Genomic DNA, 57,671 nt, shown 5'->3' with positions numbered 1-57,671 from the left:
ACGGAAATATCTCGAATGGCGGTTTCGTCTACCAGATTTGATGTAGCGATCACGGCGGTAGGCATTGCCAAAGACACGACGGCTAGTGTCATCGAGGAACCGTTGACTTGCGCAATGATCGGCTTAAATTCCTGCTCTTTGTAGCGCAGCCCGCCCGCCAACATTGCCAAGCCGAGCAGCAGCAGCAGCGCACTCACAATACTGCCCGTAACGCTAGCTTCCACGATATCGACCAATCCCTTTCGTAGCGCCGTGAGGGCAATAATCAACGCTGTGGCATTACAAAACACCGCATTCACCAACCCGCCAATAGATGACCCGGTGACAACCGCAATTTTTTCGGTGGCGGTGCTGAGCCAAATAGAGAGGGGGATGATAGCGATCGCAGAAGTGGTAAACACCACAGTATCTCCCCATTCCATCCGGTCGGCAATAAAGGCGATCGGCATAAACGCCAGGAGGATCACTAAAATCAGGTTCTTAAAGGTCACGGTGTGAATGAAATCATGCTACAAAATGACCTTAGCACTGCCTGATGCTCTATGCCCGATGCTCTATGCCTGATGCTCTACGCCTGATGCCCTTGTTGTGATGCCCTCTGCATAGACGAGCCGCTATTGAAAGCCAAGACGGCTGACAGCTCCCAAATACTCGTTGTAAGTGATTAGCTTTTTACCATTTGCATCCGTCTGGCTCGACATTTTCTCTAGCCAATCCCGCGTGATTGGAAAATTGAACTCTTCAGCAATTTTTAGCGCCTCTGACATCGAAAGCACCCCATTGCGATTGGCATCAAAATCTCTAAACCGCCTCAGCAGAAGATACTGCGGATCGGAGGCAATTAGAAACTCTTCAATATCAATGAAGCCATCTTTGTTTCGATCGAGATAAGCAAATTTCTTCGCTAGACTTGCCCGTTCACTGGCCAAGAGATAGTCCAGATACTCGTCAATGTCAATTCTGCCGTCCTTGTTGCGATCGATCAGCTCAAATTCTTGCTTAATCTTGGCAAGCTTCCCTGGCGGCAGTAATTCCTCTGCCTCTTCAAGAATTTTGCTCTCAGAATTCTCAGAACTCATAGAAATAACCTTACCTTGCCAGAACTTTACCGAGACTAGAATGCTTCAGCCTGTGGATAGCTACCACACTTGACCGCCTAATTCTATCAAACTTCAAGACAGCTAAGGCTTACCAATCGGGCATTGCTTAATCGGGGGCAAAATTTTTATCCAGGAGGGGCGCAGAATCGCGCTCACACAAAAATTCATCCCTAAAATCAGCAGTGCCAGAATTTTCTGCTGAAACCTCTTTTTGCAAGCCAACAAGCTTATATGACTATATATTGAGACTAATACCGGGACTAATACCGGGACTACCTTCATCCCGATTATTCGCCGATCGCCCAGCCAAGAGATCCACCCATGACCCTCATTGCCGTGATTGACTACGATATGGGCAACCTGCACTCTGCCTGCAAAGGGCTAGAAAATGCTGGAGCTAAAACCCATGTTACCGACTCGGTTAAAGATCTGGAGCAAGCCGATGCTGTCGTTCTGCCGGGAGTAGGGGCTTTTGATCCCGCCATTCAGCATTTGCGATCGCGTGACCTGATCCAGCCCATCAAAGATATCATTGCCAGCGGCAAGCCGTTTTTGGGCATTTGTCTGGGATTGCACATTTTGTTAGAGGGCAGCGAAGAAGGGGTAGAGTCAGGGCTAGGAATCGTTCCTGGTATGGTGCGTCATTTTCGACCTGAGCCAGAACTCACCATTCCCCACATGGGCTGGAATCAGCTCCAAATGACCCAGCCTCACCTGCCGCTGTGGAAGTATCTGCCGCACGATCCCTGGCTGTATTTTGTTCACTCCTACTATGCCGATCCTGCTGACCCAGCGGCAACGGCAGCGACCATAACCCACGGGACGCAGACGGTGACGGCAGCGATCGCCCAAGATAATCTCATGGCGGTGCAGTTTCATCCCGAAAAATCTTCGGTGAGCGGACTGCAAATCTTGTCAAACTTTGTGGCGCTGGTGCGCGATCGCTCATGTCTCTCCGAATCTACGGCAATCGCCCTCTAAAAACCCTGCCGGGGCTTGCCACTCGCCCCACGCCCTCGCGGGTGAGACAGGCTTTGTTTAACATCTGGCAGGGCAAAATTACCGGATGTCGCTGGCTTGATCTCTGTGCGGGCAGCGGCGCAATGGGAGCCGAAGCCCTCTGTCGCGGCGCAGCGATCGTCATGGGCATCGAAGAGTCGGGTCGAGCTTGCAACATCATTCAGCAAAACTGGCAGCAGGTGGCTCAGCCCGAACAGAGGTTTGAGGTGATTCGCGGCGATGTGGTGAGCAAGGTATTGACCCTGGCACAGCGATCGCCCAAATTCGATCGCATTTACTTTGATCCGCCTTACGCCAGCGATTTATATCTACCCGTGCTGGAAGCGATCGCCGATCACAGCCTTCTGGCGGGTGAACTTGCCGCCGAACATAGCCCTACTCAGCCTTTGCCAGAGCACGTAGGCAATTTGGCGATCGTTCGTCAAAAAGTATACGGCAGCACCGCCCTCACCTTCTACAGCCCCCAAAATTCTGACAGCCCTCTGCTCTATAGCAACCGCCAAGGCGGTTAGGACGGGGACATTTAGGGTGGGGCGCGGAGCGCCCCACCCTAAATGTCCTCAGCAAACTGGCGACAGCTCCAACATCCAAAACCCAAAATCCACAATGCCTACAGCTCTCTTTCACCTCGCCTTCCCCGTCACAGACCTAGCTCAAACCAAAGCCTTTTACGCCGAAGGGCTAGGCTGTAGCGTGGGGCGAGAAAGCCCAAACTCAGTGATTTTAAATCTGTATGGTCATCAGTTAGTGGCTCACCTCGCGGAGCCGACTGCTCCCCAGAAGGGCATTTATCCTCGACACTTCGGCTTGGTCTTTACGGCTGAGGCAGATTGGGAGAATTTGCTGGAGCGATCGCAACGTCAGGGGCTAAAGTTCTATCAGCAGCCGAAATATCGGTTTACGGGTCTGCCTTTAGAACACCGCACTTTCTTTCTAGAAGATCCGTTTCAAAATCTGATGGAATTTAAGTATTACGCCCATGCCTCCGCCATTTTTGGCGAAGTCGAATTTGCCCAAGTTGGCGATCGGGCTTGACTATTTTTGGGCTTGTTTATTCTTGGGGCTTGTTTATTCTTGGGGAAAGTCTACGCCAACGATCCATTGGCGCGTGTCATCAAAAATGATGATGAGATTGTCAGTCACTTTTTCGAACTGAGTATTGACTAGCACCACACTCTGATCATCTTGGCGAAAAGAATTAAACTGCTGAAATGCGCCTGTCCGATTCTGTAAATCATGCCAACTTTGCTGCATATCCACGGGCGACCAGGTGGTGCGTAGGGAGGGATGAATATACTGCCATGCTCCAACAAAATCTCCCTTTGCCGTCAAGTTTACAAACTCTTCGGCACGGGTTGTCATAGGCTTAGTCGGAGTAGCTTGGGATAGCTGGACAGTCTGAGCTAGTGAAGTCTGGGCTAGTGGAGTCTGGGCTAGCAGGTCGGGCGATGCAGCCATAGCAGAAGCTGAGATTGCAGAAAGCGCCATCCAGCTAAACGGCATCAGAAGCATAGAGGCGATCGAAAAGTAGGTCGGCATAGGTTTCAATAAGGATTAGGATGCAATGTGTCTGGTCATTTGCCATGGAACTGCAATCAAAAGTCAGATTTTATCTTGAGGATATTGAAACCACCTTTGGCAAAGTGGCTAACCTCACCATTGCAGGGTTGGTACTGCTCTCTTCTGCCATTTTTATTGCAGAAACCTATAGGCTTCCTGACGCTGTTCGAGTACCGCTAGATTTTCTTGACCAGCTTATCTTAGCCATTTTCACCACAGAATACCTGCTGCGACTGTGGAGTGCAGAATATAAGCTGAAGTATTTTTTTAGCCTCTACGCCCTAATTGACTTGATCGCCATTCTACCGTTTTTGTTTACGGCGATCGATATTCGCTTCATCCGGATTTTCCGCTGGTTTCGCATCTTGCGACTGCTGCGCTATGTCGAGGGCAAGACGATTTTTGGCTATGTCAGCCGTGAAGACAGCGCCATTCTGGTGCGGATTTTGTTCACGCTGTTCAGCATCATTTTTATCTACTCAGGACTGATCTATCAGGTCGAGCATCCGATCAATCCCAACGCCTTCGCCACTTTTTTGGATGCCGTTTATTTTGCCATAGCCACCATGACCACCGTCGGCTATGGCGACATCACGCCGATCTCGCAGGTCGGTCGTCTTCTCGCAGTCATGATGATTTTGACTGGAATTGGGCTAATTCCCTGGCAGGTGGGCGATCTGATTAAGCAGCTCGTCAGAACCTCAAATCGCGGTATTGCCACCCTTTGCACCAACTGCGGCTGTACCGCCCATGATGTAGATGCCCACTTTTGTAAACTCTGTGGCAAACCGATCGCCAAGGTGGGTAACACCTGCGAAATTCCGTTGCAGGACAATCGATAGGCTGGGCTGTTTAACTAAATAATTTTGCTTAACTTCATAAATACTTCGTTTTCCTCATAAATACTTTAATTTCCTCGTTATGAGCTATACCAGCGTCTCCAATGGAGAACTGTTATTCTTCTGTGTGAGAAATATTCTGGCTCAGTGAGCTTTATAGACGGGTGCATTGAATGCTTCTGACTGATGCTTGAGTCAATCTGCGACCCGTGACCTCTAGGACTTAGATAATATGCAGCAGTTAACGAATTGCCCGGTTTGCGATTCCACGAGCATTCGGTTTCAGTTCATGGCGGGCGAGGCGCGTCATCCTTACGATCCTCTGAAATGGTCAGTCTATGGATGTGAAGACTGTGGGCTAGTCTTTGCCAATCCCAGACCGACCTGGCAAGAGCTGAGTGATTACCACAAGCCAGATTTTCAATGCTATAACGCGATCGATGAAGATGAAGAAGCCTTCTATGAGGAAGCTCTTAAGAGCGGCGAGTTTCGTCACATTCCCGTTCCTGTAGGCAAGCGTCTGCTGGACGTGGGATGCGGCGGCGGCTCTTTTCTACGGATCTTCAAGCGTTTGGGAGTGGCTGTTACCAAAGGCGTTGAACCCAGTGAGGCGGCAGCAGCAGCGGGTCGTGCTAACGGCACTGATATCTTCACGGGCACCCTAGAAGACTATCTGGAGCAGGTCGGGAGCGAGGAAAAATTTGATGTGATTATGTGTTCTCATGTTCTAGGGTCAACTCCTCGTCCTGTTGAGACGCTAGATGCGATGAGACAGCTCCTGGCTCCTGATGGCTATATTTGTGTCTATGTCCCCAATGCTGAGTGCGATTCTGCCCAGGAGATGGGCTGGCGCTGGCACAGTTTTGACTTTCCGTACAACCTAATTCAGTACAAGTCTAAAACCCTGGCTTTGGCGGGTGAACGGGCTGGATTGACAGTAAAGCGGCACTATACCTACTCTTTGCCCGCAAGTGTCACCTACTCCATTTGTCTGCACAACCGATATAAGTGGTTTATCCCCCATAAAGTGACGCGTTGGTTTCTCAGCGAGGAGAGCGTTAAGCGTATTGCTCAAGAATTGGATGAGCAGGGCAAGGGCGAGTCCGTGATGATGGAATTCTGTCATCCGCAGGGATAGGAACCTATCTGAAAGCCTGAATTGCTCGTACAGCAATATAGCTGTTGCCAGTTTGCTTAGGACATTTTAGGTGGGGCGCGAAGCGCCCCACCTAAAATGTCCTCGTCTTAATCGCCTTGGCGGTTGCCATACAGGCACAGTTTAGGTGCAAAAATGCTGGGGAGTTCTCTGGTTTCTGCGGCCAACATGTCAACAGACATTGAAAGCTGAGGGACGATCGAATTACGACTTTAAGACAGATAATGTAGTGGATAGCTATGAAGACGAGGAAGAGGAAAGTGAAGTAGAAGTAGAAGTAGATGATGATGAAATATAGCTTAATTTATCCTCGACTCAGAATAAATGTATACGCCCCCTCCACCTCTGGATGGGGTGTTTTTTAGGGAATTTTTGCAGCTCGATCGCCAAGCAATGATTTTGTTAGAATTGTCGAGTAGTCTGTTAGGACAACAAAGTTGATTCAAATTCAAGAAACTCGATTTTCAACTAAAATCTTAACTACTTAATTTTCTCTAATCATGCCAAAAGTATATTACGTCTCAAGCGAGGGAAGCGATCGAAACTCTGGGTTAGATAAAAATGCACCCTTTAAAACAATTCAGAAGGCGTCAGATCTCACCCGTCCTGGCGATACCGTCTATGTGATGAATGGAACTTATAAAAGTACCCTATCTAATAGCATCTTAAACATTACAAATTCAGGACAACCCAATGCCTGGATTACTTACAAAGCCTACCCAGGACACAAACCCAAATTAGAATCGAAGGGATGGACAGCCATTGAAGTTCGAGGAGCTTCATACATTACCATTGATGGTTTCACATTAGTAGGGAATAACGATAACGTCACCCTTGACTATGCTATTTCTCAGAAAGATAATCTAAACAATCCTTTAACTTCTGGCAACGGCATAGGAGTAGTTCCACTTTATCAGTCGGATACTATTTACCCTCACCATATTGTTATCCGCAACAATCATGTTTCTAAATTTGGAGGGGGTGGTATTTACACTTACTCGGCTGACTATGTAACCATTGAGAACAACACTGTCCACAGCAATGCTTGGTATGCGCCCTACGGTAACAGCGGCATCTCTAACTACCAAAACTGGAATTTCGATCGCCAACCCGGCTACAAAATGATTATCCGGGGTAACACAGCATACGATAATAAAAACTTCATCCCATTTTACCAGGTTGGAGTGATCACAGATGGCAATGGCATCATTATTGATGACTCTCGAAACACCCAGCTTAACTCTGAATTAGGGCAATACTATGGGCGCACCTTGGTAGAAAATAACATCGTCTATAGAAATGGCGGTAGGGGCATTCATGTATTTGAAAGTGATGCCGTTGATATTATTAACAACACAACTTATCAAAACTCTCAAACTCCTAATATCCAAGATGGAGAGATCACGGCTATTAATGCCAGCAATGTTCAGGTTTACAATAATATAATCTATGCGAAAACGGGGTTGCCAGCCAATACGATTTCAGATGCTAGTAACGTAGCCTATGACTATAACTTAATTTTTAATGAGGCTCAGTTCACCGGGTTGACCCTCAATAATAAGTTCGGGCAAGACCCTCAATTTATAGATCCGTCGGCTGGAAATTTCACCCTTCAAGCAGGTAGTCCAGCTGTTAATAAAGGAGGTGGATTGACGGCAGGAACGGATGTTCGTAATGTTCGAAGACCTCAAGGCGCTAGTGTTGATATTGGAGCGATCGAGATAGATGATATACAAATACCTGACAACTTTACGAGACAAGGTAGTCGTCAGGCAGACATCTTGAGAGGCACCGTACGAGCAGATATTCTGGAGGGTAAGGGAGGCAACGACACTTTATTGGGTGGTGCAGGCAACGATCTAATTGTGGGTGGCGTAGGTTATGACAGTCTTGTAGGCAGTAGAGGTAACGACACGCTTGTAGGTGGTAGAGGCAGAGATATCTTTGCTTTTGGGTATGGCCATGGGCAAGATGTTATTCAAGACTTTGAAGATCGTCAAGATCAGTTTGATCTACCCAATAATCTCCGGTTTGATGACCTAATTATTAGGCAGCAGAGGCAAGACACTCTGTTGAAAATCGATCAGCGCAACTTTATACTGCTCGAAAATACAAGATCCACCCAAATTACCGAAACAGACTTTAGGTAATTCACCTCTAGTTTTGCTTTAATAAGCTCCTTTCTTTTGAAGAACAACCCCAACAGTTTGCAGAATAATCTTCATATCTAACTGAAGCGACCAGCTACAGATGTAGACAATATCCAAATTCACAGTGTCATCAAAGTTATCAATATCAGACCGCCCTGAAACTTGCCATAATCCCGTAATTCCGGGCAAAACTTCTTGTCTGATAAAGTGCCTTTCCTCAAACCTTTGAACATCCCTAACCGGAAGTGGACGAGGTCCGACAATACTCATCTCACCCACCAAAACATTGAAAAGCTGCGGTAGCTCGTCTAAACTGTAGCGACGCAGGAACTTACCAATCCCAGTCACTCTAGGATCGTCCTTCATCTTGAAGAGGACACCATCTTTCATCTCATTTTTCGCCTCTAGCGTTGCCTGCAACCTGTCTGCATTAGCTACCATAGTGCGAAACTTCCACACCTTAAAGTGCCGACCGTGCAAACCGACGCGAGTTTGACGAAAGAAGATGGGGCCAGGAGAGTCAACCTTTATCAGCAGCGCAATTAAGAAATAAAGAGGAGAGAATACCAGCAGCAACAGCGTAGCAAAGCAAAAATCAAAACCACGTTTAACCCAGTAGTCGCCGCCAATAATAATTGGAGCACGAATGACAGGTGAAGGAATATTTCCAATAGATTCAAACCCTGAACGAGGCAAGGAGAAGCTTAGCTCGGTTGGTAGGATTCGCAGCGTGATACCAATCGTTTGGAAGTGCCAGCATAAATACAAACGGTTTTTAATAGAACTCCAGGAAGCAAAAACTTCAACAACTCCTAACTTTTGGAGGGATTCAAAAGTTGCTTCTCTATTGCGTCTATCCAGAGAGCTTGAATCAGCTACGCCTAAAATACTGTAGCAGTTTTCCTGCTCAATAAGCTGCACATCCTTTTCTTGATGGGATTTATCTGAGATCAGAAAAACGGGACGACGGATAACGCCCTGTCGTCTCAGTAGACTGACAAAATAAGTCATACCAACGCGACAGATACAAACAGACGTAACGCTCAAAAACCAGAATAATAGAAACGCCGATCGCGAAATGTAGTGATTTGGGTTGTAAAGAAAAGCAATTAGCAATAAGAAGAGATTAACTAGAGAAACAGCTTTGATTAATTCTATATAGTCACGATAATACTTTCCTGACTTGTATAAACCTCTCGCGTCAATCACCCCAATGCCAACCGCGATAACTACAGGAAGAAATAAAGAACTTTGGGTCATCTTCCAAGGTGACTCAAATTGTGTTCCGTAGGAGATGGCTAGTTGCCACGATAGATAAATAGAAATCGCATCTAATAAAACGAATGTTGCAACTCGAACTGAGCCTATGGTAATCCCCTTACGGAAAAAAATTGAGGTAGACGATCGCAGATCTGGCTTAGGTCGAGTTGTCGGTATTGAATTAAACGCCATGGTCGGCACTCCTGGAATTTGAGGGCATTTTGAACAGGTTCCAGCCTAAAACTTTGAATAATGAGCAGTGCTTTTAACGGGTTTAACTAACAATTGTTCAATAACCAACTTTTCCACAGCTATTAGCTTCAATCTCTAAATCTTTGACTAAGCGTAGACTTGTAGGTAGCTGTGCCTAGACTGAAGATTTCCTCAAAGTAGCGCTTGTTTTGCACCGCTAAAATGCCTAAGCTGAACAACTGAATGGCTAACATCAGCAGCACACCTCCTAAGATAAAGGTGTGTGGCGCTTCTCTAAAAGCGATTGCAACCGCCTCAGTCGGATCGGGAAACCGAGCTTTCTGTGCCAGTTGTCGATAACTTATCCAGCAACGGATTAGTGCGAAAATGTTGACATAGAGAGATAAAAAGAAGAAAACCAGGCTGGGAATCACAAAAAACATTACGGGTCTGAAGACAAATCCATAGTAGAAAGTCGCCCAAGTATGGCGTAGTACTTTCATGCTGGACTTGCGTTTAGGTTTGCAATTTCTAGTCGGTCGCTGAACCTGCCAGTTTAAGTGTGCTGGAATTTCATCTATTCGCGCATCCAAAAGCATTGCTTTATGGATAATTTCTGGATTAATCTCCATGCCTGAGGATTTCAAGTTTAGGAGCTTTAAGAAATCTGCATCATAGGCTCGCACCATACCCGTTAAAGTCGATACATTCCGCTTAGCAGCAAACGATAGGAACCGATTTGCCCAAACGCTCAGAGATCGGCGCAGCCAGGGCACGTTAGATACTCTGCCACCCTTTGCGTAAGGTGAAGCCACGACAATTTTGGCTCCGGTTCGTTGAATTTGGTTCAGAAGCTGTCGAATGTGGCTGGGCGAATAGCTTAAATCTAGATCTAAAACAACGATGTACTTACCACAACAGTGCGTAAACCCTGTTCGGAGCGCTTGTCCCAAGCCCCTGTTGACTGAGTGATGAACTACATGAATATTGTCCTTGATGTGGGCGAAAGCATCGGCTATGTCTCCTGTACCGTCTTGGCTACCATCGTTAACCAGAATCAGTTCCCACCTGTAGCTATCCTCTAGGCGCTCCATGCTAAGGCAGAGAATCTCCAGATGATTCTCTAAGATTAGAGCCTCGTTGTAAGCAGGAACAACGATCGATACCAGCGGCATTGGCTCAAACCGAGATCCTTGGTCAGACCGATTCCCAGCTTGATTCTTCTGAACAATTGGCGCAAAACCTAAACCTTGGGGCGGCAATTGCCCCAATCGCGGAACTGAATCCGAAACCATACTCTAAAACCTCGCTAGGTGGAGAACACCTGAACTTAAACCGTCACATCGCTCAAACGCTAGTGGATACTGTGATTGAAAATAACCTGAACAAGCATAAGCAACTCCGTCAAAACCTATCCCTCACTTGAGAACGCAAGTAAGACGCGAAACTATCGCCCTTGTACTCAGTTTGAGAAATATAGGGAAACACATTAGTGGTCGAAATTTACACTCTTTTCAACCGCTTCAGAAGCGTCATCTTTGCTGAAGTTTCTACGCGCATACACGTAAGTACAGCTCTGCGTATTCACTAAGTACCTGGACAAGATACAGGTTTACCCTAATTCTTTGAGTGAACCGTAAATATCCTGCTCTCTTCATCAAAACTTTATATAATGACCATAATATCCAGACTTATATAAATTGATCATAAAGTTCAATCTATCGGCATAGGTACAATAACTGAGAATATGCTACACACATTTTGTGTAACATGATCACATTATGGGTTTAGCATTTTGTGTCGTGCATTTACACTATTGATATTTTTGCTCAACGCTACACTCTTTTCGGTTCGGAGGTGGTGGATTAGCTTTTGAGGTTATGGCACAGCTTGAGCGGTCGCAGACTCAAAATAGATGATGTATAAAATATGACTACTCAATGAGTCTCAATTGCTGTATTTTGAGTTTCTTTACAAGCTTAGCTAAGTTAGCTAGTTCCAATCCTACATATGACGCTTAGAGAAAACTCCGAAGAAATTGATATCCAGCGGTATTGGCTGGTTTTGAAGCGCCAATGGCTACCTGCTACGGGAGTTTTTAGCTTAGTTGTGGCTCTAGCTTCACTGCTGGCACTCTTACAAAAGCCGATCTATCAAGCAGAGGGAGAGCTGCTTTTCAAGACCAATCGTGCTTCTTCAATGACAGGATTAAGTGGAGACATTGGGCAACTTGAATCTTTAGGTATTCAGAACAATCCGTTGGATACACAGGCTGAAATTGTTCGCTCTACTCCAGTGCTTCAACAGGTCATCGAAATTCTCGACCTGAAAGATGAGGAAGGTAACCTGTTGAGTCCTTCGGACTTGGAGAGTCAGCTCAAAGTCAAAGGAGTAGCAGGTACCGATGTTTTGCAAATTTCTTATCGCTCTCATGATCCCCGGCGATCTGCTGCTGTCGTTAACGAAATTATCAATGTTTTTATTGAAAAAAATATCCAGTCCAATCGAGCTGAAGCAGCAGCGGCTCGTGATTTCATAGCACAACAGCTTCCCATTACCGAAACGGCTGCGCGAGCAGCCGATTCTGCTCTGCGCCAGTTTAAAGAAAGTAACGGCGTGATTGTTTTGCAGGAAGAGGCTACTCAATCTGTTCAAGCGATCGCCAAATTGGGGGATGAGGTTGCGCAAGCGCAGGCGCAGTTGTCAGACGTAACGGCTCAGGCAGAGCAGCTCCGCACTCGAATCGGCATAGATCCGCAACGGGTGGTGGCTTTTACGGCGCTGACTCAAGCCCCAGGTGTCAAGGAGACTTTGACCCAGCTTCAAGAGGCGCAAGGGCAGCTTGCCGTCGAACAGACTCGCTACCGGGACGGATATCCGACGATCGCTAACTTAGAGCGCAAGATTACGGCGCTACAGGCTCTTCTCCGAGATCGAGTTGAACAGGTTGTGGGAAGTGGGCAAGCAGTGCCGATTGGAGGTTTGCAGGTTGGTGAACTGCAGCAAAGTCTCATCGCTGATCTGGTTCGGTTTGAATCGCAGCGATCGGGTCTAATTCGTCGCATTGCCACCTTGTCAGATACGCAGGCTGCTTATCGGCAGCGGGCTAGCAATCTGCCAAGTTTAGAGCAGACGCAACGAGAACTGGAGCGTAAGCTTCAGGCATCTCAGACCACCTATGAAACTCTTTTGACGAAGCTTCAAGAAATTCAGGTTGCAGAAAATCAAAATATTGGCAACGCTCGTGTAGTTTCGTCCGCATCTCTGCCTGAGAAATCTGTCTCTGCTGACAAAAGGCTGATTATCGCGGGAGGTGGCGTAGTAGGTTTGCTTTTGGCACTGGCTGTTGCTTTTACCCTTGACCTGAGCGATCGCTCCGTTAAGACCGTCAGAGAAGCCAGAGAATTATTTGGCTTTACGCTTCTGGGGATTATTCCTATCTTTGGCAAGAGTGGCAAGCCTACCTCTTTAGAAGAACGTCTAATTCCTAGAGTTGTAGTCAAAGATTCACCTTTTTCTGCAACTGCTGGGGTGTATCAAATGCTTCAGGCAAATCTCAAATTTCTGAGTTCGGATAACCCACTCCAGTCAATTATTGTAACTAGTTCTGTTCCTCAGGAGGGTAAGTCGGAGGTCGCTGCGAATCTTGCCGCAGTGATCGCACAGGTCGGTCGACGTGTACTTTTAGTGGACTCAGATTTACGCCATCCCATTCAGCATCACATCTGGCAGCTCACTAATGCTTCGGGGTTGAGCAATGTTATTGTCAACCAAACTTCGTTGGACGTAAGTATTCAAAATGTGTTGCCAAACCTAGATGTTCTGTCGTCTGGAGTCGTACCTCCCAACCCGGTAGCATTGCTAGATTCAAAACGGATGGCTTTCTTAATGGATACCTTTTCCCAAACCTATGACTTGGTAATCTTTGATGCGCCGCCGCTATCGGGCATTGCAGATGCAGCTATTTTAGGTAAGATGGCGGATGGAATTCTGCTGGTTGTTCGTCCTGGAACCGTTGATTCTACTAGCGCTCAGCTAGCTAAGGAGTTTCTGTTACAAACGAATCAAAACATTTTGGGAATGGTGATCAATAGAGTAAACGTGAACAATGAACCCGATAGCTATTTTTATCACGCCGGGGAGCACGAGCCTAACTTAACTTCTTCAGCTACAGAGCCTCAAGTCCCGATCGAACAAAATTCGCTGGTGAGCTTTTACAGAAGCGATCGCTTCTAGTCTTTGCTGGTAATTTGATTTTGAGCCTGAAGCTTCAGTCATGAATTCTAAACCGTGCATCGTTCCTCCCAAGTAATTTTTTTATGCTGCGTTTGCCTGTTTGCTTAAAGATCGATCCGTGGAAAGAATGTTCTGCAATTGCGGCTACAGTCCTTCTCTGTGCAACTTTTCAATTGCCAACTTTGGCGCAGATTTCTTCTTCTCCAACGGCTGAGCTATCCCATTCAATCTATCTGTTAGGCTCAGGCGATCAGCTGGATATTACAGTTTTTGACTATGAAGAATTTACGGGTTCTAAGATTATTTTGCCCGATGGCACGATTGTCATCCCCATGGTAGGTGCTGTTGCAGCTGCGGGAAAAACCACGGAACAGTTGGCTGAAGAAATTACGGCTCGGCTACAATCTCTATTGGTTAATCCAGTCGTTTCAGTCAATCTTTCGGCTTTACGACCTGTCTCTGTAAATGTGGCGGGCGAAGTCATGCGTCCTGGAACCATCCAGCTTCGTAGTTTAACGACTGCTGGTCCAGCTTTGAGAAATATTGCGGAAGTTTCAGATAGCACAACAGAAGGAACGCCAACCGTCAGCACCGCACTGATTGCGGCAGGAGGAATCACTCGTAATGCAGATATCCGGCATGTGGTCTTGAAGCGGCAGGGAAATCCTTCTGAACCGATCGTGATCAACCTTTGGGATGCGATTGCTTCTGAGAATGCTCCGCCTGATTTTATTCTTCAAGACGGTGATTCTCTCTACATCCCTCACCTGAAAACAGGCGAAACGCTAGACACTCGTCTATCCTCCCGATCGAGCTTTGCACCTGCTACAGTTCGTGTCCGCATTGTAGGTGAGGTAAAAAGTCCCGGAGAAGTGAGAGTTTCACCGGATAGCTCTATTTCTAGCGCAGTGGCGATCGCTGGAGGTCCGACAGAAGATGCCAGACTCAGTCGGGTTGCTTTCGTGCGCTTAAGTGAGGCAGGTCAGGTAGAGAGGCAAATGGTTGATTTAAGCAATTTGGTTGACAACTACCAAATTCAAGATGGTGATGTGATTATTGTGCCAAAGCGAAGTTCTTCTTCTTTCATAGATTTGGCAGGGCGAGTGCTGGGACCTTTTGGAGTTCTATTTAATCTCTTCCGCTAACGGTTTTAACCGAGCAAAAAAGTATGACAGATGTATCATTTTTCCTACCTAACTTGGGTGGTGGCGGAGCAGAGCGCGTCATGCTTAATTTAGCAACAGGCTTTGCCAATCAAGGACTCACAGTCGATCTGATTCTCGTGAAGGCTGAGGGGGAATATTTAGCTCAGCTTCCGTCAGAAGTTCAACTTGTGGATTTAAAGGTAAAGCGTTTGTTGCTTGGCATTCCAGCCTTAATTCAATATTTAAAGCAAAAGCGTCCTCGAGTGCTGATTTCTGCTCTAGAGGACACCAATATTGTGGCGGTCGTATCTAAGTACTTGGCTGGAGTTCAGACTCAGCTTGTTGTCACAGTTCATAATCATCTCTCTATAGAAGCTCAAAACTCGACTCAGCTCAAACGGAAGCTTGTCCCGCATCTCCTGCGCTGGTTCTATCCTTTTGCTGATGCTGTAGTGGCTGTGTCTCAAGGAGTGGCTGAGGATCTCTCACAGCTCAGTAGATTACCTTTGAAAAATATCCAAGTAATCTACAATCCGATTGTTACCCCCACACTACTCTCAAAGATTCATGAAGCTGTAGAGCATCCATGGCTGCTTCCCGGTCAGAAATCCGTGATTCTAGCTGTAGGTCGATTAAATCAGCAGAAAGATTTCTCAACTTTGATTCGAGCCTTTGCCCAGGTTCGCCAACATCGTGACGTGCGGCTCATTATTTTGGGAGAAGGAGAAGACCGTCCGCAGCTAGAAGCTCTGGTTCACCAGCTTGGCTTGAGTAAAGTTGTGGACATGCCAGGGTTTCTTCCTAATCCTTATGCCTGTATGGCCCACTCTGCCTTATTGGTTATGTCTTCAGCTTGGGAAGGCTTTGGGAATGTTTTAGTAGAAGCCATGGCATCGGGCACACCGATCGTTGCTACAAACTGTGAGAGTGGACCTGCTGAAATTTTATCAAACGGCAAATATGGCAGATTGGTTTCGGTAGGAGATTCTCGGCGTCTTGCAGAAGCAATAATTGAGACTTTAGATGAAGAGAGAAATTCTTATGTTTTACAGCATCGGAGCCGGGACTTTTCGCTTGACAAAATTCTTGCTCAGTATTCTCATGTTGCAAAGTTGTGTTAGTACGGTCTGTTGAGACTGAGCACGGTAGTTCTTCAACTTTGGAGACTGCTATACAAAAGATTGGAGTTACCTTGTGAGCGAACATTCATCGAGTTTTCAAAAGCTTAGCTTACGCTCCAACTTCTCTTGGACTTTTGTTGGAAACGTAGTCTATGCCGGATGCCAATGGGCGATGCTGGTAATTCTTGTCAAACTCAGTACGCCGGAGAATGTAGGACAATTTACTTTAGGCTTGGCAGTCACTACGCCTATTATTCTCTTTTCAAATCTTCAGTTAAGACCGATACAGGCAACTGATGTCAAGCGAAGATTCTCTTTCTCAAATTATCTTGCTCTACGCATCATTACAACAATTGCTGCATTTTTCGCGATCGTTTCTTTAATCTTTATCATTGGGTATGAAAAAAACACAGCCTTTGTCATCCTATTGATTGGATTGGCAAAATCAATTGAGTCAATTAGTGATGTCTATTATGGCTTATTGCAGCAACATGAGCGAATGGATTGGATTGCCATATCAATGATTTTGAAGGGTATTTTGTCATTACTGTTCTTAGGAGTCACAGTCTTTTTAACTCGAAGTATTGTCTTTGGCTCATTGGCTCTAGCAATAGCATGGACGATCGCTCTAATTGTTTATGACATTCCTAAAGGACAGTCTGTAGCGACCAGAAAACCAACAGAGATTCATGATAGTTCTAAGCAAGTTTCTAAAAGAATTCCTCAGGGGAAAATAGGCTCATGGTTTCAGCCAGAAGTTCTAAGTAAACTAGCTTTGTTTGCATTGCCATTAGGTTTTGCAATGACGCTTATCTCCCTTAATTCTAATATTCCTAGATATTTTGTTGAACGGTATTTAGGTCAGGGAAAGTTGGGAATCTTTTCGGCGATCGCCTATCTACAAATTGCAGGTCTAACGGTTATAACTGCTCTAGGTCAATCCGCTAGTCCTCGTCTGGCTCAACACTATGTCGAAGGTCAACATAGGGCATTCAAGCAACTCATGATCAAGCTGCTTGCAATTGCATCTGTGTTAGGGGGATTAGGAATACTAGCCGCTTATTTCGCTGGAGAGGAAATCTTAACTCTCTTGTATCGACCTGAATACAGCAAAGATATTGACGTGTTTACTTGGGTGATGGCAGCATCTGCGCTATCGTATGTTGCTTCTATTTTGGGCTATGCAGCTACTGCAAAAAGGCGGATTTACTATCAACCCGTTATCTTATGCACATCGCTAATAGTTTCTCTTTTGACCTGTTATTTGTTTATACCAAACTACGGACTTTTAGGTGCATCTGTTTCTATGGTTCTGACTTCAGCTGTAACCCTATTTGGGTACCTTCTAATCGTAATTAAAGACTAGCCTAAGCCGTTGAAAGAATAAGGGGGGATCTAGCTTGAAAAAGTTTCATTTTTTAGAGCAGGTACTGACAGTTGTAACGCTGTTACTTACCACAGGTGGACCACTCTTAATTATTCTGGCCGATGGAATCAGTGAAGGAGAAGTAGGTCGTGCAAAGAGTTATGACTCCACTTTGGTACAGTATATTTTCTTCAGCCTCTACCTTTTTTTCTTCCTCCTTCTCCTGCCGCATTGGAAACGCGCTGTTTATCTAATTGTGAAAGAGAAATGGGTTTTCCTACTCGTTCTACTAGCAATCCTATCGGTGTACTGGACTTACGCTCCCGAAGTCACCCCACGGCGCTTAATCGGTCTGATTGGCACGACGTTCTTAGGAGTTTACCTAGCGGTGAGGTATGACCTAAAGCAGCAGATGCAACTACTGGCATGGGCTATGGGAATTGCCATCGTTTCCAGTTTTCTGTTTGCGCTGCTGTTGCCCAAGTATGGAGTGATGGGGGGTATACATTCAGGAGATTGGCGAGGCATATACTTGCATAAAAATGTTTTGGGCAAGATGATGACTCTCAGCGTTTGTCTCTTCTGGCTATTGCTGCGAGATCATCAGCAAAACCGATTTTGGCCGTGGACTGGTTTATTCTTTTCTTGGATACTTATTTTATTCACAACTTCATCTTCAGCTTTGGTCAACAGCGTTACTTTAATCATTCTCTCTTTAATGTTAACTATGCTAGGCTGGCGAGATAAGGTTATGGTGCCATCTGTTACTTTTCTGATGGTATTAGTCGGATGCATTTACGCCTGGATCTCTGCGAATCTAGAAGCAATTTTTGGATTATTGGGCAAAGATGCAACCTTGACAGGTCGTAGTAATTTGTTGTGGCCTTCAGTAGCTAGAATGATCGGTCAGCATCCATTCTGGGGCTACGGATACAGCGGCTTTTGGAATGGAGCATTGAGTGAGGCTGCTTATGTTTGGCGGGATGTGAAATGGGAGGCTCCCCATGCTCACAATGGATATCTTGATTTAGGACTAGATTTAGGAATAGTAGGACTGTCAATATTCGCAATTGGTTTTTTTATTGCCTTTTTAAGAAGCCTAGTTTGGATTCGCAAGGTTAAAACAACTGACCAACTGTGGCCTACCCTTTATCTCATCTACTACACATTGTCTAACCTCACAGAAAGCTCTTTGCTCATTCAAAACAATGTTGCCTGGGTTATTTATGTATCAATCGCTCTCTCCTTGCAGCGATCGCTTCCCGTCTATTCACCTACACCTTCAATGGAAGCTTCCATTGCCGCTCAATCCGCTTAGTCAGGCTTTCAGGGGTTTTACGATATGGTCAAGCGTCGTCGTTTTCTATGGGGATTGGGAGCTTTTTCCAGCGCTACTTCCTGTGCTCTGACGAGCCGTTATCCAACAAGCTCTCTAATCTCTGCCGATTCAATGTCTGATTCTAGTCAATCTGAAGCCGCTCAGGTAACTCAACAGAAATTTGCGGTGAATGGAACAGAGGATTTGCGCGATCGCGCCGCACGCAAAGGACTGATCTTTGGTTCATTTTCAGGGTTGGACTACGACAAATTTGCCCAGAACTCAGTGTTGCAATCTACATTTATTCGAGAATGTAACTTGATAGTTGCGGGTGTGTACGCCACCGATACTCGTCCTGATATCAACAGGTTTAACCTATCTTCATCAGACGGATTGGCGCAATTTGCAGCCCAACACAAATTGCTGTTTCGGGGACACCCGTTGGTTTGGCATGAGGCAAATCCTGAGTGGTTGAAGAACAAGCTCAATGATCCCAATGCTTCCTATGAAGAAGTTCGTAATCTGCTGGTCAACAATGTTTCAACAATAGTCCAACGATATGCTGGACAGGTTCATTCCTGGGATGTTGTGAACGAAGCTATTGAACCAGGCGATCGCCGAAGTGATAGTCTCAGGATTACCCCTTGGTTTAAGCGTTTGGGACCTGACTATATTGAACTTGCCTTTTGGACTGCTGCTGAAGCTGATCCTCGTGCGCTCCTGGTTTACAACGATAATGGACTAGAATATGACACCTCTTACCATGATCAGCGGCGGGATGGAGTTCTTCGTTTGCTGTCTGATTTGAAATCCAAGAATGTACCTGTTAAAGCTTTAGGTATTCAGGCTCACCTCAATCAACTGGATGAAAAAGGCAATAGGCGACAGTTCAATCCTGACAAAATGAGAAGCTTTCTCCAAGAAGTTGCTAATCTTGGCTTGAAAATTTTAATCACTGAGTTAGATGTCACGGACCAGAGTTTACCTGCCGATTTGAGTCAACGCGATCGCATCGTTGCAGAAACCTATGGGGAATTTCTTTCAGTTGTACTAGAGCAGCCGGCAGTCATCGCGATTATTACTTGGGGTTTGAGTGATGCTCACAGTTGGCTGATAGATTTTGCCCCTCGCAGCGATGGTTTACCCGTTCGTTCTCTTCCTTTTGATGCCGACTTTAATCGTAAGCTGGCGTGGAATGCGATCGCTATAGCTTTGGATAATGCTCCAATACGCATGCTATGACCCCTATCAAGTCTTTGCCGATTCCTATTTTAAGCCAAATTTCAGGTGGATTTTCATGAATAAAGCTCAGAAAAATCCCATTAGGGTGCTCATGCTCGGAGCGGGTCTAGACGTGAAAGGTGGAATTACTTCAGTTGAGAAGTTGATCCTCCAGCACACTCCTCCAGAGCTCGAAATAGAGCATGTTGCTACTTTTGCTTATGGATCAGCTTTTCGCAATGTCAAGGTGTTTTTGCAGGCAGTTAGGATACTCATTCAAAGATTATTGAAGAGTGAAATTGATCTGATTCATATCCATTTCTCAGAACGGGGCAGCACCTTAAGAAAAATGCTGCTAATTCTCATTGCTTCACGTTTTAATAAACCGATTATTCTTCATGCTCATGGTGCAACTTACCAAGAGTTTTTTTCGGGGTTGCCCCAGTTTGTTCAGAAAATCGTGGTGGGCATCTTCAAAAAATGTACAAAGTTAATTACCCTCTCTAAGACCTGGCAAGACTACTACGCTAGAGCTTTTCAACTGCAAGCAAAGCAAGTGGAGACTCTTTATAATCCGGTCAGCGTTCCGCTTCAAGTTCCTCAACGTTCGGATCGGGAACGAACAACGTTTATTTTTCTGGGGCGAATTGGTAAGCGGGGAGGGGCACTAGATTCTCAGTCGATCGTTTCGTTTCCCCAGCAAGATAAAGGGGCCTTTGATCTAATTCATGCGTTTGCAGCTTTGCCTGAATCAGAACGGAGTCTGTCGAAGCTGATTCTTGCTGGCAATGGTGACGTGGAACTGGCTCAACAAAAGGTGGAAGAACTGAATCTGAGCGATTCAATTATTATTCATTCTTGGCTGAGTCCTGTTGAGAGAGATGCTCTTTTAGCAGCAGCAGATGTGTTCGTGTTGCCTTCCTACCATGAGGGGCTACCGATGTCAATGCTAGAAGCAATGGCTTGGGGACTGCCTGTCATCGTCACGCCTGTTGGAGGAATTCCTGAAGTAGTTATTCATGAACACAATGGTCTGTTCGTTGAGCCTGGTAATCAGCCTCAATTAACCTGCACGATGCAACACCTGGTTAATAGCCCATCACTAAAAGCTGCTCTAGGTAAGGCTGCACGCGAGGATGTTCAGGCTCTAGATATTCAGAACTATATGCCTTTGCTAGTTGATATTTATCAATCAGTATTGAAACCCAGCGCTATTCGAAAATTAGAGCGCTCAAGTCGTTGAATGCGGTTTAGCGATCGCATCATTTCCCCTCAACATTGAATTGCAAACAGACCTTGCTTTATCAAAGTAATCTGCCATGTTGTTTCTTGCTCAACCCTAACTAGGTGTCAAAACTCTAATGATAAAATCTCAAAAACTGAATTCCATCACCTCGTTTGAACATCAATATATCGTTGGTAGCCGCGTTGACGTTACAAGCTATCAAGATGCAACCCAAAAGATTTTGCAATGGGCTAAAGCCAGGACTAGTGCCTATGTATGTGCAGCCAATGTGCATATGTTGATGGAGGCTCATGACAATATTGCCTTTGCGCATGTTGTGAATCGTGCTGCTCTGGTGACGCCGGACGGTATGCCCTTAGTCTGGGCTTTGTCAGCTTTGGGAGTTAAAAAAGCTTCTCGTGTCTATGGTCCAACCCTGACCTTACATGTGTGTGAAGCAGCTTCACAGCAAGGTGTTCCGATTGGGTTATACGGAGGAACATCTGAGAGTTTAACAGCATTTGCTTCCTTCCTATGCCAAAAATTTCCTAGCATCCAAATCGCCTGTCAGATTGCCCCGCCCTTTCGCTCCTTAACGCCGGAAGAAGATTACCAATACACAACTGAAATTAGAAACTCTGGGGCAAAGATATTACTGGTTGGAATTGGCTGCCCTAAACAAGAAATATGGATGCATCAACATCAGGATCAGCTTCAGTTGGTGATGTTAGGCGTAGGAGCTGCCTTCGATTTCCATTCAGGTCGGATTAAACAGGCACCTACTTTACTGCAAAACATTGGCTTAGAGTGGATGTTTAGACTGTTCATGGAACCTAAGCGTCTCTGGAAACGCTATTTCAAACACAATCCACGGTTCATCATCTTCTTTGCTTGGCAGTGGTTGACCAGCTATTTGAAACTTGCCTATCGCCGAAATGACTAGGCAGGACTTCTTTTCAACAATTACTGCGCTGATGATTGCAAGGACTGACTATGTTAAAACTAGCTATGCTACGAGTAGCTAAGATCAATAAATTAACTGAGCGATCTAAATTCCATTTTCTGGCTGTTACTCTGATCGTATTGGGAATCTTTTTCCGCTTTGTTAATCTCGATCGCCAGGTATTTTGGGACGACGAAGCATTCACCGCGCTAAGAATGTCAGGCTACACGGCTGCGGAATTGCAGCAGATCCTCTACACGAGCGAGGACTTGAGTTTTCCAGAGATTCAGAAATATTTGGCTCCCAATCTAGATAAAGGAATAGGGGATGTTATTCAAGGTCTGGCTCTTGAAGATCCTCATATTCCACCCTTCTACATTCTCATTCTGAGAGCTTGGGTACAATTTCTGGGAGAGGCTGGGAAGGAATTGTGCGGTAGCTCTCTAGGCGTAATGCGAAGTTTTTCAGCGATCGCTGGAGTTCTCTCGCTTCCAGCAATGTACTGGTTAGGCTTAGAGTTATTTAGATCTCGTTTAGCTGCCTCACTGGGTGTTGCCCTAATGGCTGTTTCACCTTTTTTTGTGGTCTATTCTCAAGAGGCGAGAGCCTATAGCTTTTGGGGATTGATCACCCTAGCTTCCAGCGCTCTTTTACTGCGCACACTCCGGCAGCCCACAAAACTTAGATGGCTCTTGTACGCTCTAAGTGTAAGTTTTGGCATCTATACCCACCTATTTTCTATACTTGTCACGGTGGGTCACGGTATCTATATTTTCATGGTTGAGCGTTATCGCTTCAGCAAAAACTTTGTTTCCTATCTTTTGGCTACGGCGTTAGGTGTGGCAACATTTACCCCCTGGCTGGTGATTCTCATCTCTAATGCGAGGAAGACAGAAGAGATGGTTTATAACAGTGATGTCAAGTTAGAAAAAGCTCCTTTTCTAAGCATGATATCGATGTGGATTGGCAACATTAGCCGCATCTTTTTTGATGTCGGAGTTGGGTCAAGCGATCGACTGAATGACATTATTCTTCTAGTTCCTATCATTTTGCCTTGCTTTTTACTAGCAATCTGCTCTATTTATTTTCTTTGTAAAAATAGCAGCTTTAGAACTTGGCTATTTGTGATTGCCCTAATAGCGGTTCCTGCTGTTTTCTATGTGGCGGTTGATGTTACTCAAGGGATAAAAGTTTCAGGCATTCCTCGCTACAGTGTTGCTATTTTTATTGGAATTCAGTTAGCTGTTGCTTTTACATTCTCGACAATTTTGACGCAGAAAATTTATGAAAGCGATCGTCTGCTTTCCCTCAGCAATTCTAAAAATTTCATAGAGCAAGAAACGCATGACAAAAAAAATTATAGAACGACTGGAGTAGTCGGTAATTATCGCTTTTGGAAAACTTTGCTTGTAATTGTTTTATCCTTGGGTGTCATTTCTTGTATGACCCGCATTCCTGCAAAAGTTTGGTGGAATAAGGGGCCTGAAAACACGCGTTATGTCGTTGAGATTTCTAGTTTAATCCATCGCTCCCATCACCCTGTGGTGATGACAGATGATGCGCTAAATCGCGTTGCGGCGTTTGGCTATGAGCTAAATCCAGGCGTTCCAATTCGATTGGTGCGTAAGGGCAATTTGCCTAAGCTGCCTCCAGATCCGCGAGAAATCTTTGTATTTCGACCTTCCGAGTTTTTGCGGCGCAACATAGAGCAGATAGGTCAGGGTGTGCTGCGCCCGTTACCAGATACAGGTGATATGCTCTACAAGCTGGATCGAACAAATTCTGCTTCAAGGACTTAACCTTAAAACGGCTCAACTTATTAACTTTTCCATATATTTCTTGCTTCAGAAGTTCACTGCGTAATGAAGCTAGCGCGGTGCTGAAGGCGAGTGTAATCGCTGTAGAGCAAAAGACTGAGGGAGTATCTCTACAGCTTGTGTCAACTCTTCTTGCTTGAAGTCGCCCTAGTTGAACCTGACGATTTAGTTGTGGCAGACACCTTAGATAAATCTGCTACGGCTTCATCTGCCTCAAATCCCTTATCTTCAGCTTCATCTACTTTAGATTCCTCATCCTCATCCGCTATGACTTCGTCAGGTATGGCTTCTGCTGTCGTGACCTTAGGTACAGATTCCTCAGACGGCTGACCAGTTGGCTTTCCATCAAAATTCATAGGCTGAAAGCTGAGCAACTGATTTACAATGGCTCTAGCAGGTTCTGCTTGCTCAACTGCTACACTATAGGCGGAATGAGCTTCTAGAAGCTTACGAAGGCTTTTTAGCCCGTTCTGTAACACCTTTTTTTGATCATCATCCAAAGCTTCAGGTTCAAAGAGTAGCCCTATAACTTTCAGAAGCGGCTCTGCTTCAGATTGAGCGTCTTGGAGCTTGATCTTTGCTTTGAGCAGGCTTTCTAGAGAGTCGATCGCAGCAGTGGTATCGCTATTAGCATTCATAGAAATGTTTTTAGGGGTATGTATAAATTACCTGATCAACAGGATAACGGTTAAAACTCCAGCTAGGTCATTCTGAGGGCTGAGATACTTTGAGGAGTTTTAGTGAGCAGTATATTTAAGCTCGCTGTTTATTTTGAAAAGAGCATGGAAATAGGCTCTCAAAATAAACAACAGAGCTAGAGCATGGCTTAACTGTAGGTAGTCTCCAGAAGGCAATGTTTTTTGTTGTGGAGGCGAACCCCCACAACAAAAAATCTTTGCCTAAATGCCATTACTGATTCATGGTTTGACTGAAAATGTAAAGCGCAGAATAGCGTTAGACCAAGACGTTAGCGTGCTGCCTTAGTTTTCGCATTGCTTTAACTTCTACCTGTCTAGCGCGCTCTCGCGAGAAGCCAAACACCTCTCCGACCTCTGCCAAACTGCGGCTCTTACCGTCATTTAGCCCAAAGCGCAGCGCAATTAACTCACGCTCCTTATCGTTTAGGCAGGTCAGATATTGCTGGCACTGATCCCGCGTGACTATCGCCTCCATTTCTCGCTGCTGCTGCTCATCAGGGATCAAATCACCCAGCCGAGTCTCTTGCTCTTGACCGATCAACGCGTCTAAAGAGGCACATTGGCGCTGTTGGCTTAGCAGGCTCCGCAGTTCTTCAGGAGTCATATCCAGTGCTGCTGCAAGCTCCTCTGGGCTAGGCTTGCGCCCCAACTTACCCACCAAAACACGTGTCGTCGTCTTCATCTTGCTCAGCTTCTCCTGCACATGTACAGGCAGGCGAATCGTGCGAGCATCTGACTGTAGGGCACGAGTCATGCCCTGACGAATCCACCAATAAGCATAGGTCGAAAACTTATAGCCCTTGGTGGGATCAAATTTTTCCACTGCACGCTCTAGCCCTATGCTGCCTTCCTGAATCAAATCCAGGAGTTCTAGCCCACGATTTTGATATTTTTTGGCAACAGAAACGACCAGACGTAGATTCGCCTGGATCATGCGAGTTTTCGATCGCTTGCCCTGATGGATCATTGCCAGCTCTTGAGGCGTTGGGTTTTCTAACTGAAGCAGCGGCAGCATCGTTTGAACGGCTCTGGCAAGCTCCAGTTCTTCGGCAGCGGCGAGCAAAGGGGTTTTGCCGATAGATCGGAGGTAGGTTTGAATGGGATCGGCCGTCATAGATCGAAAAGTAGGGTCTAAAAGATACCTTGTAGAGTGATTACCCGCACCTGAGCCAAGAAGCACTGAGAGGGCATTCTATTCTAGGACAAGTTGGGGGCAGTTATCAGAGGTAAACCTCTAATAGTTTTGAATAGTTTAATGAAAGTTTAACAACAGCAATTTGTGCTCAACCCAGATCCTGTGGATTACATAGAGGGAATATGCAATCTCAATTTAGCCTTTGCCTGTCATGCCCCTATGAAATAGCTCTAGAGAAATACAGATAGGAGCATTATTTTGGCGCTACTGAGTAAGCGCTGAGTGTGAGAAACCTGATGGCGATCGAGTCAGACGTTTAATATAGCAGTCTTAACCAAGTTGTGGAAATTAGATAATTCATGAGAGACACGCTTAGGGAAAAACTATCCTCGGACATTCAGCCCGTAGACCTTCTGAAGTCGCCGTAAGCGGAAAGCGGTAGTGGTATTTAGGTAAGGATTTTTTGTTGCGTGGGCAAAGCCCACGCAACAAAAAATCCTTAATCCCTCAAGGACTACCCAGAAAGCTAGTGAGAAGACGGAGTCTCACAAGCAGCTTCCGCTGAAGTCGTCTTGCTTGATTGTCTGATGCGTGAGTCTAGCCAGATGGCTCTCCCAATCCAGGCAACCACTCCAAGGAGTGCCAAGACCCCCAACTGGGCAGTCCAGGTGATGAGCTGCTCTAGAGGCACCACCTGACCGACAAAATAAGAGAGGCTAACCATGACGGATGCCCAAACAGCAGCTCCTGCCAAGTTACAGACAAAGAATTTTCCGTAGGGCATCTGGGCAATCCCGGCGAGAGGACCAGCAAAAATTCTTAGTAACGCCACGAATCGACCCAGAAAAACGGCTCTAGCAGCATTTTGACTAAACTGATCCCGTACGCTAATCAGCTGCTCTTCACGAATGCGGAACAATCTACCGAGGCGCAGCAGCAGTGCCCAGCCCCCGTTACGCCCAATCCAGTAGCCAATGTTATCGCCAATGACGGCCCCGGCGATCGCGCTACCTAGCACCATCCAGTAGTCCAATTCACCACTACCCGCCAAAAAACCGCCCGCTAGGGTAATGGTTTCGCCCGGAATGGGGATGCCTGTGTTCTCTAGCATGATCCCTAGAAACACCGACCAATAGCCATAGTCTTGCGCGATCTGCTGAAGGGTTTCTAAAGGGATCAAATCCAGGGACATGAATGCAACCTATACGAATTTTTGTAAAGCTCTCTCATCCATATTGGCGCACCTGGAATAGAGGTGTCAAATGGCTTTGTCAATCAAAATGGCGATGCTGCTAATTTCAGACATAAATGTTAGACCTCTTGCAGATTAAAGCTGTGGGATTAGGTTGAGTGGGGGCGCAGCCCCCACTCAACCTAATTTGCAAGAGATTTATTTTTGAAAGGGGCGCTCCGTTCTTTTCAAAAATATTTATACCCACAAGCCGATCAGCTCTAGGTAGACCAACGATCGCGTAACCATTTCCAGACATCCACGACGCGATCCTCAACCCATAGCATTCCGCGATCGAGCCAGTCGAGCAGCTGTTCTATGGGATGTTTTTCGTAGGTTACAAGCCGCACTTCTGCCTCGATCCAAGAAGGCTTAGCCAGCAGCGCCTTCTCGTCGCTCTTGGCAGCAAGTGGCTCAACCTCCACGTTTGCAGCAGCTCTGTTCTCGGCCGCTAATGAAATGATTGAGTGTCCAAATGTTGAACTCACTTTGGGTGAAGCCATCCTGACAAACAGAGAATTTGAGCTGGATACCCCCCGCCGATCGCGCCGTTGCACTTGCAAAGAGGCGGGTAAGCGCTGCACCACTTGTAGGACTGAAGGCGCTGCACTGGGTAATGCTGTACTGGGTAATGCTGCACTGGGCAAGGCTGAAGTGGGTAATGCTGAAGTGGTGGTGAACGCCCTAATTTTTTGTGCGCTGCCGTGAAACCATCGACTCAGGTTTTCCAGTAGCTCATTGCCTGTTTTCCAGGAAGCCTCTGCCGATCGCAACACCGGACGGTCAGGTAGGGCGAAGAGGGAATGGGGAGAAGGTAGCAGTCGAGACTCCTGAAAGAGATTGGTGGCAGATGCCACTGAGCCAGTTTGCATCCAGCTCATCAGTTGCCAGAAAGCGCGGATAGGCGGCAGAGCTAGGGTGCGTTCTCTGGGCAAGGGCAGGAAGCGATCGACCCAAGGCTGATTTTCAGCAAGAAGGCGCTGCTGGCGCCAATAGCTTGCCACATCACCCGCAATCCGGCGCTGGAGAAACACCTGCTGCTCTGAGCTAAGGACATCCAAAAGCTGATTTTGAATATCGACTAGGACAAGTCTGTGGGAGCTGAGCAGAGAAGCAATGCCCTGGATCTGGATAGCACCCGATCGCTCAGCTTGCAGCTTGCCTGACCGTTCTAGCTTAGTTGAAGAGACCGAGGTTACCAGCTGAATGTTGTTCTGGAGCGATAATTCTTTCGACGCAGGGAGCGATCGTGGAATCGATGAGGCGATCGCACTTCCGCCCACCACGACCCAAATACCGGGCGCACTGGGATCTTGAGGATTAAGCTGGAGCGCCAGACGATCGGCAGGCAGCAGCAGCGCAAAGTCGCTGAGGGCTTGAAGCGATCGCTGAATCGGCGTGTCAGCAAACAGAAATGGCTCCGCCGCAGCCTCAGTCACCGTCTGAGTAACAGACCGCAGTTTGGGCAGAACTTGTCTTGTTGTTTTACGCAACTGCTCACCCACTAATCGAGTGGCTTGAAAACCAACGTAGAGCGGATACAGCAGAATTTGTGCGCCCCAAACTGCCGCCATCTTTGCCTGTCGCCAGGTTTGGCTCACCCGATCCTGAACCCGCATCGACTGACGAGATAAAAAGTTAAAAACGTTGCTGCGATAACGTCCAGAAGAAGCCATGGGCGTGAAGCGTTGAAGCGCTCAAGTAAAATATTTCTTTGCGGAATGGGCGCGAACCCCACAAAACCTGTAGGGTTGATGCAATGAGCTTAATCCTATAGACAGATAGACAGCTCGCGGCAGTCTTTAAAGCTGCTCTGATCTTAGCTGGAAAAACGACTGACGCTATGACTCGATCGCCATCCTCAGATCGCCTTGCTGAAGCGATCGCCAAACTGCGCGCTCTGACCCAAATCAGCGTTCAACCTCAGTGGCGATGCCATTGGGGAGATGCGTCTATTAGCCAGGTCGCCACCTGGCAGACTTGGGCAAAAGTATTGCTCAATGCCAAAAATCAGGTGGGTTGGGCAAAAGGGCGGCAGGTGCTATGGCTGGCTCAGCGCGTACTCGTGCCCCACAATCTGGGGGGCTATCCCTTGCAGGGCTTGACATTGCGGCTGGCGCTAACTTGGTGGGCAGAATCAGCGCAGGTTTACGTCAACGGTAAGCTGGTGCAGGAGGGCGACCTGTTCGATGCTACAACGCGCCTGTTGCTGAGCGAATCTGTTCGCCATAATGATGCTTTTGATGTGGCGATCCGGCTAGAAAGTCCGGTACATGACAACGGGGCATTGGTGAAGGCTCTCTGCATTTACGAATCTGATAGCTATGAATTTGATAGCTACGAATCTGATAGCTACGAATTTGCCGATCGCGCAGATCCTCCAGAGCCGGGATTTGTTGCCGATGAATTGGCAGTTTTGCGAGAGTTCATCACGGCTTTTGCCCCTACCCAACTTGAGTCCGTAGCGCAAGCCGTGGGAAAAATTCCCTGGTCGGTCTTGACGGTGTGCGATCGCATCTCCTTCGATCGCGCCCTTGCCAACCTACGCCAACAGCTTCAGCCGTTAGGAAAATTGATCAAGCAGCGCAAAATTCAGCTTCTCGGACACGCCCATCTGGACATGGCGTGGCTCTGGACGGTGAGCGAAACCTGGCAGGTGGCTGAACGGACGTTTCGATCGGTGCTAAATCTGCAAAAGGATTTTCCGGAGCTGACTTACTGCCACACCACGCCCGCTCTGTATGAGTGGATGGAGAAAAATCGCCCTGAGTTATTTGCTGCCGTCAAAGCTCAGGTGGCGATCGGACGCTGGGAAGTCTCCGTTGCGCCGCTGTGGATTGAGCCAGAAATGAATTTGCTGGGCGGAGAAGCGATCGTTCGCCACCTGCTCTATGGTCAGCGCTACTTGCAGCAAGCCTTTGGTCAGCGGGGGGAGATCGCATGGCTTCCGGATACCTTCGGCTTTAACTGGCAGTTACCCCAATTTCTCAAGCAGGGCGGCGTAGAATACTTTGTCACCCAAAAGCTGCGCTGGAACGACACGACGAAGTTTCCCCATGAAGCTCACTGGTGGCAGGCTCCAGACGGCACAAAGGTCTTTAGCCTCCAGTCTGCTCCAATCGGCGAAGGCATTGATCCGGTGAAAATGGCGCAATATGCCTGCACCTGGGAAACTAAAACCTCGACTCAGACCTGCCTCTGGCTCACGGGGGTGGGCGATCATGGCGGTGGCCCAACGCGTGACATGCTGCAATTGGCTAGACGCTGGGGGCGATCGCCCTTCTTCCCACAGCTAGAGTTCACCACGGCTCAAAAGTTTTTGGACTCAACCCGTCAGGCAGCAGCGAGTCAGGTCACGGCACCCGACATTGCCGCATCAGCCGGATCGGTTGCTCAAAAATCTGTTGCCTTTCCCACCTGGAATAACGAGCTTTATCTAGAGCTACATCGGGGTTGCTATACCAACCATGCCGATCAGAAGCAATATAACCGCCGCTGCGAAGATACCCTCTATGAGGCAGAGCTGTTTGCCTCCTTGAGAACCCTGATTACGGGGGCAGCTTATCCCAAAGCCGAGCTAGAAGCCGCCTGGAAAAAAGTGTTATTTAACCAGTTTCACGATATTCTGCCTGGCTCCTCGATCGCCCCCGTATTCGTAGAGGCAAATCGCACCTGGCAGGAAGCGCTAGACACGGGCTGGAATATTCGGCAGGAGGCGCTGAAGGCGATCGCCTCTCAAATCCAGCTGCCACCCCCGCCACAGCCCCAAGCCAAGCTGATTGCTATATTTAACTCCTTGAATTGGAAGCGATCGGAAGTTGTGACGCTCTCAGTACAGCAAAGCCAGAACGAGCGAGCCTGCTTCTGGCAAGTCTGCGATCTGGCAGGACGTGAAGTGGTGAGTCAGCCCCACTGCTGGCGCGAGAACGGCATTACCCACTGTCAAATTTTCTTTCAGGCGGAAGAGATCCCGGCGATCGGCTATCGCTGCTATTGGCTACTGCCGCGCAGTACGGGAAATCCGGTTCCCGCTGTTCCTACCAACGGTTTTATGCTGGAAAACGATCGGTTGCGTGTCACGATCGATCCGACGACGGGCAACCTGTCAGGCTTGCGGGATAAGTTGCATCAGCGAGATCTGCTCAGTCGAGCCGGAAACGAGTTGCAAGCCTTCCGAGACAGCGGACAATATTGGGATGCCTGGAACATTGATCCCAAATACGCCCAATATCCTCTGCCCCCAGCCCAGCTAACGCAAATTTTCTACGAAGACCGAGGGGCAGTTACCACACGCATTCGGGTGGTTCGCAAGCTGGGCAAATCAACCTTCAATCAGGTCTATATCCTAGACAAAGGCTCGGCTGTCCTCAAAATTCACACCCAAGTGGACTGGCAAGAGCGCCATGTTGTCGTCAAAGCCACTTTCCCGCTCAATTTGGATGCCGCCTATGCCACCTATGAGATTCCCTGTGGTGCCATTCAGCGATCGACCCGTCCTCAAGACAGTGCAGAAAAAGCCAAGTGGGAGGTTTCGGCGCTGCGCTGGGCAGATCTAAGCGACACCGCTAGCCAAAACTCCTATGGGGTCAGCATCCTCAGCGACTGCAAGCAGGGCTACGACAGCCAGCCCCACCAGATCCGCCTGACCCTTTTGCGCGGTTCCGAATGGCCTGACCCTAACTCCGATCGCGGTCAGCATCAGTTCACTTACGCCATTTATCCCCACGATCGCTCTTGGCAGTCGGCGCAAACGGTGCGACAGGGCTATGCGCTGAATCAACCCCTTAGAGCGCTGGTTTCAGAACTGCCGCAGGGCACCCTGCCCTCAACTGCAACGTTTCTTGACCTTCAGGCAAATAATCTAGTGCTCACCGCTCTGAAGCCTTCAGAACAGGAACCCGATCGCTGGATTTTGCGGTGTTACGAGGCGCATGGAGAGAAAGCTCAGGTGCAGTTTGGCAACTCAGGCATTTTGTTCGATCGCTATCTTGATGCCGCCTCAGTTCAGCCCACAAATTTGCTGGAAGAGCCTGTGGCTGACGATAAAAGTGGGACGATCGCTCCCTGGAAAATCACGACCTTTAAAGTGAAGCGATTTGAATAAATTCCTATAAAAAAGCAGAGGCATCGCTTAGCGATGCCTCTGCTTTTTTATAGGAACAGGCTGCAACCTAGAACGCTGATTAAGCAGCCAATCCGTAGGCAGACATCCGCATAATGTCACGAGTGCTAAAGCCAATATTGCTTAGCGCTTCGCCATAGCTGATCATGAAATCTTCCACCAATGCCTCGCGCTCCATGCCCAAGACACGAGCATCATCGGCAACTTCATTCAGCATCCGCCAGACGATCGGCAGATTCTCTTTATTCGCCACTTCTAGCTCAGCTTTGGCGGTTTCAAAATTTGCCTTCAGCCATTCTTCACCAAAGTTGAGGTGCATGTACTCATCTTTCACTACGCCTTCCGTGATCTTGCGGGCGAAGTCATCGGCAACGGGAATATAGATGTTGTACGCCGAGATCGCAAAGCATTCGATGATGAGCGACTGAATCAGGAGACAGGTAACGATTTTGCCCTGGGCGGCGGCATCTTGAAAATTGCGGTGCAGATCGGCAAAGAATCGCTGGGAAAACTCCATGTCTGGCATCACGGCAAGGTTTTTTCCGCAGGCCTGAAATCCTTTCTTATGACGGTTTTCCATCTTGGCAAGACCAATCAGCTGCTCCTGCACATCCGGAAGCAACTCCGCCAACCTGTTGTAGTTTTCAAACGCTTCCTGCTCACCCTCAATCACAATCGCATTGACGCGGCTGTAGGCATCTTTGTAGGTTTCGCTTCGGAAGTCGATATCTGGGCTGATTTCAAGCTGCTGCATAAATTCTGTTGTCTCCTGGTTCTGATGTGCCGATTCTCTACCGACCTAAATGTTAACCTGGGCTTAGAACTTTCATAACCTAAACCTCTCTACTCTCCACCCTACTGGTTTAAAGCAAAAATTTACAGGGATTAGCCACAAGCTATAGAAATTTCTCAGTAGAGCGGGTTAGAGTAACAGCCTAGCTTATCAGTGAATTTTGTGTGTTTTGATATGGGAATCACGTTTGCAGTAAACCCTACTTAAATTGTAAATCTTAGTGAATTACAGTGATCTCTCCATAAGCAATGCTGCACCGGATAATCCTGTACCGAACCCTGTGTCGAACCCTGTGCGATCGCCTCATCTCCAGCCAGCCCTGCTGTCACTGCTGCTATGGCTAGGGGCAGGTTTGATTGTGTTGCCCCTAGTCATCATCTGTGTCATCTCCTTTGCACCCACAAATTCTGTCGGAGTTGGCGAACAAACCGGATGGACAGGAGCAAACTATCAGGAAGCCTGGAGCAGGGGAAATTTCCTGCTGGCATTCTTCAACTCCACCCTAGTGGCGCTGGGGGTAACAGCCTTGCAGATCACTACCTCAGCGCTGGCAGGCTATGCTCTGGCAAGGTTAAGGTTTTGGGGTAGGCAAACCGTTTTGCTGATTATTTTGGCGACCTTAGTCATTCCCTTCCAGGTTTTAGTCATTCCCATCTTTCTGGTTCTAAAGGCAGGACATTTGATTAACACCTACGGTGCGCTAATCCTGCCGACTGCTGCCAGTGGATTTGGAATATTCCTTTTACGGCAATATTTTGAAACCATCCCGATCGAGCTGGAGGAAGCGGCGGCTTTAGATGGTGCGAACCGACTGCAAATCCTGGGGCTGATCATGCTGCCGTTGGCAAGACCTGCGCTGGTGACGCTGTTTCTGTTTACCTTTATCGGCGAGTGGAACGATTTATTCAAACCGCTAGTGTTTACAACCCGTCCCGAACTGAGAACTGTACAGTTGGCATTAGCTGAGTTCCAGGAGCAATTCACCAACAGCTGGCCGCTGCTGATGGCGGCTGTAGTCATTGCTACTGTGCCGATCGTTGGGCTGTTTTTGCTGGGTCAGCGCCAATTCATTCGAGGAATTGCCGCCACAGGGTTGAAAAACTGAAGCAGATTTCTTCAAGAATTGTTTCTGTACACTAAGCTTATTTCACAATATGCAGTCAAAGCAGCAATATTGGATACTTTAGAGTAGAAGAGTGATGTTTCAAACAAGGTAGAAGCTGGGCTGGGTGCAGGGCTACTTGACTGATGTTGAGCTAACTTAAGCGTCGATCGCGTCTATATTTGCACCTGGATTCAGATACTGACGCAGATAGAGGCTTTCTAAGTCTCCTGACACGACGGAATCCTGATTGAAACTTTATTGTTATTTGCAAGGTGTGATTTGCAACATTATCTGCTCTTGGAACATGCTCTTGGAACGGTGTGAAGGCTGTTTCAGAAAATGAGCGTCGTTTCTAGGATTAATTTTCGGATCTCGTTGCAAACACTCTGTAGATCCTCTTGACCGCTCATTCGCTGGACAGTAAAAATTTTAGAGATGATAACTCCAAACGAGTCTACTCAATGTCTCAACCTAGCGAGGGCGCTTGACCTGATTACTGCTAGCCGTACGGTTGGCGGCACTTTCTATGTTTACAATGCGGCAGGGCATTCCAAATCCTGGGAGAGTTTTGTGGCGGAGTATCCTCTAGAACGTTTGCAGGCAATGGTTAGAAGGCGATCGTTTGAGGGAGCTTGAGATTTTTGGAGCCGCTATAAACTTAGATATGTAAACCTAGCCAGTTCAGCTATCCTTGAATAGATCAATATTCTACCCATCCATGAATGCTGCGATTTTGATTGATCCGCTCGATCCTTGGAGTCTCTGGGTTCCCTTTGTGCTTTTGCTGCTGATTGGGTTTGCAGCCGTTTATTTTGTTCGGATCGGCTAAATATTTCTGGCGCTCTATGACACGTTCTCTGGCAGACAGTGCGATCGACCTGCTGATTGAGTTGGCGGAAAGCGGGGAAATCGATCCTTGGGATGTCAAGGTGATTGAGGTAATTGATCGCTTTCTCAGCAAACTTCAGCCGGAGCGATCGCCAGAGCAGCTGAATACGGCTGGACGCGCCCCCTATGAAGCAGACTTATCGGAGTCAGGTCAGGCGTTTCTCTATGCTTCTGTGCTGCTACTGCTCAAAGCAGATAGCCTAGCGCGACTGGAGGCTGAGCAAGAGATGGAGGTGGTAGAAGAAGTTGAGCTAGCAGAGATCAACGCGCTGCCTCGAAACCTGGAGCGACGGATTCGACGACGAGCGGTTGCCCCTGCCGCGCCTAATCGCCGCGTGACGCTGCAAGAGCTGATTGCTCAGCTCAATCTGATTTCAAGCGCCATGACCGATCAGAAGCCGCGCCGTGTGCCGCTACGCCGTCCGCGCCCTCAGTCTCAGAAACAGGCAATTCGGGCGATCGCGCAATTGGCGCATCAGGAAAATCTTTTGGAGGTTGCAGCATCGTTAGATCAATTTCTCAATCAATATTGGGAAAATTTAGATCAGCAGCAAAACTGGCTCGACTTTGAAGTGTTGCTCCAGCTCTGGACAGCGACTCAGATTCCGCCACAAACGGATGCTGCCGTTGAGCCTACAGCTGGGCCAACAGTTCACGATCGCGTGGGTGCCTTCTGGGCGCTGCTGTTTCTGTCGGCTCAGTCTAAGGTTGAGCTGGCTCAAGAGGAGTTCTACCAGGATTTGCAGGTTCGTAGTCTTGCAGATTTGTTAAAAACCGAGGCAGCAAATGCTGAGATCAATAAGGGAAACGCCGCACCTAATGCAGCATTAGCCCTGGCATCAGAGCATTTAGCTTTGCTGGATTAACTTTACTGGATTACCTTTTACGGGAAATCTAGGTCAAGTTCCTCATTGGAACCTCTTAATACGTTCATTTTTGAATAAAGTTTTTTGTTGAAGTTTACACATCGTAGTTTTGTGTGCCAGTTTGTTGAAGCATAGAACTTTTGACAGCGATCGCCTGTGAATTGTATCTAGTAGTTTGTCTGACCTATCCTTGAACAAGCCAAATGCCAGCTATCCGTTTTTTCACCTGAGATTTCGTGTAGATTCTGCAAACTGCTGGGTTAAACCTGGAAATCTTGGAAGATTGTGAAAGACTGGAAGGATGTTCACTCACTGTTCAAATGCACTAAGTAGCCCAGAAACGAGGGATATAAGTTTATGAAAGCCATGATTCTGGCAGCCGGTAAGGGTACTCGTGTCCGCCCCATCACTTACACTACGCCCAAGCCGATGATTCCGATCTTACAGAAGCCTGTCATGGAGTTCTTAATAGAGCTTCTGAGACAACATGGCTTTGATCAGATCATGGTCAACGTCAGCCACCTTGCCAATGAAATTGAAAACTACTTTCGGGATGGTCAACGGTTTGGCGTTCAGATCGCTTATTCCTTTGAAGGCAACATTGTTAATGGCGAACTGGTGGGCAAAGCGCTCGGCTCGGCTGGCGGAATGCGCCGGATTCAAGACTTCTCTCCTTTCTTTGATGACACCTTCATCGTGTTGTGTGGCGATGCCTTAATTGACCTGGATCTGACGGAAGCCGTGCGGCAACACCGGGAGAAAGGATCGATCGCCACTATCATCACGAAGTCAGTACCCCGTGAGGAAGTCTCCAGCTACGGCATTGTCGTGACGGATGAAACGGGACGCATTAAAGCTTTTCAGGAAAAGCCTGCCGTTGAAGATGCCCTAAGCACCAATATCAGCACGGGCATTTACATCTTTGAACCCGAAATTTTTAACTATATCCCGGCAGGCGTTGAGTATGACATCGGCGGTCAACTTTTCCCCAATCTAGTAGAAATTGGCGCGCCTTTTTATGGTATTCCGATGGACTTTCAGTGGGTTGACATTGGCAAAGTGCCCGACTACTGGCAGGCGATTCGTGACGTGCTGCTGGGAAGAGTCAAAAATGTGCAAATTCCTGGACATGAAGTAAGACCTGGGATTTACACTGGACTCAATGTGTCGGTCAACTGGGATAAGGTGAATATCACAGGTCCTGTTTACATTGGCGCGATGACTAAAATTGAGGATGGAGCCACTATCATTGGGCCATCCATGATTGGACCAAGCTGCCATATTTGCAGTGATGCAACGGTGGATAACAGCGTTATTTTTGAATATGCGCGACTGGGCGCAGGAGCCTGTCTGGTTGATAAACTCGTGTACGGTCGCTACTGTGTGGACAAGAAAGGAGCTGCGATCGACGTTCAGGCCGCCGCTCTCGACTGGCTGATTACAGACACCCGCAAGACGGCTCCTGCATCTCCGCCCGACGAGCATCGCGTCATTGTGGAAATGCTGAGCAGCAACGGTAGAAGCTAGAATTCTGCTCCTATTTTGGGTAGTCCTCAAAATGGAGTGATTTTTTATTGAGTGGGCGAAGCCCACTCAATAAAAAATCACTCCATTAACGTTAGTGTCCTATTTTGAAAGATGCATGACGCGCCTTTCATAGGGGTATAGCGATACAGGCTAGATTACGACAGCCGTTGAACGATCGCATTCCACAAACTGAATCAGGTCTTGACGCGGGTCAACATAGACGGCTTTGATCTCTAGGCGATCGCCCATTTCCATCGGACGGGTAAATCGCATGGCTAGCTCTAGCCCCAGATCCTCCAACAGCACCAGACCCAGGCTTTCATGCTCCCGCAGCCAGCGCAGCATGATTGCTTGCCAGATCTCGTTAGGGTTGCGCCGCAGATATTCTAGGCTCCAGTAGCGGTTGGTTTGCCGTTCTACCAGAGTTGCCTCATAGGCAGTCGTGCTGGCTGCTTGAATCAGCTCTTTAGTAGTCTCGATCGAGAACGGGGGCAAATCGCCTCTGAGGTGAGCCTTAATCTGGAAATGCGCTAACAAATCTGCGTAGCGACGAATGGGCGATGTTACCTGCGTATAGGTATTCAACCCCAGACTAGCGTGCCGTGCGGGCGTGATGCCCACCTCGCTCCGGGGCATGCAGCGGCGAATAGCGCTATAGCGGACAGGGCCAGCCGGGAGCTGCATCAACTCTTGCTCAGGCGGCAGTTCGGGCTGAGGCTGTCCTCGAAACGGCAGGGCTAGACCGTGGGCTTCTCCATACTTTCCAGCAACTTCGCCCGCCAAAATCATCATTTCGGCAACCAGCATTCGAGACAGCGAATCCTCTAATACCTGAATTGTGATCTCGTCGTCGCAGACCTTGATGGAAGACTCAGGCATCCGAATGGTAATGGCTCCTTGAGAAACCCGCCAAGATGCTCGTCGCTTTGCCCAGGTTGCCAGTGCTTCTAACTCCGGCTCCGCTCGAACGCCCAACTGCAAAATTTCATCTACATCTTCATAGGTCAGGCGGTAGGTCGGTTTGACCAAGCTAGGGCGAATCTCATACTCCTGTACGCTGCCCGTCTCGTCTAGCACCACCCCAAAGCTTAGCGCCGTGCAAACTCGCCCTTGGTTTAGGCTCATCGGCCCTGTTGCCAACTCTGGGGGAAACATCGGGATCATGCCCGTCGGCAAATAGACTGTTGTACAGCGACGACGCGCCTCTAAATCCAGCTCGTCACCTGGCAAAAGCCACCGCGTCGGGTCGGCAATATGAATCCATAGCCGCTGCTGCCCATCCGCCAAAAAATCGACGCTAAGTCCATCATCAATCTCGCGAGTGCTCTCATCGTCAATGGTGTAGGTTTTCAGGTGCGTTAGATCTAAGCGATCGGCATCTGGATCAGGCGGCGGCGAGGTGAGGCAGCGGTGAGTCATTTCAAGAACCCTACTGGAAAATTGAGTGGGAAGCTGACTACGCCGCAAAAATAAGTTTTCGTGGTCGCTCCAAAGCTTGAGATCCACCAAAAGCTGAAAAGCAGCAGGCGCGGTTTCCGGTCGCCCTAATACCGACAAAATTTCTAGGGCTGGCGCTCGGTGCTGAGCCTCTTCACCCAATAAGGCAAACCGCTCTAGGGCTTCCAGTCGGGGGCGATCGCCACTTTGCCATTCCACTTTCGCCTCCAGCGGCTCTGCTGTCAGAGATGCTTGCACTCTTTCCATGAAGCTCTGCCACTCTTGCTGGCGCTGAGCCTCCATGTTGAGCTGATGCTTGAGTTCTAAGACCTGTGCAGAAGGGCGAGGCTCATAGCGATCGCCCTTCTGCTTAAAATAAGATTTGTCCTCTGATAGAAGACAGTGCGCCGCGTAGCACAGAGCCGGACTTTGCTCAGAAAACAGCAGCATCGCCATTGCAGCAGGATCAACAGATTCTCCCTCTTCTGCCAATATCTCCCATGCCACCTCCAAACTAGAGGGATCAAGATAGGGCTGGATAGTCTGCCAAAACTTGGAAATGTCAGCGGCTTTGTAAACCTCGCCAGTCACAACGTAAGTAATGTCTCTGGGATGGAGGGTATGAGACTGCCCTCGCCCATCCACTGCAATCCAATGCTTTTTGCCTTCAGGGCGCTCTACGACCGCTAACCGACTCTGGCGAGGCTTGTCTGCGCCATCGCCCTGTAGCCGAAACTCAACTAAATTTCCCTTCTCCATGAAGTCTACTGCCAGAGGTGGGTGAGGGTAATCATTGTCCGAACGTACGGTGAACGCATGATGTCCGGACTTAATTCTAGAACTCCCTGCGCCCTAAACCGTAGGCATTACCCCTCTTGGTTAATAAAAGGCAACAGTGCCATAATCCGAGCGCGTTTAATCGCCTCAGTCAGATCTCGCTGCTGCTTGGCAGTCAGTCCAGTAATTCGACGGGGAAGAATCTTGCCACGCTCGGTAACATATTTCCGCAGCAGGTCAACATCTTTATAGTCAATGGGATCTCCGGGTTTAATGGGAGAAATGCGACGACGAAAGTAAGCCATAAGTTGGAGTCTAAATGATTGAAAAGTGGTCAGGTCTTTGATTTCACTCGGCGATTTTACTCAGCGCCGTTATTTGATCTCTTTGTGATCCGTATGCTTATTACAGTGCGTGCAGAACTTCTTTAGCTCAATGCGCCCTGTCGTATTGCGACGGTTTTTGGTCGTGGTGTAGCGAGAAACCCCCGGCGATCGCTTGTCTGGGTTTGTTCGACACTCAGTACACTCTAGCGTGATGATAATGCGGACACCTTTAGCCATAGGATTTCACTAAATCGGCAAATGATAAGACACAATCTCTAATTATTTCACAAGATTCCTCAAGTGCGCAAGAAATCCTTCAGCTATTTGAGAGAAGTACAGGAATTCTAGTCTCAAGTTTTGCCTCAAACTATGCCAGGAACCGGGAAAGGAATGCCTAAAGCTATCCGAAGGACGGCAAAGCCGCCCACTCCTAGCACCAGTAGACCTGTCATTTCAGCATCTTGTCGGAGACAGCCGATGCCCTCTCGACATAGTCCATAGTTCACTACTGTGTAGTAGACCAAATCGTTGAGCGCCACTGCAATCACAGCTCCCAAACTGCCGAAGAGGGAATAGCCTAGCAAAATTCCTGTCGCGGTGAATATTAGCCGACACAGGTTGCCTAGAGTCATGTACTGCACCTTACCCAAAGCCGAGAGCGCAGGTTCAATAGTGGCACAGAGAATGCGGGGCCAGATGCCGATCGCCAAAATAGGCAGCATCCAGGTTGCTGCCGCATAGCGCTTGTCATACAGGAAAGAGGTGGCAACATCGCCCCAGCCAATGGTCACCACCATGATCAGGGTCAGGGCGTATAGCAAGTAGCGGCGGCTTTTGAGCGCCTTGGCGCGTAGTTCCGAGCGAGGAAGATCGGTGAGCTTGGCGATCGCTGGCAGCACCACCCGCATTCCCAGCGCGATCGTGACTTGGCGAGGCACGTCGCTCAGCATTAGGGCAACTGAGTAAATTCCCAGCAATTGCAGAGAAAACATTTTGCCTAGCAAGAGGCGATCGACCTGCTCAGCTAGAAACATCAGAGCAGTGGAAAAGAAGATCCAGCGTCCCAGCGAAAAGATTTCGTGAGTTGCCCGTTTGTCCAACATAAACCAGTTACGCTTTCCGGGAACCAGCCGATAGCTCCAAATCAGCTTCACTAGCGCCGAAATAATGTTCCCCCCCACCAGCGCCCAAATGGTTGGGGTAATAAATGCCCAGCACAACATGACCACAATTTGAATTGCCTGGGTTGACAGTTCCATAACGGTCAGCCCTTTGATAGCTATGTGCCGCTCTAGCGTGTAGAGCGCGGTGGAGTTAAACCCAGAAATAACGGTGACTAATCCGGCAACCGGAATTAACGCCATAAGCTGGGGTTCTCCATACAGCATGGCAACAGGGTGAGCAAAAAGCAGACAAATCAACCACAGACCCAAGCCACGAATAACTTGGATAGTCCAGGCTGTATTGAGAAAGTCTGGCTCATCTCCACTTTTGTTTTGAACGATACTAATCCCGATGCCTACATCGGAAAACAGGGTCAGTCCAGCAATAAAGATATTGACGAGTGCCATCAACCCAAAAAATTCTGGGAACAGCAGACGGGTTAATATGAGATTCGCACCAAACCGTATAATTTGGCTGGCACCATAACCCAATACTGTCCACAGCATTCCTCGGACGACTAGCTTTTTCAGTGCGGTCATAGTTCTATGAGCAGTAAGGGAGACCTGTAGAAAAGTCCAGCCTGTTAAAGAACAGATTGGTTGACTTTAAAAATACCAGTACGAAAACTGAGAATCCCTGATAATCGAACATTGTGCCTGACCGATCTGCCTAGCTGATTGACAGTCCTGCACTGACTAGGGTTCCTACGCTTGCATTTCGCAGCTTAGAAATTGATGCGATCGTCAACATACCGTCAATTTATCTCTAAGTTATATCGCTTCCACATTTCACGCTCAAACTTTAATCTTTTACGATTCGATGCCCCTAACCCACTGTGATGCTTTACTGATGCTTCACTGTGCTGCCCTGTAAATAGTAAGCTGCCCTGTAAATAGTAAACAGTTGCTCAGTCAAAAATCTGGCGATCGCCAACCTGACTCAACTTGTCTAAGTCTGATTCTGTGAAATACCCTAACCTTGCGCAATGCAACCGTTGTTAGACTTGGTAGGAAGCACATTCAATTCTCATCATTTTAAAGGTGACAAGGTATACAATACTTCCACGTCGCTAGGTATTCATATCCCAATTAAACTTGCTGAATAGTCATAAGACAGTAGCCCTAAGCTAGAGATTTCCTAAGTCTCTAAAATTTCATATGCAATTCCCACTCCAATAATCTGATCGCTTAAAATAATTGACTAATCTACACTTTTGAGTAGAAATAAATTACAGTAGATCAAAAATTCGATCGTGCCAGTAGCCAAGAGCTGAGACGTTAAGAAGCTTTTTAAGAAATTTAGTAGGCTCTACTCCACCTCCACTGAACGTTTTGGCAGATTAAGCTCTCTACCGATAAAATCTACTTCAATACATCATTCTTCGCAAGATGGATTTGTGATTGTGGGATACGAATCACATTAGAAATGGCTTGGTTTTGTATAAAGTTTACTATTTCCGTACAAAGCTCTAGCTTTAGAGCCAGTCTAGGCATAACTTGAGAACCTACATTTAGGCATCTCCAGGGTCTCAAAGATTTTTCTGATGCTTGAAGGATCTTGGATTTCGATCGGCCTGTGGTGTTTACCACCCAATCTAATCGGCTTCTCAACCCCATCAAATATCACTTGGCGATGTAAAACCAGTTGGGTCTAAGGACTCAAAAAATTTCATGAGGATGCCCGTTCTTATGAAATTTTTAGTTGCTAGGCTCACTATTTTTTGATATCTCATTTTGATATTTCATATATCCTAAGTCCGATCGTAATCTATGATTAGGTCGTTCACTGAGTGCCATCACTAGCTTACACAAATGTCTAATCTGTAGAGATTCATTCTGTCCAGCCTTTGCAAAAAACAGCTGAGAAACTGAATGATTTTACGACTTTTGGCGCTTCCTCTATGCTACGTATAAGTTACTTTGTGGGTAAGTATAGCCCTACGTAATTGAGTTAGGGCGAGTTATTTTTTGAGAGCCGCGCGGAGCGCGGCTCTCAAAAAATAACTCATTGGATCTAAGCGCGTAGCGCCATACACCAGAGATCGATCTTCATTTCCAAGGGACAGCTTAAAAGATTGATTGAAGGCATCTACATTAGACCGCCCGATCTGTAAAAGGGTTACCCTATGCCGCAATATTTCCTAACTGACTGAGAATGCCTTGGGCGACTTGCTCAGCCGTTTCACAAGCGCCATTCATATAGCCTTGAGAACCGAGAGAGCAATGTTCTCCAGCAAACCAAAGATTGCCGACTCGCTCAGATTCAACCCCGCCCATTTGAGTCCATTGTCCAGGCAGATAGCAGGCATAGGAACCCAGTGCATAGGGTTCGTTAGCCCAAATCGATCGCATTGCCTGACCCCGCTCTACCTGAGCAATCCCTGGGAATATTCGCTCTAAGTCATCTGTCAGCTTCCGCGCCTGATCTTCAGGATAACCGTTTGCCAATGCTATTCCCGCCTGTCCGCCCCGCAAATCTGTGACCCAACCTCCTGGCAGAGTCGAGTAGCGGGCACTCTCCCAAGTGTTCTGAAAGTCCAGATCAGTATAGACGCTGATCGTAGAGCCATAGCGCGATCGCCAAATCCTCTCCCGATAAGGGACGGCAAGCTTACTGCTAGTGCCATAGCCCAGCTCAGCGATCGCTTTTTGTTTAACAGACGGCAAATCAACTGCCAGATTAACCTGGCGCAAAGTCGTAAAGGGCACCGTCAAAATAACCTGATCGTAGGTGCGATCGAAGCTGGTTGATCCCTGTCTGAGGCTAACCTCGTAGCGGTTGTCCACGAGCCGTATCGACTCCAGTAGGGTGCCTGTGGCAATTGTTCCTTCTAACAGTGCCGCTAACCGTTGGGGAATCTGCTCATTGCCACCCACAACATGATATCGCTCATCGCTCACGCCGTAGGTGCTCCATTTACCGACTTCAGCGCCAATGAGGAACAGCATATTGAGACAAGATTGAGACTCAGCATCACGCCCAAACTCAGTCATATAGGCCACCCGCACAAGCTGATCGATCACGGGATCAATCGGCTCGATCGCCAAATACTCTGCTAAAGAGAGGCGATCGAGCCGCACGGCGTTAGGGTTAGGATTGCGATAGGTGATCGCTCGATCGCCCAGCCTTCGCAAATCTTGGGCAATACGTTGGGCAAGCGGTGAGAAGGCCTCTGCCACTTGAGCCTGAGTAATTTTTCGTCCTTGGAAATAAAGAATTTCTGGCTCTAAGCCGAGATCAGCCGATCGCAAATCTGCCAGCTCTAAGCCTAGCTCTGCTGCCAGCGATCGGACTGCCGTGTGGCGAGAATCTATAAACTCGCCCCCCAATTCCACCACGTCGCCCAATTCACCGCGTAGACTACGTAGCCGTCCGCCCGTCCGATGACTCGCTTCAATCAGCTCTACTGGAACACCCGCCTGTCGCAATCGATAGGCAACCGTCAGACCCGCAATACCTGCACCTACGATCAGGATTTTTGCATCTCTGGCGGAATGAACGGAATTAACTGGAAATATTGGGCGCTGTCCCAAACGGGGCAACAATCCCGTCGCGGCAATTCCTCCTAGCACCTGCCTTCGGGTGATGAGAGTGCGATCGCTCAGGTTTGTAACTTCGGCGATCGGAATTTGTGCTTTATGAGAAATTTGAGCCGCTTGGTAGGCTCGACGCAGTAAATTGGCTAAAGCACTCTTGGACATAATTCAGGAATTAAACAGAACTAAAGCTTAGGCTAGTGAGGACACTGCCTCCAGCCTAAATTCTAGGAGTTAATTCAATTCCTGTCTAAAGCATAGACAAGAAGGGGCGCGCCAGAAAAAAGCTGGAAATAGATTTAGAATCGATCGGTTCTCCAGCTAGAATCGCCTGCTCTAGCTCTTGAGGAGTTATCAAAACAGTCTCGATATCTTCGTCCTCATCTTGCTCAGGCGGCGTTTCCAGTTTTTCCAAATCGAGTGCCAGAAAAGCGTAAATCACCTCATCTGAATAGCCCGGAGCCAGGAAGAACTTACCCAGCGTTTGCCACCTGTGGGCGCGATAGCCCGTTTCTTCTTCAATCTCGCGCCGAACGGTAGTTGCCGCATCTTCGCCAGGTTCTATCATCCCGGCAGGAAACTCTAGCAAACGCCCCTGCGCCGCAAAGCGGTACTGCCGTACCAACACCAGGCGACCATCGGCAGCTATGGGCACTGCCAGTGCTCCCCCCGGATGGCGAACGCATTCCCAATCTCCTTCAGCCTTGTTGGGTAAGCGCAAACGGTTGACTTCAAAGCTAAACTTACGTCCGCGATAGAACAGCTTTTGTTTGAGCAGTTGGGGAGGTTCGGGACCAATGGGCATAGTTTCAGGTCAAATAAAGGAGGACGAGAACCAGATATTAGCTCTAATCTGCTCGCAGAACAATTGAGGGACTGAGTGACTGACTCTTTTATTTCAGAATTCTTGTATTTCAGACTTTCTTGATTTCAGAACAGTCTACCTGCTTCAAGAGATCTGCGATCGATTTTCCTGAAATCGGCTCTACCCAATCTGCCGCGATATCGGCAAGGGGGGCTAAGACGAAAGCGCGATCGCCCATGCGCGGGTGGGGAATTTGCAGATGGGGCTGCCGAATGATCAGGTCATCAAACAACAACAAATCTAGATCTAGGGAACGTGCCCCCCAGCACTCTTGCCGTACCCGTCCAAACTGAGTTTCAACCTTAAGCAGCACATCCAAAAGTTCTCCTGGCGATAGCGTCGTGGTTAAGAGGGCGCAAGCATTGAGAATATCGGGTTGAGGCGGCCCGATCGCCACCGTTAAATAAAAAGGAGACTTTGCTAAAAGCACAATGCCTGGAAAATCAGCTAAAGTCTTGAGCGCTGATTCTAGAATGGCAAAAGAGTCGCCAATGTTGCTGCCTAGGGCGATCGCCACCTGATGATCTTCCAGTGCAACACGTGACTCATGGACGAGGCTGCTTTCTCCCATGAGCCTACCAGGTGGGATCAACATAAAGATTAACAACCAGCGGATTTTGCCCTGCTGGAATGGCGCTAATGCAAGCACAAAGGCTGCTCCCATCCCCTAGCTCAACTTCGCAGGCATGGCAAGACCCCATCATGCAGCCCGTCGGGATAGAGAGACCTGCGCGATCGGCAACCTGCAACAGCGGCTCTCCCACCTCTGCCGTCACAGTCACATTGTCCGGTAGAAAATGCACCTTAACGCTCATCATGAAAACTCTCAAAAGAATCTGTTGACCCAGCTATTGACCCAGCTCTTGATCCAGCTATTGACCCAGCTGTTGCAAAATGGGAGACAGATCTAGATGGCTGCCTACCGCATCAGCTAACTCGTCTAGCATCGTCTCTCGTTGTTCACGGTAGTTGGAAATGCCAGTTGGCAAAGACTTCAAGCCGCGCTGCTGTCGCAATCGATTCAGCCATGCCCTTCTCCAAGGTCCGTTATCAAACAGCCCATGGAGGTAGGTGCCCCAAATTGACTGGGTGATATCGACGACGCCAATATTGGCATCGTCGAACAGCGCTTTATAGCCCGGAGTTCCACCGCTCTCTGCCTCAGCATCCACCAGATGGCTACGTCCTTGATGGATTTCATAGCCCGCCACAGGCAAACCTACCTGGGGAAAGTTGGAGGTAACGAGCCGCTGCCGCGCCACCTTCTGCCCGGTGATCACAGTTTTTAGCGGCAAAAGACCCAGCCCTTTGTACCGCCCTTCCTGCCCTTCCAAACCCTCTGGATCGGCTAATAGCTTGCCCATCATCTGGTACCCACCGCAAATGCCCAGCACAGTGCCACCTGCTGCCGCATAGTTTTGGATGGCTTCCGCCATGCCTGTGCGCTGCATTGCCACCAAATCGGCGATCGTCGTCTTAGAACCGGGCAAAATCACGGCATCTGGATAGCCCAGCGTGTCTTTAATGCTGACATATTTAACGCTCACCGTTGGCTCAGACTCCAGCGGGTCAAAGTCTGTGAAATTGGAAATGCGAGGTAGACGAATCACTGCGATCGTCAAGTCGCTGTTGACGTTACCTGGAACGCGATCGGTCAACGACAGCGAATCCTCTGCCGGAAACACCTGATCCAGCATAGGAATGACACCCACCACTGGAATTCCGGTGCGCTCCTGCACCCAATCAATCCCCGATTGCAGTAGCGCCTTTTGCCCTCTGAATTTATTGATAATAATGCCGCGCACTAATGCCCGTTCTTCAGGTTCAAGCAGCTCCAACGTTCCAATAATGTGGGCAAACGCCCCACCGCGATCGATGTCTACGACCAAGAGCGTCGGCGCATTCAAGTAGCGAGCCACCCGCATGTTCGTCAAGTCTCGGTGCTTCAGGTTGATCTCAGCCGGACTGCCTGCCCCTTCGCAGATGATCAGGTCATACTCTTCTCCCAATCGCTGAAGCGACTCCTCGATCGCCTGCCACCCTACCTCAAAAAAGCGATCGTAATACTCAACTGCGCTGACCCGACCCGCCACTCGACCCTTGAGAATTACCTGAGAAGTCATGTCTCCTTGAGGCTTTAGCAAAATGGGATTCATTTCAACGCTAGGAATAATTCCAGCAGCCCAAGCTTGTACCGCCTGAGCATGACCAATTTCGCCTCCTGAGTTGGTAACGTAGGAATTGAGCGCCATGTTTTGCCCTTTGAAGGGCGCAACTCGCCAGCCCCGCCGACTCAAGATGCGGCATAGCGCAGTTGTAACCAGCGACTTCCCAGCATGGGACGTAGTTCCGACAACCATGATGGCTTTCATCAATGAAAATCTCCGAGGGCTAGGGGGGGATAATATCTTAAGCAGAGCAACCGCTTCTGGATACGGTGAGATGAAGGTTCCAGAGCGATCGCCATATTCGCCACGTTTGTCACAAAAAGCTGTCTAGAATTGCACCCAGCTAGGCAACCGTGCCCACCGACTCAAGGCATTCTGGAGACGATCGCTTAAGGAGGGTCGAGAGTGCATCTGACCCCGGAGCTGCCACCGCTCTAGAAGCTGATGTCCTAAGGGCGTTAGCCGAAAGCTATCGGTCAAACCTTGTCCATCGACCTCTCGCCGCAATAAACCTACTTGAATCAACCATAACAAATCACTCTCAGCCGCAAGCTCAATCACAGGGCGATCGGTGTAGCCGTTTTGTAAACCAGCCTTTGCAGCGATCGCTTTTAGCTCTACGCTTTGATGCTGCATGGCAATAAACAACGGCAGCTTAAAAGGAGTGCAACGTAACGCGCGTTCCGCTCTTTCTACCGTAAAGCGAGAATATGGAATAGGCTGAGTTGCTTTGATCGGCTGAGCTGCTTTAACGGGCTGATCAAGCTGGGGTGTGGACTGTTCAGGCGTAATAAAAGTCATGAAGCAGACTGCGAGAGTAGGGAAAGTAGCTAGGCAATAAATTCAAGGAGAGTCTTGAACAAGAAAGTTGGTATAAAATTTAGTGTCTCCTCGACTATTTTATGCTGTTTCTCCAAATCAGCTCTAAATCAGCTGAACAACTTGAATTAGCGGTACAGCCCGTATCAGAAATCCAGCAAATTTTGGCGAATAGTTGAAGAGCTTACACAAGCAGTTAGGAGCATTGCTTAACAAGGGGGATAATTTTTTGCTGGAAGAGAGGCACTCTGCACTCCTTTCCAACAAAAAATTATTCTAAAGATTAGCAATGCTCAGTTGGGTAAACGAACGGTTTGGCAATTTGAGCATGAAGAAAAAAGATGAAGCCTTCGGAATTGTGCCAATCTGGCGGCAGCCAGAGGGCGATCGCTTTCTACTCATTCAGCATTGGGCAGGACATTGGGGATTTCCTAAAGGACACGCTGAGCCAGGGGAGACGGCGATCGTGACCGCCTGTCGGGAATTTGAGGAAGAGACAGGCATTAAGACCTACGAAGTTATAGATGCAATTTCTTTCACCGAAAAGTACAGCTTTAGCCGCGAAGGACAAACGATTGAAAAGACGGTCACTTACTTTCCTGCCTTTGTGCAAACCTTAGCTGTGACCTGTCAAGAACAAGAAATTCAGGCTTTTGCCTGGGTGACCTTTGACGATGCCACTCAAAAAATCACGTTTGGTCAAGCGCGACAGCTTTTAGTAAGAGTCAAAGAATATTTGCAGAATCACGCACTATAGTCAGCTGAGAGAACCGGAGTTACAGCTCTGCTAGGCTATCTGCTCCGTAAGATAGATTCTGACTGTATTCAGGTGGAATATGGTAGCCTTAGGGCAACCCATATTAAGAATAGTAACAGACTTAGAACGTCGATCGCATTTTATGATGTTGCTCTCAAACCTATTTAGAGGAGTAGTCGATGACCCTGCCCATCCAGTCTGTTCACCCCAGTCAGTCTGTCCCAACCCTTGAGACTGCTTATCAAGCAGCAAGCGATGCTCTGATCGCGGAGTTCTTTCAGCGATCGCAGGGAAAGTGGCATTCTGATCGTCGCTACTACACTCTGCCCAACGGAGATACGAAAGAAATAGTGAGCTTGATTTCTATTCGGTTTCTGATGCACGGCTGTGAAGAGCTGCGATCGCTAGCTCGAATGCACAAGCTGGAGGATGAAACGATCATGACCTGTGGCGCAGAGGTCATTTGGGACAGCGCTGACTCGGTTTCCGGTAAAAAACAGTCTCAGGGTTCTACATTGTTTGGTGCAAAGTCAGATATCTTGTACCGCGATCGCGGCTTTGCAACTCCAGATCCCGTTACAGCGCAGTTTTACTTTACTCATCCAGAAACGCTCTGTCTGCGCACAGAGTATAAAGGTTCAACGTTTGAGGAGGAACTGAAGTTGATTGGGCAGCAGTACCGCACCCGACAAACTATCATTACTCGATCGGGCGAACAGCAGATGATCGGGCAGTACCTGGAAAAGCGCATGAATTAGAAAGTTTGCGATATCGCCCAGATTACCTAAAAGTTAGAGGCTGAAATTACTTACTAAACTAACTTAAGCCAGCGATTCTCACTTTAAAGCAAAGCCTGAAAAAAGCCCGCCTGCGGCGGGCTTTTTTCGGACTTTGTTGGGGGAGTTCGCGCCCTGCGGGCGCGAACTCCCCGATGTGAGCTTCATAGCAACTTGGTTTGAAAGTCTTGTAGGATGGACATTTTGCCTGCCCAGATTCGGACGGGCAAGATGCCTGTCCCACGTAGATCAAGAGCTTTAGGAGAAGAGTTGCACATCGCATTAGTCAGGACTGCTGGATTTAAGCCTCATGCTTTGACTGAAGTAGAAAAGCTAAGTTGTAAGCATCAAAAAGCGAGCTGATCCCTAGTTGGATCAGCTCGCCGATTTGGGAACGCTAGAAGGGACTAGTTTTGCAGAACCAACTGAACGTTAGCATTTTGCAAGCCGGGGCGCTTCACTTCAGCCAAGGTCTTGTTGACAGCATACTTCTGGTTGATAGAGTTGATCAACTCAGTCTGGTTATGCTTTTTAGCAACGCCCCAGAGGTCAGCGATCAAGTCGAAAGAACCGTCAGCATTGCGAGACCAGCCCAAGTCATATTCGCCTTCAAGAATAGCGACGATGTCAGAGCGAACGCGCTGACCGTTGTAGCCACGAACATCTGCTTCGGTCTTAACAGAGATGCCCAGATCGCGAAGTGAAGACTTCAGGATTTCAGCGTCGGTGATCTTGGTACGCAGAGTGCTAAAGTGAGACATTTGGGATTTCCTCCAGTAGAGAAGTTGAGAAAAACAACAACGGTATCAGAGTAGGTAGTGCCGCACGGTTCAGCGGTTGGAATGCCAACGAATACGGCTGTGTCAAACTGCTAGCCCTAGGCTAGCCTTTCCCCCTGTTGGGAGCAGGGGAGAAAGCTTTTAGAACTCCATCCGCTGATACTCAGCGACAGAGGCGGCGGCAGGTCTTGCTCGCTGTCTTGCCCAATCTCTCAGGGCTGTGACCTGCTCACTCATGGTTTTGGAAAGCGGCATGGTGGCACGCATTGCGGCAATAATGTCCAGTTGGGTGAACTCTCGCTCCTGGGCAAATGCTTCGTACATTGCGGCAATTAGTGCCTGCTCAATCTCCGCTCCCGAAAAACCTTCACAAACTTTGACCAGTTGGTCGATATCAAAGCGCTCCAGTTCACGGTGGCGCTTAGAAATGTGAATTTTGAAAATCTCCTTGCGCTCGTCTGGCGTAGGTAAATCAACGAAAAATATCTCGTCGAATCGACCTTTTCTGAGAAACTCTCCAGGCAGACGCTCAACTCGGTTGGCAGTTGCCATCACGAAGACAGGAGATGACTTTTCCTGCATCCAGGTCAAGAAGGAACCAAAGATGCGGCTAGAAGTACCGCCGTCAGAGTCGGCTGAACCCGTGCTGCCCGCAAACGCTTTATCAATTTCATCAATGAATAAAATCACTGGAGAAATAGATTCAGCCGTTTTCAGCGCATTCCGTAGATTAGCCTCCGATCGCCCCACCATAGAGCCGTCGTAAACCCTGCCCATGTCTAGCCGGAGAAGAGGCAACCCCCACAGACGAGAAGTGGTTTTGGCAATTAATGACTTACCGCACCCAGGTACGCCCAGAATCAGCATTCCCTTTGGCTGAGGCAATCCGTATTCCCTCGCCCGCTCGGTAAAGGCATTCGATCGCTGTCTCAGCCAGTGCTTCAGCTCCTCTAGCCCCCCTACGGCATCTAGAGTCTCATCTTCTTCAATGTATTCAAGAATGCCATTGCGTCGGATGAGTTGCTTCTTTTCAGAGAGAACGATGTCTACTTCAGCTTCCGTTAAACGCCCCGTTGTGACCTGTGCCTTGCGATAGACTTTCTCAGCTTCGTCTTTCGTAAGACCTAGAGCCGCCTTCAAAAGCTTCTCCCTCGTTTCAGTCGTGGGTCGTCGGTTGCGAGTCTGCTCCAACTGCTGAGTCAGCACCTGGTTCAACTCAGACAGATCCGGCAAGGGATAGTCCAGAACGGCAACCTCTTTCTCTAGCTCAATAGGAATACTTTGAACAGGAGACATAAGAATGATCGTTTTGTTCGTTTCTTTGAAACTAGCGATCGCATCTCTCAACCACCGAGTAACCGCAGGTGAGTCAATAAAAGGGTGCATGTCTTTGAAGACAAAAAGCCCTGGCTCACGCTGTCGAATAACCCACTCCACAGCAGCTTCTGGTGAAACTGTGTTGTGCTGAGTGACGTTTCGTGGCTGCCCATACTCAACAATTCCGTGGGTGACTGTCCAGATGAAAACCTTTCTTACAGGCTTCATCTGAGCAATTGCTGCGATCGTCTGCTCAGCCCGCTCCTCCTCGGATGTAACAAGATATATCAAAGGATATTGAGCCTGAACTAGAACACTAAGCTCTTCTTTCATGACAGACCTACCTAGAGACGGTGCAGACGCTGCGTGGCTAAACTGCGAAACGTATCACTCAACACCCCAAACTGTGAACAACCTAACCTTGCTAAATGGTGCCTAACAAGGAACCAGCTCTTCCTCGCCTTGCTGACCGATGTCAACATGACTGTGAACCTCTACGAGAGACGAATCAACACTGGGTAGAAGCCCTGACTGCTCCCTTAGAGCAATCATCTCGCCATCACGCAATACTAAAGAACTCACGCACTCAGGACAGCTGTAAATCCGGTGAGACTGCCCATGGAACGTTTCAATCTCATCCACCACGTCTGAATGAGTCAGGTAAAACTCGATCGCACGTTCGGCGATTGCAGACATAGGTTCTAACTCCACCGCCGAGCGAATTTTGAGTTGACGGTGTAAATCTGGAGTGAGATAAAGAGTAACTTTTTGCTTGTCTTGCATAACGACTACATGGTTAATACCCGGGTATGAATGAAAGAATAGTGCCTATGCTGGGAAGCTGTCAAGACAGCAAGACGCTATGACGGCAATATCGTTACATTCGTTAACACTTGCATGGCATTACGTAATTGAGTTAGGACGAGTTATTTTTTGAGAGCCGCGCGGAGCGCGGCTCTCAAAAAATAACTCACTGGATTTAAGCGCATAGCGCCATATCTTCTGTATTGCTTAATCGGGGATAATTTTTGTGGGAGAAAAGCGCAAAGTGCCTCTCTCCTACAAAAATTATCCCTAAAATCAGCAGAGCCGATATTCGCAACTCAGAACGCTGCTAACAGAAAGCGGTAAGCCAAGCAGGAAGAGATTGGAGTTCAGCGAGTCTTTAGCTGCCGCGATAGGTACTGTATGACCAGGGAGAAACCAAGAGCGGAACGTGGTAATGGACGGTGATATCGGCAATGCCGAACTGTAGAGGAATGCGATCGAGAAACGGAGGATCAGGCAAGCCCTCAGTCTGTCCAGCCCATTGTCGGGCAAAGTATTCTCCCACGCTGAACGTCAGTTCATAGATTCCCGGTTTCAGTTCGTTTTCAGAGAGTAGGGGGGCATCGGTGCGCCCATCAGCATTGGTATAGACCGTTTTGAGCAGGTTTTTTTCACCTGATGAATTGATTAAAGCAAGAGCGATCGCAATTCCAGATCCAGGACATCCGTGAGAGGTGTCAAGTACGTGAGTGGTAAGTTTGCCAGACATATTTTTTAGCTGTAGATTTTGCTGAAGGCTGGTTTTGTTTGATAGCTTATTCAACTTGATAGAAATGTTCGACTTCTTGAACAACTCTTACTTTGCTGGTCATTAAATGTCTTTGCATAGCAGCAGCAGCAGCCTCAACATCACGGTCGGCAATCGCCTGATAAATTTGTCGATGTTCTACCCGGATTTCTAAAACCTTTGGATTTTGGCGGGTTGTCTGTGCCCTGAGTAACGTCATTTTATCGAACACCTGATCCAGCAGCGTTACTAGCCATGGGTTTCCTGAACTGACGGCGATCGCATGATGAAATTGATAATCCAAGTCTAAAAGCTGAAAACTGTTTAGCTCTGAATCAGGACGTTGCATCAGTTTCTCGGCTTGCAGTACATAACGTTCGATCATGTGCAGCTCCTCAGCGCTGGCATATTGACAAGCGCCCAAGATGGAAACCTGCTCTAGCCCCATTCGGCAGTCATATAGATGCTTAGTGTCTATCACAGAAATAGAGGTAACGCGCAATCCTTCCTGGGCATCGCCGATAATCAAGCCCTCCCGCTGGAGCTGCCGCATAGCTTCACGGATGGGAGTCCGGCTAACCTGTAGCGCCTGAGCTAGGTGAGTTTCAACTAGGCGATCGCCGGGAGCAAGTCTCCCAGACAAGATATTGGTTCGCAGAGCTTGATAGGTTTGTTCATGCAGCGATTTACTGCGACGGATAGGTTGTGAAGACAGGCTCAAAAGCTAACTTCCTCTTAACGGCAAGGGGGGACTACCATCAACTGCGCATATAGCAACCGCTAAGGCGGTTAGGACGGGGACATTTTGGGTGGGGCGCGAAGCGCCCCACCCAAAATGTCCTAAGCAAACTGGCGACAGCTACACTGTATAAAATTTTGGATGTATACCAAGTGCAGTATACAGATTAGCCTCTCAGATTTTTGTGATACGTAATACTCAAGTAGTGGCGTGGAAAGGCATGGTTCTGACCCAAATAGCTGACTTTAGGCTCAGTATCTTTATGTCTAACTCAAATCCACACCCAAGAACCGATCGAGGAAGCGCGATCGCCAGAGAAATCGCTGAATCAGACACCACTCCAGTGCCACCAGCCCGATAAAGAAATAGTTCACGGTTCCTAGAGGATACAGCTCGAAGAAGCGGCGCAGGGGTGGAACCGAGACGATCAATAAATAGACTCCTAGTAAAACCAGAGAGACGATCGTATAGCGCCAGTCGCCGCTCAGGGGTTCGCCACCTACCCAGGCGGTCGTGGGCGGCTTCAAAAAAGGAATTAACAGCAGCTCACCCATAACCAGAATGGTCACTAGGGCGCTACGGGGGATAGCGTGATCAATTTGGGCTGGGTCGAGTCCGGGTGGCAGCTCCAGCACGGCAACCACCAGATAAAACAGATAGACCAGCAGCGACACAACCGTCAGCGACAGAGTCGTGGGAATAATGAAATGCAGCATCGATCGCAGCATCGTCCGGCGCGGCATCACCCCCGGCTTTGCCCAGATGGGGATGCACATGGTGGGAAAGCCTACGCCAATCAGGGCAACGATCGCGCTTTGCTTATTCTGGAGCGGAAAATTGTCGGTGACGATCGCCGTGGCAAAAATGAGCAGCGTCACGCAGATGGTTCGCACCAAGAACAGCTTCAGCACATCCTGAATGCCGTTACGAATCCGCTGCCCTTCTAGAAAAGCTTTGGGCAATGCCCCAAAAGAATCCTTGAGCAAGACAATATCTGCGACTCCTCTGGCTGCTTTACTGCCGCTTTCCATGGCGATCGCCAAATTAGCCTGCTTCAGCGACAGCACATCATTCACCCCATCGCCAATCATGGCAATATAGCGCCCTGACTTACGAAGTACCGACACTAGCTGCGCTTTCTGCTCAGGCGTAATCCGACCAAAGACCGTGTAGGCGATCGCCGCTTGGGCAAACTGCGCCTCGTCCATTTCTGCTAGCTGCATTCCCGAAACCAGCCGCGCCTCCGCTAATCCTGCCTGTTTAGCAAGAGCTGCCACCGTCTGCGGATTGTCGCCAGAGATAATTTTGACTTCGATGCTTGCCTGGGCAAAACCTTGTAGCGTCTCGTAGGCTTCTGGGCGCAGCTCGTCGCTGAAGCGCAGGATGCCCAGCGGCACCAGGTCAATCGGCAGATAGGGCGCTTCACTATCCTGAATGGCTAGGGGATTGGGACTGTAAGCAAACAGCACCACTCGCAGCCCTTGCTCAGTCCCCGCCTGAATGTAGTCCTTCAGTTCAGCATCTAGCAAAATGTTGGCAGTCAGCATTTCTGGGGCACCGAGAACATACACCCCCCGCCGATCGCCCTGATCGAAGGCTAAAGCACTCCATTTGCGGGCTGATGAGAAGGGAACTTCAGCCTTGGGAGCTAATATTTGTCCGGGGCAAACTTGGGCGATCGCCTGACTGGTGCGGTTGCCTGCCGTGGCATTTGCTGCAAAGTCTCCCAGAAGCGATCGCAGTTCTGCCTCGCTGATGCCAATGGGCAACACCTCATGCAGCAAAATATTGTTGGTGGTCAGCGTCCCAGTTTTGTCGAGGCAAAGCGTATCGACATTGCTAAGAGATTCGACGGCGTTTGCCTGCTGAATCAGCACATCCTGCCCTAGCATCCGCACTGCCCCCAGCCCATAGGAAAGCGTGATGGCGATCAGCAGTCCGGCGGGCACCAGTCCGGCAACAACGGCAGCCCGTTGGGCGATCTCGTTGGGTGGATAGGAGCTGCTGAGAAAGCTGATGCCCACCAGCGTCCATAAAAAACAGGCGATCAGCATGAAGACGCGAATCACTAGATTAATCTCCACCTGGAGGGGAGTGAGCGATCGCCGATAGGCTCTAGCTCCCGCAACCAGCTTGTAGGCAACGGTTTCGCTGCCCACTTTTTCGGCTTCGTAGTACGCCGTGCCGCTGACGCAAAAGCTGCCCGAAAAAACGGGAATGCCCGACTGCTTGGGAATGTGATCGGATTCACCCGTCAGCAGAGATTCATCCACCTCCATGCGCCCACTACCCACGACCGAGCCATCTACCAGGATTTGGTCGCCCGGTTGCGCCACCAGAATATCGCCCCGGACAATGTCGCTGGGGTCAATGTTGCGCTGGATACCCTCACGGATTACTGTGGCTTTCGGACGGCTGAGCAGAGCAATGCGATCGAGCTGCCGTTTCGCCCAAATCTCCTGGTAGATGTTGACCAGCACGCCGCCAAAAATGACGATCACCACTAGCACGGCATCGCCTGCCCGCCCTAGCTTGAACATGACCAAGCTGATAGTTAGGAAAATGCCGTTGATAAACGTGAATAAATTCTCTTGAAAGATTTGGCTATAGGAGCGACCCGTTTGCAGCAGGGCATTGTTGCCGTGACCCGCCGATCGCTGTTGTTCGACCTCACGCTCTGATAGTCCCTGTAGCTCAGGAGCAAGGTTCATCTCTGCGGAGTGACTCATGGTTCAATAGCGCTTGAAAATAATGATGAGTGGGCTGCTGCTCTCCAGCATAACGTCTACTTTCCCAGCCTCAAGAGAATGCCTAAACGGGTGGGCGATCGCTTTAAAGAGATTCACTAGATTTGGCAGATAGATTCACAATTCCCACAAACAGAATCTATTAAACAAGCTAGGAGATAATGAGAGCTACGCGCACTCTAGCCTACGCCAGACCTATGCCACCCAAACTGGTTGAAATTCTCTCTGCTGATGAGATTCGTCGTACCTTAAACCGTCTTGCTTCCCAAATTGTTGAGCGATCGGGAGATCTCTCAAATCTGGTGCTGGTCGGTATCTACACAAGAGGGGTGCCTCTGGCGGAAATGCTGGCGCGGCAGATTGAAATCCTGGAGCAAAAGCAGGTGGCGATCGGATCGTTAGACATTACCTTTTACCGCGACGACTTAGACAAGATCAACTTGCGAACGCCCGAAAAAACAGATATGCCCTTTGATTTATCTGGCAAAACCGTGATCTTGGTGGATGATGTCATCTTTAAGGGGCGGACGATCCGAGCGGCATTGAATGCCGTCAGCGAATATGGCAGACCGGAAGTGATTCGGCTGGCGGTTTTAGTCGATCGCGGGCACCGAGAAGTGCCGATTCACCCAGACTTTACAGGCAAAAAGCTCCCCACCTCCAAGGACGAGAAAGTCAAGGTTTACCTCCAAGAACCCGACGGACGAGATGCCGTAGAGCTGATTCGCGCCAGCAATCTGTTGAAGGAATAAGGGGAGATGGGGAGATGGGTGGATGGGAAGATGGGTAGGCGGGTGGATAGAGAGGGTAAAACTCATCCACTCATCCACTCATCCACTCATCCACTCATCCACTCATCCACTCATCCACTCATC

General features: G+C 48.4%; 49 protein-coding genes (1 of these 49 only partly in view). 23 read left to right on the top strand and 26 right to left on the bottom strand.

Annotation, left to right across the window (positions count from 1 at the left end; translation table 11 throughout):
* Positions 1-449, bottom strand: the 5' portion of a protein-coding gene (gene cax / locus AC5JMP_RS14280) for a calcium/proton exchanger (protein WP_495852170.1). 691 nt of this gene lie to the left of the window's left edge; 449 of the gene's 1,140 nt are visible here — the first part of the coding sequence; it begins with the start codon at positions 447-449; the stop codon falls past the left edge of the window.
* 165 nt (positions 450-614) lie between these two features.
* On the bottom strand, positions 615-1,079 hold the full coding sequence (locus AC5JMP_RS14275) for an EF-hand domain-containing protein (protein WP_495852144.1): 465 nt from the start codon (positions 1,077-1,079) through the stop codon (positions 615-617).
* 342 nt (positions 1,080-1,421) lie between these two features.
* Here AC5JMP_RS14275 and hisH point away from each other — a divergent pair, with 342 nt between their 5' ends.
* The 3 genes from hisH (at position 1,422) to AC5JMP_RS14260 (ending at position 3,155) form a co-directional block, all read left to right on the top strand.
* A complete protein-coding gene (hisH, locus tag AC5JMP_RS14270) occupies positions 1,422-2,081 on the top strand; it encodes an imidazole glycerol phosphate synthase subunit HisH (RefSeq protein ID WP_495852143.1) in 660 nt (219 codons plus the stop codon).
* Positions 2,048-2,632, top strand: coding sequence for a 16S rRNA (guanine(966)-N(2))-methyltransferase RsmD (gene rsmD, locus AC5JMP_RS14265; protein ID WP_495852142.1), 585 nt, complete (start codon positions 2,048-2,050; stop codon positions 2,630-2,632). Before hisH ends, rsmD begins: the two co-directional genes overlap by 34 nt.
* A 94-nt stretch (positions 2,633-2,726) precedes the next feature.
* Positions 2,727-3,155 (top strand): VOC family protein, encoded by a 429-nt coding sequence (locus AC5JMP_RS14260; protein WP_495852141.1) that lies wholly within the window; start codon positions 2,727-2,729, stop codon positions 3,153-3,155.
* Positions 3,156-3,188: 33 nt separating this feature from the next.
* Here AC5JMP_RS14260 and AC5JMP_RS14255 read toward each other — a convergent pair whose 3' ends face one another.
* The gene (locus AC5JMP_RS14255) at positions 3,189-3,659 is read right to left on the bottom strand and encodes a hypothetical protein (protein ID WP_495852140.1); all 471 of its coding nucleotides are present in this window, start codon (positions 3,657-3,659) and stop codon (positions 3,189-3,191) included.
* 44 nt (positions 3,660-3,703) lie between these two features.
* Here AC5JMP_RS14255 and AC5JMP_RS14250 point away from each other — a divergent pair, with 44 nt between their 5' ends.
* From AC5JMP_RS14250 to AC5JMP_RS14240, 3 genes are all read left to right on the top strand, one after another.
* Positions 3,704-4,522, top strand: a complete 819-nt coding sequence (locus tag AC5JMP_RS14250; protein ID WP_495852139.1) for an ion transporter — start codon at positions 3,704-3,706, stop codon at positions 4,520-4,522.
* 229 nt (positions 4,523-4,751) lie between these two features.
* Positions 4,752-5,657: a class I SAM-dependent methyltransferase gene (locus tag AC5JMP_RS14245; RefSeq protein ID WP_495852138.1), complete on the top strand. Its 906-nt coding sequence runs from the start codon at positions 4,752-4,754 to the stop codon at positions 5,655-5,657.
* A gap of 518 nt (positions 5,658-6,175) precedes the next feature.
* Entirely contained in the window at positions 6,176-7,825 is a 1,650-nt protein-coding gene (locus tag AC5JMP_RS14240) for a right-handed parallel beta-helix repeat-containing protein (RefSeq protein ID WP_495852137.1), read from the top strand.
* An 18-nt stretch (positions 7,826-7,843) separates the two neighbouring features.
* On the opposite strand, the gene AC5JMP_RS14235 is transcribed toward AC5JMP_RS14240, so the two are convergent.
* Both AC5JMP_RS14235 and AC5JMP_RS14230 read right to left on the bottom strand, forming a co-directional pair.
* Complete coding sequence (locus tag AC5JMP_RS14235) at positions 7,844-9,277, bottom strand: sugar transferase (RefSeq protein ID WP_495852136.1); 1,434 nt, start codon at positions 9,275-9,277, stop codon at positions 7,844-7,846.
* Positions 9,278-9,405: 128 nt separating this feature from the next.
* On the bottom strand, positions 9,406-10,572 hold the full coding sequence (locus AC5JMP_RS14230; RefSeq protein WP_495852135.1) for a glycosyltransferase family 2 protein: 1,167 nt from the start codon (positions 10,570-10,572) through the stop codon (positions 9,406-9,408).
* A 715-nt stretch (positions 10,573-11,287) separates the two neighbouring features.
* On the opposite strand from AC5JMP_RS14230, the gene AC5JMP_RS14225 reads away from it, so the two are divergent.
* The 9 genes from AC5JMP_RS14225 to AC5JMP_RS14185 all read left to right on the top strand — a co-directional run bounded on the left by AC5JMP_RS14225 (position 11,288) and on the right by AC5JMP_RS14185 (position 23,651).
* Positions 11,288-13,513: a GumC family protein gene (locus tag AC5JMP_RS14225; protein WP_495852134.1), complete on the top strand. Its 2,226-nt coding sequence runs from the start codon at positions 11,288-11,290 to the stop codon at positions 13,511-13,513.
* A gap of 182 nt (positions 13,514-13,695) precedes the next feature.
* Positions 13,696-14,658, top strand: a complete 963-nt coding sequence (locus AC5JMP_RS14220; RefSeq protein WP_495852133.1) for a polysaccharide biosynthesis/export family protein — start codon at positions 13,696-13,698, stop codon at positions 14,656-14,658.
* Positions 14,659-14,681: 23 nt separating this feature from the next.
* Entirely contained in the window at positions 14,682-15,779 is a 1,098-nt protein-coding gene (locus AC5JMP_RS14215; RefSeq protein ID WP_495852132.1) for a glycosyltransferase, read from the top strand.
* A gap of 73 nt (positions 15,780-15,852) precedes the next feature.
* Positions 15,853-17,145: a lipopolysaccharide biosynthesis protein gene (locus tag AC5JMP_RS14210; protein WP_495852131.1), complete on the top strand. Its 1,293-nt coding sequence runs from the start codon at positions 15,853-15,855 to the stop codon at positions 17,143-17,145.
* Between the two features lie 34 nt (positions 17,146-17,179).
* On the top strand, positions 17,180-18,463 hold the full coding sequence (locus tag AC5JMP_RS14205; RefSeq protein ID WP_495852130.1) for an O-antigen ligase family protein: 1,284 nt from the start codon (positions 17,180-17,182) through the stop codon (positions 18,461-18,463).
* Positions 18,464-18,595: 132 nt separating this feature from the next.
* Entirely contained in the window at positions 18,596-19,705 is a 1,110-nt protein-coding gene (locus AC5JMP_RS14200; RefSeq protein ID WP_495852129.1) for an endo-1,4-beta-xylanase, read from the top strand.
* A 55-nt stretch (positions 19,706-19,760) separates the two neighbouring features.
* Positions 19,761-20,927 carry a glycosyltransferase family 4 protein gene (locus tag AC5JMP_RS14195; RefSeq protein ID WP_495852128.1) on the top strand — a complete coding sequence of 389 codons (1,167 nt, stop codon included), beginning with the start codon at positions 19,761-19,763 and terminating at the stop codon, positions 20,925-20,927.
* 118 nt (positions 20,928-21,045) lie between these two features.
* Positions 21,046-21,852 carry a WecB/TagA/CpsF family glycosyltransferase gene (locus AC5JMP_RS14190; protein ID WP_495852127.1) on the top strand — a complete coding sequence of 269 codons (807 nt, stop codon included), beginning with the start codon at positions 21,046-21,048 and terminating at the stop codon, positions 21,850-21,852.
* Positions 21,853-21,992: 140 nt separating this feature from the next.
* Positions 21,993-23,651: a glycosyltransferase family 39 protein gene (locus tag AC5JMP_RS14185; RefSeq protein ID WP_495852126.1), complete on the top strand. Its 1,659-nt coding sequence runs from the start codon at positions 21,993-21,995 to the stop codon at positions 23,649-23,651.
* Between the two features lie 140 nt (positions 23,652-23,791).
* Here AC5JMP_RS14185 and AC5JMP_RS14180 read toward each other — a convergent pair whose 3' ends face one another.
* The 4 genes from AC5JMP_RS14180 to AC5JMP_RS14165 form a co-directional block, all read right to left on the bottom strand.
* Entirely contained in the window at positions 23,792-24,307 is a 516-nt protein-coding gene (locus tag AC5JMP_RS14180; RefSeq protein WP_495852125.1) for a hypothetical protein, read from the bottom strand.
* 316 nt (positions 24,308-24,623) lie between these two features.
* Complete coding sequence (locus AC5JMP_RS14175) at positions 24,624-25,481, bottom strand: sigma-70 family RNA polymerase sigma factor (RefSeq protein ID WP_495852124.1); 858 nt, start codon at positions 25,479-25,481, stop codon at positions 24,624-24,626.
* Between the two features lie 547 nt (positions 25,482-26,028).
* The gene (locus AC5JMP_RS14170) at positions 26,029-26,694 is read right to left on the bottom strand and encodes a DedA family protein (RefSeq protein ID WP_495852123.1); all 666 of its coding nucleotides are present in this window, start codon (positions 26,692-26,694) and stop codon (positions 26,029-26,031) included.
* Positions 26,695-26,954: 260 nt separating this feature from the next.
* A complete protein-coding gene (locus AC5JMP_RS14165) occupies positions 26,955-28,409 on the bottom strand; it encodes a hypothetical protein (protein ID WP_495852122.1) in 1,455 nt (484 codons plus the stop codon).
* 167 nt (positions 28,410-28,576) lie between these two features.
* On the opposite strand from AC5JMP_RS14165, the gene AC5JMP_RS14160 reads away from it, so the two are divergent.
* Entirely contained in the window at positions 28,577-31,837 is a 3,261-nt protein-coding gene (locus tag AC5JMP_RS14160; protein ID WP_495852121.1) for an alpha-mannosidase, read from the top strand.
* Positions 31,838-31,916: 79 nt separating this feature from the next.
* On the opposite strand, the gene AC5JMP_RS14155 is transcribed toward AC5JMP_RS14160, so the two are convergent.
* The gene (locus AC5JMP_RS14155; RefSeq protein ID WP_495852120.1) at positions 31,917-32,609 is read right to left on the bottom strand and encodes an aldehyde oxygenase (deformylating); all 693 of its coding nucleotides are present in this window, start codon (positions 32,607-32,609) and stop codon (positions 31,917-31,919) included.
* A gap of 319 nt (positions 32,610-32,928) precedes the next feature.
* On the opposite strand from AC5JMP_RS14155, the gene AC5JMP_RS14150 reads away from it, so the two are divergent.
* The 4 genes from AC5JMP_RS14150 (at position 32,929) to AC5JMP_RS14135 (ending at position 37,034) form a co-directional block, all read left to right on the top strand.
* Positions 32,929-33,753 (top strand): carbohydrate ABC transporter permease, encoded by an 825-nt coding sequence (locus AC5JMP_RS14150; protein WP_495852119.1) that lies wholly within the window; start codon positions 32,929-32,931, stop codon positions 33,751-33,753.
* Positions 33,754-34,188: 435 nt separating this feature from the next.
* Entirely contained in the window at positions 34,189-34,389 is a 201-nt protein-coding gene (locus tag AC5JMP_RS14145; protein ID WP_495852118.1) for a hypothetical protein, read from the top strand.
* 209 nt (positions 34,390-34,598) lie between these two features.
* Positions 34,599-35,507: a segregation/condensation protein A gene (locus tag AC5JMP_RS14140; RefSeq protein ID WP_495852117.1), complete on the top strand. Its 909-nt coding sequence runs from the start codon at positions 34,599-34,601 to the stop codon at positions 35,505-35,507.
* A gap of 357 nt (positions 35,508-35,864) precedes the next feature.
* The gene (locus tag AC5JMP_RS14135) at positions 35,865-37,034 is read left to right on the top strand and encodes a nucleotidyltransferase family protein (RefSeq protein WP_495852116.1); all 1,170 of its coding nucleotides are present in this window, start codon (positions 35,865-35,867) and stop codon (positions 37,032-37,034) included.
* Between the two features lie 150 nt (positions 37,035-37,184).
* On the opposite strand, the gene AC5JMP_RS14130 is transcribed toward AC5JMP_RS14135, so the two are convergent.
* From AC5JMP_RS14130 to AC5JMP_RS14085, 10 genes are all read right to left on the bottom strand, one after another.
* The gene (locus AC5JMP_RS14130; protein ID WP_495852115.1) at positions 37,185-39,230 is read right to left on the bottom strand and encodes a ribonuclease catalytic domain-containing protein; all 2,046 of its coding nucleotides are present in this window, start codon (positions 39,228-39,230) and stop codon (positions 37,185-37,187) included.
* Positions 39,231-39,337: 107 nt separating this feature from the next.
* Positions 39,338-39,553: a 30S ribosomal protein S18 gene (gene rpsR / locus AC5JMP_RS14125; RefSeq protein WP_495852114.1), complete on the bottom strand. Its 216-nt coding sequence runs from the start codon at positions 39,551-39,553 to the stop codon at positions 39,338-39,340.
* Between the two features lie 69 nt (positions 39,554-39,622).
* A complete protein-coding gene (rpmG, locus tag AC5JMP_RS14120; RefSeq protein ID WP_495852113.1) occupies positions 39,623-39,811 on the bottom strand; it encodes a 50S ribosomal protein L33 in 189 nt (62 codons plus the stop codon).
* A 125-nt stretch (positions 39,812-39,936) separates the two neighbouring features.
* Complete coding sequence (locus AC5JMP_RS14115; protein WP_495852112.1) at positions 39,937-41,277, bottom strand: oligosaccharide flippase family protein; 1,341 nt, start codon at positions 41,275-41,277, stop codon at positions 39,937-39,939.
* A 1,584-nt stretch (positions 41,278-42,861) separates the two neighbouring features.
* Complete coding sequence (locus AC5JMP_RS14110) at positions 42,862-44,439, bottom strand: flavin monoamine oxidase family protein (RefSeq protein WP_495852111.1); 1,578 nt, start codon at positions 44,437-44,439, stop codon at positions 42,862-42,864.
* 85 nt (positions 44,440-44,524) lie between these two features.
* On the bottom strand, positions 44,525-45,079 hold the full coding sequence (locus tag AC5JMP_RS14105; RefSeq protein WP_495852110.1) for an NUDIX hydrolase: 555 nt from the start codon (positions 45,077-45,079) through the stop codon (positions 44,525-44,527).
* Positions 45,080-45,188: 109 nt separating this feature from the next.
* Positions 45,189-45,710, bottom strand: a complete 522-nt coding sequence (folK, locus tag AC5JMP_RS14100; protein WP_495852109.1) for a 2-amino-4-hydroxy-6-hydroxymethyldihydropteridine diphosphokinase — start codon at positions 45,708-45,710, stop codon at positions 45,189-45,191.
* Between the two features lie 4 nt (positions 45,711-45,714).
* A complete protein-coding gene (locus tag AC5JMP_RS14095; protein WP_495852169.1) occupies positions 45,715-45,954 on the bottom strand; it encodes a 2Fe-2S iron-sulfur cluster-binding protein in 240 nt (79 codons plus the stop codon).
* 57 nt (positions 45,955-46,011) lie between these two features.
* Positions 46,012-47,511 carry a cobyric acid synthase CobQ gene (gene cobQ, locus AC5JMP_RS14090; protein WP_495852108.1) on the bottom strand — a complete coding sequence of 500 codons (1,500 nt, stop codon included), beginning with the start codon at positions 47,509-47,511 and terminating at the stop codon, positions 46,012-46,014.
* A 123-nt stretch (positions 47,512-47,634) separates the two neighbouring features.
* Positions 47,635-48,108 carry an Npun_F0494 family protein gene (locus AC5JMP_RS14085; RefSeq protein ID WP_495852107.1) on the bottom strand — a complete coding sequence of 158 codons (474 nt, stop codon included), beginning with the start codon at positions 48,106-48,108 and terminating at the stop codon, positions 47,635-47,637.
* Positions 48,109-48,415: 307 nt separating this feature from the next.
* Here AC5JMP_RS14085 and AC5JMP_RS14080 point away from each other — a divergent pair, with 307 nt between their 5' ends.
* Complete coding sequence (locus AC5JMP_RS14080; RefSeq protein WP_495852106.1) at positions 48,416-48,883, top strand: bis(5'-nucleosyl)-tetraphosphatase; 468 nt, start codon at positions 48,416-48,418, stop codon at positions 48,881-48,883.
* A 179-nt stretch (positions 48,884-49,062) separates the two neighbouring features.
* Positions 49,063-49,641 carry a phycobiliprotein lyase gene (locus AC5JMP_RS14075; protein WP_495852105.1) on the top strand — a complete coding sequence of 193 codons (579 nt, stop codon included), beginning with the start codon at positions 49,063-49,065 and terminating at the stop codon, positions 49,639-49,641.
* A gap of 425 nt (positions 49,642-50,066) precedes the next feature.
* Here AC5JMP_RS14075 and AC5JMP_RS14070 read toward each other — a convergent pair whose 3' ends face one another.
* From AC5JMP_RS14070 to AC5JMP_RS14045, 6 genes are all read right to left on the bottom strand, one after another.
* Complete coding sequence (locus AC5JMP_RS14070; protein ID WP_495852104.1) at positions 50,067-50,420, bottom strand: DUF1257 domain-containing protein; 354 nt, start codon at positions 50,418-50,420, stop codon at positions 50,067-50,069.
* 159 nt (positions 50,421-50,579) lie between these two features.
* Entirely contained in the window at positions 50,580-52,088 is a 1,509-nt protein-coding gene (gene ycf46, locus AC5JMP_RS14065) for a stress-responsive protein Ycf46 (RefSeq protein ID WP_495852103.1), read from the bottom strand.
* 102 nt (positions 52,089-52,190) lie between these two features.
* Positions 52,191-52,538 carry a slr0373 family blue light stress response protein gene (locus AC5JMP_RS14060; protein ID WP_495852102.1) on the bottom strand — a complete coding sequence of 116 codons (348 nt, stop codon included), beginning with the start codon at positions 52,536-52,538 and terminating at the stop codon, positions 52,191-52,193.
* Between the two features lie 382 nt (positions 52,539-52,920).
* Entirely contained in the window at positions 52,921-53,292 is a 372-nt protein-coding gene (gene uraH / locus AC5JMP_RS14055; protein WP_495852101.1) for a hydroxyisourate hydrolase, read from the bottom strand.
* Positions 53,293-53,338: 46 nt separating this feature from the next.
* A complete protein-coding gene (locus tag AC5JMP_RS14050; protein WP_495852100.1) occupies positions 53,339-54,031 on the bottom strand; it encodes a GntR family transcriptional regulator in 693 nt (230 codons plus the stop codon).
* A 284-nt stretch (positions 54,032-54,315) separates the two neighbouring features.
* The gene (locus tag AC5JMP_RS14045) at positions 54,316-56,778 is read right to left on the bottom strand and encodes an HAD-IC family P-type ATPase (protein ID WP_495852099.1); all 2,463 of its coding nucleotides are present in this window, start codon (positions 56,776-56,778) and stop codon (positions 54,316-54,318) included.
* A gap of 215 nt (positions 56,779-56,993) precedes the next feature.
* On the opposite strand from AC5JMP_RS14045, the gene pyrR reads away from it, so the two are divergent.
* Positions 56,994-57,548, top strand: a complete 555-nt coding sequence (pyrR, locus tag AC5JMP_RS14040) for a bifunctional pyr operon transcriptional regulator/uracil phosphoribosyltransferase PyrR (RefSeq protein WP_495852098.1) — start codon at positions 56,994-56,996, stop codon at positions 57,546-57,548.
* Positions 57,549-57,671: the final 123 nt, after the last annotated feature.

The sequence above is a fragment of the Drouetiella sp. genome (assembly GCF_059504425.1).
Note: the sequence above shows the minus strand (reverse complement) of the source record. Positions and strands in the feature narration are given on the sequence as shown.

Bases quoted from the DNA above. Each gene is read 5' to 3' on its own strand.
- AC5JMP_RS14085 (WP_495852107.1), bottom strand. From the start codon at position 48,108: ATGACTTTTATTACGCCTGAACAGTCCACACCCCAGCTTGATCAGCCC.
- AC5JMP_RS14075 (WP_495852105.1), top strand. From the start codon at position 49,063: ATGACCCTGCCCATCCAGTCTGTTCACCCCAGTCAGTCTGTCCCAACC.
- uraH (WP_495852101.1), bottom strand. From the start codon at position 53,292: ATGTCTGGCAAACTTACCACTCACGTACTTGACACCTCTCACGGATGT.
- AC5JMP_RS14160 (WP_495852121.1), top strand. From the start codon at position 28,577: ATGACTCGATCGCCATCCTCAGATCGCCTTGCTGAAGCGATCGCCAAA.
- AC5JMP_RS14180 (WP_495852125.1), bottom strand. From the start codon at position 24,307: ATGAATGCTAATAGCGATACCACTGCTGCGATCGACTCTCTAGAAAGC.
- AC5JMP_RS14245 (WP_495852138.1), top strand. From the start codon at position 4,752: ATGCAGCAGTTAACGAATTGCCCGGTTTGCGATTCCACGAGCATTCGG.
- AC5JMP_RS14260 (WP_495852141.1), top strand. From the start codon at position 2,727: ATGCCTACAGCTCTCTTTCACCTCGCCTTCCCCGTCACAGACCTAGCT.
- cobQ (WP_495852108.1), bottom strand. From the start codon at position 47,511: ATGAAAGCCATCATGGTTGTCGGAACTACGTCCCATGCTGGGAAGTCG.
- AC5JMP_RS14165 (WP_495852122.1), bottom strand. From the start codon at position 28,409: ATGGCTTCTTCTGGACGTTATCGCAGCAACGTTTTTAACTTTTTATCT.
- AC5JMP_RS14200 (WP_495852129.1), top strand. From the start codon at position 18,596: ATGTCTGATTCTAGTCAATCTGAAGCCGCTCAGGTAACTCAACAGAAA.
- rpsR (WP_495852114.1), bottom strand. From the start codon at position 39,553: ATGGCTTACTTTCGTCGTCGCATTTCTCCCATTAAACCCGGAGATCCC.
- ycf46 (WP_495852103.1), bottom strand. From the start codon at position 52,088: ATGAAAGAAGAGCTTAGTGTTCTAGTTCAGGCTCAATATCCTTTGATA.
- AC5JMP_RS14110 (WP_495852111.1), bottom strand. From the start codon at position 44,439: ATGTCCAAGAGTGCTTTAGCCAATTTACTGCGTCGAGCCTACCAAGCG.
- AC5JMP_RS14070 (WP_495852104.1), bottom strand. From the start codon at position 50,420: ATGTCTCACTTTAGCACTCTGCGTACCAAGATCACCGACGCTGAAATC.
- AC5JMP_RS14105 (WP_495852110.1), bottom strand. From the start codon at position 45,079: ATGCCCATTGGTCCCGAACCTCCCCAACTGCTCAAACAAAAGCTGTTC.
- AC5JMP_RS14170 (WP_495852123.1), bottom strand. From the start codon at position 26,694: ATGTCCCTGGATTTGATCCCTTTAGAAACCCTTCAGCAGATCGCGCAA.
- AC5JMP_RS14095 (WP_495852169.1), bottom strand. From the start codon at position 45,954: ATGAGCGTTAAGGTGCATTTTCTACCGGACAATGTGACTGTGACGGCA.
- AC5JMP_RS14155 (WP_495852120.1), bottom strand. From the start codon at position 32,609: ATGCAGCAGCTTGAAATCAGCCCAGATATCGACTTCCGAAGCGAAACC.
- rpmG (WP_495852113.1), bottom strand. From the start codon at position 39,811: ATGGCTAAAGGTGTCCGCATTATCATCACGCTAGAGTGTACTGAGTGT.
- AC5JMP_RS14190 (WP_495852127.1), top strand. From the start codon at position 21,046: ATGATAAAATCTCAAAAACTGAATTCCATCACCTCGTTTGAACATCAA.
- hisH (WP_495852143.1), top strand. From the start codon at position 1,422: ATGACCCTCATTGCCGTGATTGACTACGATATGGGCAACCTGCACTCT.
- AC5JMP_RS14145 (WP_495852118.1), top strand. From the start codon at position 34,189: ATGATAACTCCAAACGAGTCTACTCAATGTCTCAACCTAGCGAGGGCG.
- AC5JMP_RS14235 (WP_495852136.1), bottom strand. From the start codon at position 9,277: ATGGCGTTTAATTCAATACCGACAACTCGACCTAAGCCAGATCTGCGA.
- AC5JMP_RS14045 (WP_495852099.1), bottom strand. From the start codon at position 56,778: ATGAGTCACTCCGCAGAGATGAACCTTGCTCCTGAGCTACAGGGACTA.
- AC5JMP_RS14230 (WP_495852135.1), bottom strand. From the start codon at position 10,572: ATGGTTTCGGATTCAGTTCCGCGATTGGGGCAATTGCCGCCCCAAGGT.
- AC5JMP_RS14240 (WP_495852137.1), top strand. From the start codon at position 6,176: ATGCCAAAAGTATATTACGTCTCAAGCGAGGGAAGCGATCGAAACTCT.
- pyrR (WP_495852098.1), top strand. From the start codon at position 56,994: ATGCCACCCAAACTGGTTGAAATTCTCTCTGCTGATGAGATTCGTCGT.
- AC5JMP_RS14140 (WP_495852117.1), top strand. From the start codon at position 34,599: ATGACACGTTCTCTGGCAGACAGTGCGATCGACCTGCTGATTGAGTTG.
- AC5JMP_RS14115 (WP_495852112.1), bottom strand. From the start codon at position 41,277: ATGACCGCACTGAAAAAGCTAGTCGTCCGAGGAATGCTGTGGACAGTA.
- AC5JMP_RS14215 (WP_495852132.1), top strand. From the start codon at position 14,682: ATGACAGATGTATCATTTTTCCTACCTAACTTGGGTGGTGGCGGAGCA.
- AC5JMP_RS14275 (WP_495852144.1), bottom strand. From the start codon at position 1,079: ATGAGTTCTGAGAATTCTGAGAGCAAAATTCTTGAAGAGGCAGAGGAA.
- AC5JMP_RS14175 (WP_495852124.1), bottom strand. From the start codon at position 25,481: ATGACGGCCGATCCCATTCAAACCTACCTCCGATCTATCGGCAAAACC.
- AC5JMP_RS14080 (WP_495852106.1), top strand. From the start codon at position 48,416: ATGCTCAGTTGGGTAAACGAACGGTTTGGCAATTTGAGCATGAAGAAA.
- folK (WP_495852109.1), bottom strand. From the start codon at position 45,710: ATGGGAGAAAGCAGCCTCGTCCATGAGTCACGTGTTGCACTGGAAGAT.
- AC5JMP_RS14250 (WP_495852139.1), top strand. From the start codon at position 3,704: ATGGAACTGCAATCAAAAGTCAGATTTTATCTTGAGGATATTGAAACC.
- AC5JMP_RS14225 (WP_495852134.1), top strand. From the start codon at position 11,288: ATGACGCTTAGAGAAAACTCCGAAGAAATTGATATCCAGCGGTATTGG.
- AC5JMP_RS14060 (WP_495852102.1), bottom strand. From the start codon at position 52,538: ATGCAAGACAAGCAAAAAGTTACTCTTTATCTCACTCCAGATTTACAC.
- AC5JMP_RS14255 (WP_495852140.1), bottom strand. From the start codon at position 3,659: ATGCCGACCTACTTTTCGATCGCCTCTATGCTTCTGATGCCGTTTAGC.
- AC5JMP_RS14135 (WP_495852116.1), top strand. From the start codon at position 35,865: ATGAAAGCCATGATTCTGGCAGCCGGTAAGGGTACTCGTGTCCGCCCC.
- AC5JMP_RS14130 (WP_495852115.1), bottom strand. From the start codon at position 39,230: ATGGAGAAGGGAAATTTAGTTGAGTTTCGGCTACAGGGCGATGGCGCA.
- AC5JMP_RS14195 (WP_495852128.1), top strand. From the start codon at position 19,761: ATGAATAAAGCTCAGAAAAATCCCATTAGGGTGCTCATGCTCGGAGCG.
- rsmD (WP_495852142.1), top strand. From the start codon at position 2,048: ATGTCTCTCCGAATCTACGGCAATCGCCCTCTAAAAACCCTGCCGGGG.